General features: G+C 70.7%; 48 protein-coding genes (1 of these 48 running past the window's edge). 14 read left to right on the plus strand and 34 right to left on the minus strand.

What is annotated here, in order from left to right; all coding sequences use genetic code 11:
- The 16 genes from ACWD02_RS18680 to ACWD02_RS18755 all read right to left on the minus strand — a co-directional run.
- Positions 1-401, minus strand: partial view of a GNAT family N-acetyltransferase gene (locus ACWD02_RS18680; RefSeq protein WP_451211517.1) — the 5' portion only. 109 nt of this gene lie to the left of the window's left edge; only the first 401 of its 510 coding nucleotides appear in the window; it begins with the start codon at positions 399-401; its stop codon lies beyond the left edge, outside the window.
- Positions 402-447: 46 nt separating this feature from the next.
- On the minus strand, positions 448-1,305 hold the full coding sequence (locus ACWD02_RS18685; RefSeq protein ID WP_451211520.1) for an SCO6745 family protein: 858 nt from the start codon (positions 1,303-1,305) through the stop codon (positions 448-450).
- A 155-nt stretch (positions 1,306-1,460) separates the two neighbouring features.
- The gene (locus ACWD02_RS18690; RefSeq protein ID WP_451211522.1) at positions 1,461-2,222 is read right to left on the minus strand and encodes a sirohydrochlorin chelatase; all 762 of its coding nucleotides are present in this window, start codon (positions 2,220-2,222) and stop codon (positions 1,461-1,463) included.
- A gap of 9 nt (positions 2,223-2,231) precedes the next feature.
- The gene (locus ACWD02_RS18695) at positions 2,232-3,143 is read right to left on the minus strand and encodes an ABC transporter permease (protein ID WP_451211525.1); all 912 of its coding nucleotides are present in this window, start codon (positions 3,141-3,143) and stop codon (positions 2,232-2,234) included.
- On the minus strand, positions 3,130-3,921 hold the full coding sequence (locus ACWD02_RS18700) for an ABC transporter ATP-binding protein (RefSeq protein WP_451211528.1): 792 nt from the start codon (positions 3,919-3,921) through the stop codon (positions 3,130-3,132). The genes ACWD02_RS18695 and ACWD02_RS18700 overlap by 14 nt, the downstream gene beginning before the upstream one ends.
- A gap of 36 nt (positions 3,922-3,957) precedes the next feature.
- Complete coding sequence (locus ACWD02_RS18705; protein ID WP_451211531.1) at positions 3,958-5,088, minus strand: aliphatic sulfonate ABC transporter substrate-binding protein; 1,131 nt, start codon at positions 5,086-5,088, stop codon at positions 3,958-3,960.
- Positions 5,089-5,317: 229 nt separating this feature from the next.
- Positions 5,318-6,691 carry a sulfate adenylyltransferase subunit 1 gene (locus tag ACWD02_RS18710; protein WP_451211533.1) on the minus strand — a complete coding sequence of 458 codons (1,374 nt, stop codon included), beginning with the start codon at positions 6,689-6,691 and terminating at the stop codon, positions 5,318-5,320.
- A gap of 2 nt (positions 6,692-6,693) precedes the next feature.
- Positions 6,694-7,632 (minus strand): sulfate adenylyltransferase subunit CysD, encoded by a 939-nt coding sequence (gene cysD / locus ACWD02_RS18715; RefSeq protein WP_451211536.1) that lies wholly within the window; start codon positions 7,630-7,632, stop codon positions 6,694-6,696.
- Positions 7,629-8,216, minus strand: coding sequence for an adenylyl-sulfate kinase (gene cysC, locus ACWD02_RS18720; protein WP_451211539.1), 588 nt, complete (start codon positions 8,214-8,216; stop codon positions 7,629-7,631). The genes cysD and cysC overlap by 4 nt, the downstream gene beginning before the upstream one ends.
- A complete protein-coding gene (locus ACWD02_RS18725; RefSeq protein ID WP_451211542.1) occupies positions 8,216-8,929 on the minus strand; it encodes a phosphoadenylyl-sulfate reductase in 714 nt (237 codons plus the stop codon). Before ACWD02_RS18725 ends, cysC begins: the two co-directional genes overlap by 1 nt.
- The gene (locus ACWD02_RS18730) at positions 8,926-9,105 is read right to left on the minus strand and encodes a hypothetical protein (protein WP_451211545.1); all 180 of its coding nucleotides are present in this window, start codon (positions 9,103-9,105) and stop codon (positions 8,926-8,928) included. Before ACWD02_RS18730 ends, ACWD02_RS18725 begins: the two co-directional genes overlap by 4 nt.
- Positions 9,102-10,799: a nitrite/sulfite reductase gene (locus ACWD02_RS18735; RefSeq protein WP_451211548.1), complete on the minus strand. Its 1,698-nt coding sequence runs from the start codon at positions 10,797-10,799 to the stop codon at positions 9,102-9,104. Before ACWD02_RS18735 ends, ACWD02_RS18730 begins: the two co-directional genes overlap by 4 nt.
- Before the next feature lie 116 nt (positions 10,800-10,915).
- Complete coding sequence (locus ACWD02_RS18740) at positions 10,916-10,999, minus strand: putative leader peptide (protein ID WP_323178717.1); 84 nt, start codon at positions 10,997-10,999, stop codon at positions 10,916-10,918.
- 143 nt (positions 11,000-11,142) lie between these two features.
- Entirely contained in the window at positions 11,143-11,715 is a 573-nt protein-coding gene (locus ACWD02_RS18745) for a GNAT family N-acetyltransferase (protein ID WP_451211551.1), read from the minus strand.
- A gap of 5 nt (positions 11,716-11,720) precedes the next feature.
- Positions 11,721-13,058, minus strand: coding sequence for a GAF domain-containing protein (locus tag ACWD02_RS18750; RefSeq protein WP_451211553.1), 1,338 nt, complete (start codon positions 13,056-13,058; stop codon positions 11,721-11,723).
- Between the two features lie 271 nt (positions 13,059-13,329).
- Entirely contained in the window at positions 13,330-14,967 is a 1,638-nt protein-coding gene (locus ACWD02_RS18755; RefSeq protein WP_451211556.1) for an acyl-CoA dehydrogenase family protein, read from the minus strand.
- A 17-nt stretch (positions 14,968-14,984) separates the two neighbouring features.
- Between ACWD02_RS18755 and ACWD02_RS18760 the strand changes: the two genes are divergently transcribed.
- Complete coding sequence (locus ACWD02_RS18760; protein WP_451211559.1) at positions 14,985-16,127, plus strand: YihY/virulence factor BrkB family protein; 1,143 nt, start codon at positions 14,985-14,987, stop codon at positions 16,125-16,127.
- A 214-nt stretch (positions 16,128-16,341) separates the two neighbouring features.
- Here the strand turns inward: ACWD02_RS18760 and ACWD02_RS18765 are convergent, their stop codons facing one another.
- On the minus strand, positions 16,342-17,190 hold the full coding sequence (locus tag ACWD02_RS18765) for an NmrA family NAD(P)-binding protein (RefSeq protein ID WP_451211563.1): 849 nt from the start codon (positions 17,188-17,190) through the stop codon (positions 16,342-16,344).
- 80 nt (positions 17,191-17,270) lie between these two features.
- On the opposite strand from ACWD02_RS18765, the gene ACWD02_RS18770 reads away from it, so the two are divergent.
- Positions 17,271-18,206 (plus strand): AraC family transcriptional regulator, encoded by a 936-nt coding sequence (locus ACWD02_RS18770; protein ID WP_451211566.1) that lies wholly within the window; start codon positions 17,271-17,273, stop codon positions 18,204-18,206.
- A gap of 24 nt (positions 18,207-18,230) precedes the next feature.
- A complete protein-coding gene (locus tag ACWD02_RS18775; RefSeq protein WP_451211569.1) occupies positions 18,231-18,959 on the plus strand; it encodes a DUF6597 domain-containing transcriptional factor in 729 nt (242 codons plus the stop codon).
- Here ACWD02_RS18775 and ACWD02_RS18780 read toward each other — a convergent pair.
- Positions 18,931-19,359 (minus strand): VOC family protein, encoded by a 429-nt coding sequence (locus ACWD02_RS18780; protein ID WP_451211572.1) that lies wholly within the window; start codon positions 19,357-19,359, stop codon positions 18,931-18,933. The two genes, ACWD02_RS18775 and ACWD02_RS18780, sit on opposite strands and share 29 nt — an antisense overlap.
- A gap of 142 nt (positions 19,360-19,501) precedes the next feature.
- Between ACWD02_RS18780 and ACWD02_RS18785 the strand changes: the two genes are divergently transcribed.
- A complete protein-coding gene (locus ACWD02_RS18785; protein ID WP_451212062.1) occupies positions 19,502-20,158 on the plus strand; it encodes a DUF4389 domain-containing protein in 657 nt (218 codons plus the stop codon).
- Between the two features lie 5 nt (positions 20,159-20,163).
- On the opposite strand, the gene ACWD02_RS18790 is transcribed toward ACWD02_RS18785, so the two are convergent.
- Positions 20,164-23,049, minus strand: a complete 2,886-nt coding sequence (locus ACWD02_RS18790; protein WP_451211575.1) for a glycoside hydrolase family 2 TIM barrel-domain containing protein — start codon at positions 23,047-23,049, stop codon at positions 20,164-20,166.
- A gap of 267 nt (positions 23,050-23,316) precedes the next feature.
- Between ACWD02_RS18790 and ACWD02_RS18795 the strand changes: the two genes are divergently transcribed.
- Positions 23,317-23,982 (plus strand): pyridoxamine 5'-phosphate oxidase family protein, encoded by a 666-nt coding sequence (locus tag ACWD02_RS18795; RefSeq protein ID WP_451212065.1) that lies wholly within the window; start codon positions 23,317-23,319, stop codon positions 23,980-23,982.
- Between the two features lie 114 nt (positions 23,983-24,096).
- Here ACWD02_RS18795 and ACWD02_RS18800 read toward each other — a convergent pair whose 3' ends face one another.
- From ACWD02_RS18800 to ACWD02_RS18820, 5 genes are all read right to left on the minus strand, one after another.
- Positions 24,097-25,377, minus strand: a complete 1,281-nt coding sequence (locus ACWD02_RS18800; RefSeq protein WP_451211578.1) for a hypothetical protein — start codon at positions 25,375-25,377, stop codon at positions 24,097-24,099.
- The gene (locus tag ACWD02_RS18805; protein WP_451211580.1) at positions 25,365-26,597 is read right to left on the minus strand and encodes a hypothetical protein; all 1,233 of its coding nucleotides are present in this window, start codon (positions 26,595-26,597) and stop codon (positions 25,365-25,367) included. The genes ACWD02_RS18800 and ACWD02_RS18805 overlap by 13 nt, the downstream gene beginning before the upstream one ends.
- A gap of 78 nt (positions 26,598-26,675) precedes the next feature.
- Positions 26,676-27,560 (minus strand): GAF domain-containing protein, encoded by an 885-nt coding sequence (locus tag ACWD02_RS18810; RefSeq protein ID WP_451211583.1) that lies wholly within the window; start codon positions 27,558-27,560, stop codon positions 26,676-26,678.
- 25 nt (positions 27,561-27,585) lie between these two features.
- Positions 27,586-29,580 (minus strand): CheR family methyltransferase, encoded by a 1,995-nt coding sequence (locus tag ACWD02_RS18815; protein ID WP_451211586.1) that lies wholly within the window; start codon positions 29,578-29,580, stop codon positions 27,586-27,588.
- Positions 29,580-30,179, minus strand: coding sequence for a chemotaxis protein CheB (locus tag ACWD02_RS18820; RefSeq protein ID WP_451211589.1), 600 nt, complete (start codon positions 30,177-30,179; stop codon positions 29,580-29,582). Before ACWD02_RS18820 ends, ACWD02_RS18815 begins: the two co-directional genes overlap by 1 nt.
- A 142-nt stretch (positions 30,180-30,321) precedes the next feature.
- Here ACWD02_RS18820 and ACWD02_RS18825 point away from each other — a divergent pair, with 142 nt between their 5' ends.
- Entirely contained in the window at positions 30,322-32,871 is a 2,550-nt protein-coding gene (locus ACWD02_RS18825) for a polysaccharide lyase family 8 super-sandwich domain-containing protein (protein WP_451211592.1), read from the plus strand.
- Positions 32,872-32,903: 32 nt separating this feature from the next.
- Here ACWD02_RS18825 and ACWD02_RS18830 read toward each other — a convergent pair whose 3' ends face one another.
- Positions 32,904-33,101 (minus strand): ferredoxin, encoded by a 198-nt coding sequence (locus tag ACWD02_RS18830; protein WP_451211595.1) that lies wholly within the window; start codon positions 33,099-33,101, stop codon positions 32,904-32,906.
- An 8-nt stretch (positions 33,102-33,109) separates the two neighbouring features.
- Complete coding sequence (locus tag ACWD02_RS18835) at positions 33,110-34,390, minus strand: cytochrome P450 (RefSeq protein WP_451211598.1); 1,281 nt, start codon at positions 34,388-34,390, stop codon at positions 33,110-33,112.
- 233 nt (positions 34,391-34,623) lie between these two features.
- On the opposite strand from ACWD02_RS18835, the gene ACWD02_RS18840 reads away from it, so the two are divergent.
- Both ACWD02_RS18840 and ACWD02_RS18845 read left to right on the plus strand, forming a co-directional pair.
- A complete protein-coding gene (locus ACWD02_RS18840; RefSeq protein ID WP_451211601.1) occupies positions 34,624-35,490 on the plus strand; it encodes a radical SAM protein in 867 nt (288 codons plus the stop codon).
- Positions 35,491-35,500: 10 nt separating this feature from the next.
- Complete coding sequence (locus tag ACWD02_RS18845) at positions 35,501-35,911, plus strand: nucleotide triphosphate diphosphatase NUDT15 (protein ID WP_451211604.1); 411 nt, start codon at positions 35,501-35,503, stop codon at positions 35,909-35,911.
- Here ACWD02_RS18845 and ACWD02_RS18850 read toward each other — a convergent pair.
- The 4 genes from ACWD02_RS18850 to ACWD02_RS18865 form a co-directional block, all read right to left on the minus strand.
- Positions 35,883-37,583, minus strand: coding sequence for a hypothetical protein (locus ACWD02_RS18850; protein ID WP_451211606.1), 1,701 nt, complete (start codon positions 37,581-37,583; stop codon positions 35,883-35,885). The genes ACWD02_RS18845 and ACWD02_RS18850 overlap by 29 nt on opposite strands.
- 44 nt (positions 37,584-37,627) lie before the next feature.
- Entirely contained in the window at positions 37,628-38,398 is a 771-nt protein-coding gene (locus ACWD02_RS18855) for a S1 family peptidase (RefSeq protein WP_451211609.1), read from the minus strand.
- Between the two features lie 131 nt (positions 38,399-38,529).
- The gene (locus tag ACWD02_RS18860) at positions 38,530-39,099 is read right to left on the minus strand and encodes a hypothetical protein (RefSeq protein WP_451211611.1); all 570 of its coding nucleotides are present in this window, start codon (positions 39,097-39,099) and stop codon (positions 38,530-38,532) included.
- 33 nt (positions 39,100-39,132) lie between these two features.
- Positions 39,133-40,146 (minus strand): AraC family transcriptional regulator, encoded by a 1,014-nt coding sequence (locus ACWD02_RS18865; protein WP_451211614.1) that lies wholly within the window; start codon positions 40,144-40,146, stop codon positions 39,133-39,135.
- A 70-nt stretch (positions 40,147-40,216) separates the two neighbouring features.
- On the opposite strand from ACWD02_RS18865, the gene ACWD02_RS18870 reads away from it, so the two are divergent.
- From ACWD02_RS18870 to ACWD02_RS18880, 3 genes are all read left to right on the plus strand, one after another.
- Entirely contained in the window at positions 40,217-41,794 is a 1,578-nt protein-coding gene (locus tag ACWD02_RS18870) for a flavin-containing monooxygenase (RefSeq protein WP_451211617.1), read from the plus strand.
- Between the two features lie 234 nt (positions 41,795-42,028).
- Positions 42,029-43,165, plus strand: coding sequence for a ribosome small subunit-dependent GTPase A (rsgA, locus tag ACWD02_RS18875; protein WP_451212068.1), 1,137 nt, complete (start codon positions 42,029-42,031; stop codon positions 43,163-43,165).
- 97 nt (positions 43,166-43,262) lie between these two features.
- Positions 43,263-44,633, plus strand: coding sequence for a DNA-3-methyladenine glycosylase 2 family protein (locus ACWD02_RS18880; RefSeq protein ID WP_451212071.1), 1,371 nt, complete (start codon positions 43,263-43,265; stop codon positions 44,631-44,633).
- 84 nt (positions 44,634-44,717) lie between these two features.
- Here the strand turns inward: ACWD02_RS18880 and ACWD02_RS18885 are convergent, their stop codons facing one another.
- The 3 genes from ACWD02_RS18885 to ACWD02_RS18895 all read right to left on the minus strand — a co-directional run bounded on the left by ACWD02_RS18885 (position 44,718) and on the right by ACWD02_RS18895 (position 46,737).
- Entirely contained in the window at positions 44,718-45,086 is a 369-nt protein-coding gene (locus tag ACWD02_RS18885; protein WP_451211620.1) for a PPOX class F420-dependent oxidoreductase, read from the minus strand.
- Between the two features lie 115 nt (positions 45,087-45,201).
- Complete coding sequence (locus ACWD02_RS18890; protein WP_451211623.1) at positions 45,202-45,684, minus strand: DUF456 domain-containing protein; 483 nt, start codon at positions 45,682-45,684, stop codon at positions 45,202-45,204.
- Between the two features lie 69 nt (positions 45,685-45,753).
- The gene (locus ACWD02_RS18895; protein WP_451211626.1) at positions 45,754-46,737 is read right to left on the minus strand and encodes a helix-turn-helix transcriptional regulator; all 984 of its coding nucleotides are present in this window, start codon (positions 46,735-46,737) and stop codon (positions 45,754-45,756) included.
- Between the two features lie 205 nt (positions 46,738-46,942).
- Between ACWD02_RS18895 and ACWD02_RS18900 the strand changes: the two genes are divergently transcribed.
- The 3 genes from ACWD02_RS18900 to ACWD02_RS18910 all read left to right on the plus strand — a co-directional run bounded on the left by ACWD02_RS18900 (position 46,943) and on the right by ACWD02_RS18910 (position 54,121).
- Complete coding sequence (locus ACWD02_RS18900; RefSeq protein WP_451211629.1) at positions 46,943-50,698, plus strand: S8 family peptidase; 3,756 nt, start codon at positions 46,943-46,945, stop codon at positions 50,696-50,698.
- Between the two features lie 130 nt (positions 50,699-50,828).
- Positions 50,829-52,316, plus strand: a complete 1,488-nt coding sequence (locus tag ACWD02_RS18905; protein WP_451211632.1) for a protein phosphatase 2C domain-containing protein — start codon at positions 50,829-50,831, stop codon at positions 52,314-52,316.
- Between the two features lie 62 nt (positions 52,317-52,378).
- A complete protein-coding gene (locus ACWD02_RS18910) occupies positions 52,379-54,121 on the plus strand; it encodes a pyruvate dehydrogenase (protein WP_451211634.1) in 1,743 nt (580 codons plus the stop codon).
- Between the two features lie 7 nt (positions 54,122-54,128).
- Here the strand turns inward: ACWD02_RS18910 and ACWD02_RS18915 are convergent, their stop codons facing one another.
- Positions 54,129-57,188 (minus strand): alpha-mannosidase, encoded by a 3,060-nt coding sequence (locus ACWD02_RS18915; RefSeq protein ID WP_451211636.1) that lies wholly within the window; start codon positions 57,186-57,188, stop codon positions 54,129-54,131.
- Between the last annotated feature and the right edge of the window lie 145 nt (positions 57,189-57,333).

A 57,333-nucleotide genomic window follows, 5' to 3' on the forward strand; every position in this document is an offset into this window, starting at 1 on the left:
TCCGCGTCCACCGTCGCGTGCACCTCGGTCAGCTCCAGCGTCTGATGGCCGTACGCGGTGAGCAGCCGGGCGAGCTCCGTGCCCAGGCCCTTGCCCCAGCTGCCCCGGAAGAGGCCGTAGACGATCTCGTGGCCGTCGAGCCAGGGCTCGGGCGACGGCTTTATCTCCGCGTGGCCGATGTAGCGCCCCTCGTGCCGCACCGCCCACACCGGGAACTGGTTCTCGGCGTACACGAGGCCGAAGATGCGGCGGAACAGCGCGTGGGTCTGCTCCACGCTCTGCATCCCGTCCCCGAACCAGCGGCCCACGGCCTCCTCCTGGAGGAGTGCGACGAACTGCTCCTCGTCGGCGGCGACATAGGGGGACAGAGTCAGGCGCTCGGAACGGAGTACGGGGGTCATCGGCGTGACGGTAGGCGCACGAGCGGCACTTCAGCAACCCGATTGACTAATTCGTGGGCCGCGGCAGCCCGATCGGGTTGGGGAAGGGGACGACCCCCGCCGCCAGGATCTGCCGCACCGGCCGTTCCAGTGCCGCCAGGAGGGTGTCCGCGTCGCGGGCGGCCAGCGGTCGCAGCAGGCGCGCCGACAGGCGGTCCGTGGCGTCCTCGATCAACTCGCGCTCGGTGCGGCCGTGTTCGGTGATGTGTCCGTCACCGTCCACCAGTCCGCGCCCGCGCAGCCGGTCCACCGCCTGCTCCCACTCCTGCTCCTGCCACCCCCGGTCGTGCCGGATGGTGTCGTGGTCCACGCGGCCCGTGGCGGCGGCGAGCACCAGCGCCTCGCAGGCGTCGAGGCCATGGTCGGCGAGCGCGGCGACGTGCGCGTCACCCCTGAACTCCCTTACGCAGGTGACCAGTTGCCACAGTCGCTGCACCGGGTCGGTCCGCTCGCTCACGTCACGGTTCGCGGTGAACAGCGGGCGGGCCAGGGACGGGGCGTCCTCGACGATCGCGGCGAGCGGCGGACAGAGCGCGATGGCCTGGTCGTCGATGCCGGGGACCAGTGCGCGCAGGGCCCGCGCGGTGCAGGCGGCGCGCTCCTCCACGATCCGGCCGGGCGACACGTACTGCCAGGCGGACGGAAGGGCCCGCTCCACCATCTCCGGGGCGAACACACCGAGCGCGGCCGTCGCGGGACCCGACTCGACCGGACCCATGGGAGCCGTGCGGGCCGCGAAATAGCCCATCCAGAAGCCCTTGAGGCCCAGCGCCCTGCCCAGGTCTCGGCAGCGCTCCTCGAAGTAGATCACGGCGTGCAGGGGCTCGGTCCGCAGCCAGAGCGTGCGGGATCTGGAGAGGGTCATGAACCCACAAGCTAGGCCAGCACGGGAACCCGCGCCACCCGCCCGACCAGACCGGACCTTGCGCAGGCCTCGTCGCGGCGCCGCACGAGCGGCGCGCCAACCCCGCTGTGGGACCGAGGACATGGGCCGTGATGTTCGCGTCGCCGCCCGTGCGACTAGGCCAACACAGGGATCCGCGCTCCCCGCCCGACCACGCCGGACCCGAGGCGTGCCTCCTCGTAGCGCTGGAGCAGGAGCCGGGCCAACCCCTCCGAAGGGCCGAGGACTTCGGCCGTGATGTCCGCGTCGGCGGCGCCCCGCGCGATGCGGTCCGGCAGGAAACCGGGCGCGATGACGTAAGGAGCCACCGCCACCCTGGGCACCCCCAGGTCGCGCAGCTCCCGCACGGCGTCCTCCGTGCGGGGCAGAGATGCGGAGGCGAACGCAGGCCGCACGGCGCACCAACCGGTGTGCCGCCACTCCCGCGCGATTTCAGCGATCACTGCGATCGCCTCCGGGTCGGATGACCCCGCCGAGGCCAGCACGACCCCGGTCGAGGACTTGTCGGCGGGGGTGAGACCCGCCTCGTACAACCGCTGGTCCAGAGCGGTCAGGAGCAGGGGAGAGGGGCCGAGCACCGCCGCCTGCCGGATGCGGAGGCGGGGCGGTGCCTGACCCAGGACCGCCGGGATGTCCGACTTCGCGTGGAACGCCCGCGTCAGGAGCAGGGGCAGCGCGATCACGTCGCGCACCCCCTCGGCGTCCAGGGACTCAAGGACCTCGGGGACCGAGGGCGAGTTGAAGTCCAGGAAGCCCGTCTCCACCCGCAGCCCCGGCCGCTGTTCCCGCACCCGGCGCACCAGGGCGCGCACCGTCGCGGCATGCCGCGGGTCGCGGCTGCCGTGGGCGACGACGAACAGGACGGGACGGGCGTACATGGTGTGGCCTCAGCTCTTCACGAGGAGTCCGCGGCTGCGCAGCACGCGCCGCTCAAGGGGGCTGAAGATCAGCAGGTCGATGGCGATGCCGACGATCAGGATGAGGAGGATCGCGAAGAACACCTGCGACATGCTGCTGTTCGTGCGGCCCGCCTCCAGGAGCTGGCCGAGTCCCATGCCGAGGTCGGGTGACTGCGCGATGATCTCCGCGGCCATGAGCGAGCGCCAGGAGAACGCCCAGCCCTGCTTCAGGCCCGCCAGGTAGCCGGGCAGCGCGGCCGGCATGACGATGTGCCAGGTGTGACGCAGGCCCGTCGCGCCCAGCGTGCGGCCCGCCCGCAGGAAGAGCGGCGGCACCTGGTCGACGCCCGCGACCAGGCCGTTGGCGATCGAGGGGACCGCGCCGAGCAGGATCACCGCGTACATCATCTGGTCGTTGAGGCCGAGCCAGATCACGGCGGGCGGCACCCACGCCACCGACGGCAGCGACTGCAGCCCGGAGAGGATGGGGCCGATCGCGGCCCTGATGAACCGCACCCGGGCCACGATCAGACCGAGCGGCGTACCGATCGCGAGCGCCATCAGGAAGCCGAGCAGACCGCGCGACACGGACGTCCAGATGTACTCCAGGAGCGTGCCCTGCAGCCAGGCGTCCTCGACCTCGTGCCAGACGGTGGAGGGCGCAGGCAGCTTGTAGGAGTCGGTGACCTTCGCCCACACCAGGATCTGCCACACCACAAGGACCAGCACGACGGCGGTCACCGGCGGCAGGATCTTCTGGACGAAGGTCTGGCGGAAGGGAACGCGCCGGGTCTGGACCGCGTCCAGGGCGTCCAGGCCCGCCTCGAGACCGGCCAGGTCCTGGCTGCTGTCCCGGTCGGTCTTGTCGACCTTGTCGACCGGGGTGTCAGTGCTGGCCATGTCGGCGGATCTCCCCACGCAGTTGTTCGGTGATCTCGACGGACAGTTCCGCCACGGCGGAGTCCTCGATGCGGCGCGGGTGGGGGATGTCCACCCGCCACTCGTGCGCCACCCGGCCCGGACGCGACGAGAGGAGCACGACGCGCTCGGCGAGGCGCACGGCCTCGCGCACGTTGTGCGTGACGAAGAGGACGGAGACGTTCGTCTCGCGCCAGATGCGGGTCAGTTCGTCGTGCAGGACGTCACGCGTGATCGCGTCGAGCGCCGCGAACGGCTCGTCCATGAGCAGGATCTTGGCGTCCTGTGCGAGCGCGCGGGCCAGCGCCACCCGCTGGCGCATGCCGCCGGACAGCTCGTGCACCCGCTTGCCGTACGCACCTTGGAGCCGTACGAGGCCCAGAAGCTCCGCGGCGCGCTCGCGCCGCTCGGCCTTCGCGACACCGCGCAGCTTCAGGGCGAGCTCGATGTTCTTGCCCGCGGTCAGCCACGGGAACAGCGCGTGCTCCTGGAACATCAGGGCCGGGCGGCCGTCGGTGGCGATGTCGCCGGCCGACGGCTTGTCGAGCCCGGCCACCAGATTGAGCAGCGTCGACTTGCCGCAGCCCGAGGCTCCCAGGAGGGTGACGAACTCGCCCGGCGCGACATCGAGCGTGATGTCGTCCAGGACGAGCTGCTGCCCGGCGGGTGTGGCGAAGGACTTCGAGACATGCTCGATCCGGGCTGCGTGCGGGGCGGCCGTGATGTCCTCCGCCGCCTTGGCGAGGGTGCTTGTCGCCATGGTCGTCACCTCCTGGGAACTCGTCTGGGTCCGGGGTTACTTGACGCCGAGACCGGCGTCGTCGACAGCGGGCTTGCCCTCGGCCTTCAGGACCTTGTTCAGCGGCTTCAGGTCGTAGATGCCCTTGAGGTTCGGCTTGTCCAGGAGGCCCGCCTTGACCGCGTGCTCGGCCTCGGAGTCGAGCGTGGCCGCCAGCGGGTCATCGGTGGTCTGGATCGACTTCCACGCCGGATCGATGACCTCGGCGGGCAGCTCCTTGCCGGACGCCTCCTTGAGGGCGGCGTTGGCGGAGGCCTTCGCCTTCTCCGGGTTGTCCTTGATCCACTGGTTGGTCTTCACCGAACCGCGCAGGACGGCCTCGACGACCTTCGGGTGCTCCTCGAGGAACTCCTGCGACACGATGATGTTCGTGATCACGAACTTCTTGTCCGGCCACAGGTCGGCCTCGTCGAGGATCGCCTTGCCGCCCTCGGCGACCAGCTTCGACGCGGTCGGCTCCGGCACCCAGGCGCCGTCGATCGAACCTGACTTGTAGGCGTCAGGGGTGATCTTGTTGTCGGTGCGGACCACCGAGACGTCGCCCTTGCCGCTCTCCGCGTCGACCTTCCAGCCCTTTTCCTTGATCCAGTTGAGGAAGGCCACGTCCTGGGTGTTGCCGAGCTGCGGCGTCGCGATTTTCTTGCCCTTGACGTCGTCCAGGGACTTGATCTTGTCCGGGTTGACCACCAGCTTCACGCCACCGGACGCCGAGCCGCCGATGATGCGCAGGTTCTTGCCCTGGGACTTGGTGTAGCCGTTGATCGCGGGCGACGGGCCGATCCAGCCGATGTCGATGGACTTCGAGTTCAGCGCCTCGATCTCCGAAGGACCGGCGTTGAACTGCGTGTACTTGGCCTTCGTCGCGCCCAGTTCCTTCTGGAACAGGCCCTCCTGGTCACCGACGAGGGCGGTGGCGTGGGTGAGGTTCGGGAAGTACCCGATCTTCACCTCGTCGAGGCCCTCGATCTTCTTCGCACCCGAGGCCACCTCGGCCTTGTCGTTGTCGTCGTCCGCGTCGGATCCGTAGCCGCAGGAGGTGAGCACTACGGCGAGCAGTGGCAGGGCGGCCACGGCGGCCAGGGCACGGCGGCCGCCGGTGGTGCGTGGGGTGCGGAAGCTGGCAGGCACGGGAGGTGGTCCTCTCGTTGGCCCGGCTCTCACGCCCTCAGGGCGTGGCCGGGAGATCGGCAGGTTTTCGTCTTCGCAGGTCGAACTCGCGGGGGGTGTGGGCGCGCAAGCGGTGCGCGTACGTCATCGCGCACATCGCCCGACCCCGCCCTGCCCGCTGCCGAGGGCGCCGCTGCCGACACGGCCGCCCTCCTTCGCGAAGGTCGAGAAATAGTCGATCGAGGTCATGTCAGAAGTCCCAGCCCTCGTCGTCCGCCGCCTTCTTGGCCTCTTCGACCGTCTCGACGGTTTCGGCGAACGCGTCGCCCGCCATGCCCGCCGCGAGCGTCGTGCCGTCGGCCGGGTCGATCAGGAGGAACGAACCGGTGCGGCGCGAGGCGGCGTACGAGTCGACGGCGATCGGCTCGGCGGTGCGGATCACGACGCGGCCGATGTCGTTGGCGACCAGCTGCCCCGGCTCCGGGTGCTGGGAGAGGTCGTCCAGGGTGAGCCGCGAGGGGATCTCCTTGACGATCGCCTTGACCGTGCGGGTGGTGTGCTTGAGCAGCACCCGCTGGCCGACGGTCAGCGTGGTGTCCGCGACGTGGCAGACCGTCGCCGTGAGGTCCTGCGAGGTCTGCGGCTGGTCACCGCTCGGCACGATCAGGTCGCCGCGCGCGATGTCGATGTCGCTCTCCAGGAGCAGTGTCACGGACTGCGGTGTCCACGCGACGTCCACCGGCGTGCCGAGGAGGTCGATGCCCGCGATCTTCGACGTCTTGCCCGAGGGAAGCACGGTCACGGACTCGCCGACCCGGAAGGTGCCCGCCGCGATCTGTCCCGCGTAGCCGCGGTAGTCGGGGTGCTCGGCGGTCTGCGGGCGGATCACGTACTGGACGGGCAGCCGTGCGTGGCAGGAGGTCAGGTCGTGGCTGACCGGGACCGTCTCCAGGTGCTCGAGGACCGTGGGGCCGCCGTACCAGTCCATGTTGGAGGACGGCTCGACGACATTGTCGCCGGCGAGCGCCGAGATCGGGATCGCGGTGATCTCCGGGACGCCCAACTGGCCGGCGTACGCGGTGAATTCCGCGGCGATCCTCGCGAAGACGGTCTCCTCGAAGTCGACGAGGTCCATCTTGTTCACGGCGAGCACCACGTGCGGGACGCGCAGCAGCGCGGCGACTGCGGCGTGCCTGCGGGTCTGCTCGATGACGCCGTTGCGGGCGTCGACGAGGACCACCGCGAGGTCGGCCGTGGAGGCGCCGGTGACCATGTTGCGGGTGTACTGCACGTGCCCCGGGGTGTCGGCGAGGATGAACCGGCGCTGCGGGGTCGCGAAGTAGCGGTAGGCGACGTCGATGGTGATGCCCTGCTCGCGCTCGGCCCGCAGACCGTCGGTGAGCAGCGCCAGGTCGGGCGCCTCCTGGCCGCGGCCCAGCGACACGCGCTCCACGGCCTCCAGCTGGTCGGTGAGGACCGACTTGGAGTCGTGAAGCAGCCGTCCCACGAGGGTGGACTTGCCGTCGTCGACGGAGCCCGCGGTGGCGAAGCGCAGCAGGGTGGTGGCCGACAGCTGCTCGGCGGAGAGCGGCTGCGCCTTGTCGGGTTCGGTGGTGCTGGTCATGTTTAGAAGTACCCCTCGCGCTTGCGGTCTTCCATCGCGGCCTCGGACATCTTGTCGTCGGCGCGCGTGGCGCCGCGCTCGGTCAGCCGAGACGCGGCGATCTCGGTGATGACGGCGTCCAGCGTGGTGGCGTCGGAGTCGACGGCTCCGGTGCAGGACATGTCGCCGACGGTGCGGTAGCGCACCAGCCGCTTCTCGACCGTCTCGTCGTCCTTGGGGCCGCCCCACTCACCGGCGGTCAGCCACATGCCCGAGCGCCGGAACACGTCCCGCTCGTGCGCGAAGTAGATCTGCGGCAGCTCGATGCCCTCGCGGGCGATGTATTGCCACACGTCGAGCTCGGTCCAGTTGGACAGCGGGAACACGCGGACGTGCTCGCCGGGGGCGTGGCGGCCGTTGTAGAGCTGCCACAGCTCGGGGCGCTGGCGGCGCGGGTCCCACTGCGAGAACTCGTCCCGCAGCGAGAACACCCGCTCCTTGGCGCGGGCCTTCTCCTCGTCACGGCGTCCGCCGCCGAAGACCGCGTCGAACTTCTCGCTCTGGATCTTCTCGGTGAGCGGCACGGTCTGCAGCGGGTTGCGCGTCCCGTCGGGGCGCTCGCGCAGCTTGCCCGCGTCGATGTACTCCTGCACGGAGGCGACATGCAGCCGCAGGCCGTGCTCGGCGACGACGCGGTCGCGGTACTCGAGCACCTCGGGGAAGTTGTGCCCGGTGTCGACGTGAAGGAGCGAGAAGGGGATCGCCGCGGGGGCGAACGCCTTCAGCGCGAGGTGCAGCATGACGATCGAGTCCTTGCCGCCGGAGAAGAGGATCACCGGCCGCTCGAACTCGCCCGCCACCTCGCGGAAGATGTGCACCGCCTCGGACTCCAGGGCGTCCAGGTGGGACAACGCGTACGGGCTGTCCGTCTCCTCGGTCACTGTGGCCACGGTCGTGGTCATGCCAGACCCCTTTCGATGAGCAGCGCGCGCACGGCCGCCGCGGACTCCTGCACGGTCTGGTCCTGGGACTCGATGCGCAGATCGGGTGACTCGGGTGCCTCGTACGGGTCGTCGACCCCCGTGAGCCCGGAGATCTCGCCGGCCGCCTGCCTGGCGTACAGACCCTTCACGTCGCGTACGGAGCAGACCTCCACCGGCGTGGCCACGTGGACCTCCAGGTAGGGCGTGCCGCCCGTCTGGTGGCGCTTGCGCACCGCCTCGCGGCTGTCCGCGAAGGGCGCGATCACCGGCACCAGGACCTTCACGCCGTTACGGGCGAGCAGTTCGGCGACGAAGCCGATGCGCTGCACGTTGGTGTGCCGGTCCGCGCGGCTGAAGCCGAGGCCCGCCGAGAGGAACTCGCGGATCTCGTCGCCGTCGAGCACCTCGACCCGGTGGCCGTCCTCGCCCAGCTTGCCCGCGAGTTCGTAGGCGATGGTGGTCTTGCCCGCGCTGGGCAGGCCGGTGAGCCAGATGGTGGCTCCGGTGGTCACGTGCTTCTCCGTTACGTGTCGAGGTTCTGTCACGCTGTGCGGCTCTGTCATCAGTGGATCCCGCACTCGGTCTTGGCGTTGCCCGACCAGCGTCCGGCGCGGGCGTCCTCGCCCTCCAGGAGGCGGCGGGTGCAGGGCGCGCAACCCACGGAGCCGTAGCCGTCCATGAGGAGGGGGTTGGTGAGGACGCCGTGCTCGGCGACGTAGGCGTCCACGTCGTCCTGCGTCCAGCGGGCGATCGGGGAGACCTTGACCTTGCGGCGCTTCTCGTCCCAGCCGACGACCGGGGTGTTGGCCCGGGTGGGGGACTCGTCGCGGCGCAGGCCCGTCGCCCAGGCGGCGTACGAGGTCAGGCCCTCTTCGAGGGGCTTGACCTTCCGCATGGCGCAGCACAGGTCGGGGTTGCGGTCGTGCAGCTTCGGGCCGAACTCGGCGTCCTGCTCGGCGACGCTCTGCCGCGGCGTGAGCGTGATGACGTTGACGTCCATCACGGCGGCGACGGCGTCACGGGTGCCGATGGTCTCCGGGAAGTGGTAGCCGGTGTCGAGGAACACGACGTCGACGCCGGGGCGGGCGCGCGAGGCCAGGTGGGCGACGACGGCGTCCTCCATGGAGGAGGTCACGCAGAAGCGGTCGCCGAAGGTGTCGACGGCCCACCGGAGGATCTCCAGCGCGGATGCGTCCTCCAGGTCGCGGCCGGCCTGCTCGGCCAGTTCCCTCAACTCGTCGTCGGTGCGCGGTTCGTGGTCCTGAACGGTCGTCATATCTCTTCCCCTCCAGAGTTGCTGTGCTGAACCCCACGGGCAAGGAGCCCGAGGAACTTCAGCTGGAAGGCTCGATTGCACGCGGCGCATTCCCAGGCGCCGTGACCGGTCTCGTTGGGACGCAGGTCCTCTTCACCGCAGTAGGGGCAGTGGAAGGGCGCGGCACGCTCGCTCACTTCAGGGCCTCCTCGCTGGCGCGGGCGACCCAGGTGGCGAAGCGCTCGTCGTCCGCGCGCTCCTCCTCGAAGCGCTTGAGGACCCGCTCGACGTAGTCGGGCAGCTCGGCCGAAGTGACCTTCAGGCCGCGGACCTTGCGGCCGAACCCGGCCTCCAGGCCGAGCGCGCCGCCCAGGTGCACCTGGAAGCCCTCGACCTGGTTGCCCTCGTCGTCCAGGACCAGCTGGCCCTTGAGGCCGATGTCGGCGACCTGGATACGGGCGCAGGCGTTCGGGCAGCCGTTGATGTTGATGGTGATCGGCTGGTCGAACTCCGGGATGCGCCGCTCCAGTTCGTCGATGAGCTGGGAGCCGCGCGCCTTGGTCTCGACGATCGCCAGCTTGCAGAACTCGATGCCGGTGCAGGCCATGGTGCCGCGCCGGAAGGGAGAGGGTGTGACCCGCAGATCGAGGGCTTCGAGACCGGCGACGAGGGACTCGACCTGTGCCTCCTCCACGTCGAGCACGATCATCTTCTGCTCGGCGGTGGTGCGCAGCCGGCCCGAGCCGTGGGCGACGGCCACATCGGCGATCTTCGTGAGCGTCGCGCCGTCCACGCGGCCCACGCGGGGGGCGAACCCGACGTAGAAGCGGCCGTCGTTCTGCTTGTGCACGCCGAGGTGGTCGCGCCAGGTGCCGGCCGGCTGCTCGGGGGCGGGCCCGTCGACGAGCTTCCGCTTCAGGTACTCGTCCTCCAGGATCTGCCGGAACTTCTCGGGACCCCAGTCGGCGACGAGGAACTTCAACCGGGCGCGGTTGCGCAGCCGCCGGTAGCCGTAGTCACGGAAGATGCCGATGACGCCGGTCCACACCTCCGGCACCTCGTCGAGCGGCACCCAGGCGCCGAGCCGCACGCCCAGCTTGGGGTTGGTGGAGAGACCGCCGCCGACCCAGAGATCGAAGCCGGGCCCGTGCTCGGGGTGGTTCACCCCGACGAACGCGACGTCGTTGATCTCGTGCGCGACGTCGAGCTGCGGCGACCCCGAGATGGCCGTCTTGAACTTACGGGGCAGGTTCGAGAACTCGGGGCTGCCGATGAAGCGGCGCTGGATCTCGTCGATGGCGGGGGAGCCGTCGATGATCTCGTTCTCGGCGACACCGGCGACGGGCGAACCGAGGATGACGCGGGGAGTGTCACCGCAGGCCTCGGTCGTCGACAGCCCGACCGCCTCGAGCCGCTCCCAGATGGCGGGGACGTCCTCGATGCGAATCCAGTGGTACTGAACGTTCTGCCGGTCGGTGAGGTCGGCGGTCCCGCGCGCGAACTCCTGCGAGATCTCGCCGATGACGCGCAGCTGCTCGGTGGTCAGCCGCCCGCCGTCGATCCGGACCCGCAGCATGAAGTACTCGTCGTCCAGCTCCTCCGGCTCCAGGATCGCGGTCTTGCCGCCGTCGATGCCCTGCCGGCGCTGGGTGTAGAGCCCCCACCAGCGCATACGCCCACGAAGATCGTTCGGGTCGATCGAGTCGAACCCGCGCTTCGAGTAGATCGTCTCAATGCGTGTCCGCACATTGAGACCGTCGTCGTCCTTCTTGAACTGTTCGTTCCCGTTGAGCGGCGTGAAGTGGCCTACGGCCCACTGGCCCTCACCACGGTGACGGCTCGCCTTGCGCCGGGGCGCGGCAGTCGTGGGCTTTTCGGGGGTGGCAGCCATGGCTATACGTCCTTCAAGGCGGGCTGAGGGCGGCATTGACCTGCGCACTTCGCGCAGAGGGCGCGGCGGTGCGCAGAAAAGTGGTCATGCGGTGAGAGTCGTCGGCGCTGTTGCTGTCAGCTCGCCGGACACATGGCGCTGGACATGCGGCAGAGATCGACGTGACGCCGACTCACCAAGGCAATTCCAGTGCGATCCATGACGGAAGCGTGTCACGGGACTTTCGGCCCAGTCCACCACTGTCCGGAGTATGGACGTTGTTGTCCCACATGATGGGACGAGTGACGTGGGTCACTTCGGGCTGCCGACTTCGAGGAGTCGACGGTGCGGGGCGAGGAAGGCGTCACGCCCCCGGCCAGGGCCCGGGCGAAGCCACAGCCGGCTCCTCCTCGACCTTCGTGTCGAAGAGCTTGAAGCCCCGCCGCAGATAATTGTCCATCGCGTGTTCGCCGTCCTTGGAGCACGTGTGCAGCCACACCCGCTTCGTCGGGGTGAGGTCCGGCCAGCGCTCGGCCAGGTCCCAGGCCCGCCGCACCCCGGACGAGAGCAGGTGGCCGCCGATCCGCCGCCCCCGGAAGGCGGGGATGAGACCGAAGTACACGATCTCGACGACGCCCTCCTCCCGCGCCGCCAGCTCCACGTACCCCGCGGGCGTCCCCTTCTCGTACGCCACCCAGGTCTCGACGCCCGGCTTCCCGAGCTCCTCCTGCCACTGGGCGTAGGAGAGGGAGAGCCGGTCCGTCCAGCGGATGTCGCCGCCGACGGAGGCGTAGAGGAAGCGGCTGAACTCCGGGGAGGGGATCTCGGCCCGGACGATCCGCACGTCGTCGCCCTCGGGTGCGGCGGCGGGCAGCAGGTCGGTGGGAGCGGTCTGCTCCAGCGACCAGGTGGTGACGGTGAGGCGAGTGTGGCTCATGCCGGTCAGCGAATCATGTGCCGCGCACCCTGGCCAAAGGGGGTCCGCGATGCGGGAAGACCCCGCAGCCGAGCCTCTCGCACCGCCGGTGCCGTCGAGTGCGGGAGCAGGTCGGCCGGGTCTTCGGGGAGGATCACCTCCACGTCCACGTCCTCGGCGAAGCGGTAGGGGCGGTGGGCCAGGATGCCGCCCAGATAGCGCCGGACGCGGGAGATCTCGGCGCGGACCGTGACCGTGCGCGCCGGGTCGCCGAACATGTCCTCGGCGAGGCCCGAAGCGCTGCGGCCCTTGCGACGGCTGCTCAGGAGGAAGAGCAACTCGGCGTGCCGCGGGCTCAGTTCACGCGTCCAGCCGCCCGCTCTGCCGCCCTCCACGGTGACCGACCAGCGGCGCGGCCCGCTCACGTCCAGGATGACGCGCGTCGCGGCCGGCGGCTGCGGGTCCTCCTCGACGCGCAGCAACCAGCCGCCGGGCAGCGGCTCCACCGCGCAGGTGCCGAGCGAGGGCAGCCACAGATGGCCCGCGGCCATGGCCTTGGGCAGGGCGAGCCGGTCCGTGGGCGGCATTCCCGTGACCGCCGCCGTCCACCCGTGGACGTCCACCGCCAGGGCGCGCCCGCCGATGCGCGCGAGGACCGGTGCCGCCACCGAGCGCAGCCGGTCGAGCGCCGCCACGTGGGTCTCCCGCAGCCGTGCCTCGGCGAGCTTGGCCACCGAGTCGACCAGGGCGAGCATCGCCGGATGCATCGTGTTCAGCGGACCGCTGATGTCGACCACGCCGAGGAGGCGGCCGTCCCGGGGGTCGGTGATGGGCGCGCCCGTGCACGTCCACGCGTGATGCGTCTCCACGAAGTGCTCGGCGGAGAACACCTGCACGGGACGGCGGACGACGAGGGGTGTCCCTATGCCGTTGGTGCCGACGACGCCCTCGTTCCAGTCCGCGCCCAGTTCGAAGCCGAGCGAGTCCGCCTTGCGCAGCACCGGGGAGCTGCCCTCGCGCCACAGCACCCGGCCGTCCGCGTCACAGACGACCATGATGTGGTGCGCCGCGTCCGCCACCGTGACCAGCGCGTCCCGCAGCACCGGCATGATCTCCGTCAGCGGTGACGCGCGCCTGCGCTCCTCGAGTTCCTCGACGCCGAGCAGCCGGGAGCGGAAGTCGTGGTCGGGGTCGACCCCGACGAGCTTCATGCGCTCCCAGGACTCCTCGATCACGGGACGCGGCAGCATGCGCGGCCGCTGCCCCGCGAGCGACGCCTGGCGGACACCCGCGAGCAGTCGTGCGGCCTGAGCACGGTCCATGGCGGAGATCCTCGCGAGGTCGATCGTCGAAGGCGCGTTCATGACCGGTCCTTCCCGAGCAGAGCCAGTGCGTCGGGGGCATCCACTCGTCGCGCCCCCTCGGCGTCCGCAAGGGTATTTGGTTCAGTGATGAACTGTCGGCTTGCAACCGTCTGCAACCCTCGCGAACGGCCGTACGGAGATCGAAGCTGATGTCCGACGCCGTTCACCCGGCGTCGGCGCTCCTCAATGGGGCCTGGGAGCGGGGGTGGTGCCGTGTCGGCGCAGCACCACCCCCGCGACTCTCCGGCTGCCCAGGACCGTCAGCAGGGTCCTAGGCGTCGCGCGGAGCCGCCCGTTCCACCACGGAGGCCAGATCCAGGGTGTGCGGCAGCGTCCCGAACGCCGAGCCCCAGTCCCCGCCCAGCCGCGAGGCACAGAACGCGTCGGCCACCTCCGGGGGCGCGTACCGCACGAGCAGCGAACCCTGGAGCACCAGAGCCATCCGCTCCACGAGGCGGCGCGCCCGCGCCTCGACGCCGTCCAGGTCGGCCAGTTCGGTGAGCAGCCCCTTGATCGCGCCGTCCAGGCGGTGGTCGGCGCCGCGCGCGCCGCCGACCTCCTGGAGGAAGGCGTTCAGGGCCTGCGGCTCCCGCTGCAACGCACGCAGCACGTCGAGCGCCTGTACGTTCCCCGAGCCCTCCCAGATGGAGTTGAGCGGCGACTCGCGCAGCAGCCGCGGCATCCCCGACTCCTCGACGTACCCGTTGCCGCCGAGCACCTCGAGGGCCTCCACCACGAGCGGCGTGCAGCGCTTGGTCACCCAGTACTTCGCGGCCGGCACCGCGATGCGCAGGAACGCCCGCTCCTGCTCGCTCCCGTCGTCGTACGCGGCCGCCAGGCGCAGCGCGAGGGTCGTGGCGGCCTCCGACTCCAGGGCGAGATCCGCGAGGACGTTGCGCATGAGCGGCTTGTCGATGAGCTTGCCGCCGAACGCCTCGCGGTACGTGGCGTGGTGCACGGCCTGCGCGACGGCCTGGCGCATGAGCGACGCCGATCCGATGACGCAGTCGAGCCGCGTGGCCGCCACCATCTCGATGATGGTGCGCACCCCGCGCCCCTCCTCGCCGACCCGGCGCGCCCATGTCCCGTCGAACTCGACCTCGCTCGACGCGTTCGACTTGTTGCCCAGTTTGTCCTTCAGGCGCTGAATGGCGAAGGCGTTCCTCGTGCCGTCCTCCAGGACCCGCGGCACGAGGAAGCAGGTGAGTCCCGCGTCGGTCTGGCCGAGCACGAGAAAGCCGTCGGACATGGGGGCGGAGCAGAACCACTTGTGCCCCGTGAGTTCATAGGCGCCCTCTTCCGCGAGGGCACGCGCACGCGTCGTGTTCGCACGCACGTCGCTGCCGCCCTGCTTCTCCGTCATGCCCATCCCGAAGAGCGCCCCGGCCTTCTGCGAGGCGGGCCGCATGCCTTCGTCGTAGACGAGGGAGGTGAGCCGGGGCTCCCACACGGCGGCGAGCGCGGGATCGGCCCGCAGCGCGGGGACGGCCGCGTGTGTCATCGAGACCGGACAGCCGTGCCCCGCCTCGACCTGCGACCACACCAGGAACCCGGCGGCGCGCCGCAGATGCCCGCCCGGCCGCGACCAGGCGGTGGTCAGACCCGACGAGACCGCCTTGCCGAGCAGCCGGTGCCAGGCGGGGTGGAAGGCGACCTCGTCGACGCGATTCCCATAGCGGTCATGGGTGTGCAGAACGGGTGGATTCTCGTTGGCGAGGAACCCCCATTCGCGCGCCTGCTCCGAGCCCGCGGTCCGCCCGAGTTCGGAGAGTTGCTCGCGAGCGGTGTCGAGGAGCGCGGGGTCGAGATGCCGTTCGACCCCTTCCGTGAGCGCGCGGTCAGACGTGAAGACGTCATATCCCACCAGGGGCGGAGCCTGGTTGGTCACTGTGTGGGTGGTGGCTGCCATGCCGCTACGGTAAGGAGGTGCACCAGGCAAATGAAACACCCGGGAGGCCGTCGGGCCGCTGGAACCGGGCCCGCGCTCTCTACAGCAACGTCTCCAAGCGCAGGACTGCCTGGCTGCTGCTCAAGGACACGGTCAACTCGTGCGTGGAGTACCGCATCCTGGGCCTTGCCGCCGAAGCGGCGTTCTTCACGCTGCTCTCGGTGCCGCCGCTGCTCCTGAGCCTGATCGGGCTGCTCGCCTACGTGGACCGGTGGACCGGCGCGAACACGATCGCCAGCGTCGAGAACAACATCCTCGAGGCCTCCCGCACCGTCCTCTCCGACAGGGGCGTCAGCCAGATCGCGCAGCCGATACTGGAGGACGTCATGCGGGTCGGCAGGCCCGACGTCATCTCGATCGGTTTCGTCTTCGCCCTGTGGTCGGGCTCGCGCGCCGTGAACGTCTTCATCGACACGATCACGGTGATGTACGGCCTGGACGGCGCGCGCGGCATCGTCAAGACCCGCCTCCTGGCGTTCGGCCTGTTCATCGTGGCGCTGCTGATCGGTTCGGTGGCACTGCCGCTGATGGTGGCGGGCCCCGACGCGGTGGTGAAGCTGGTGCCCGGCTCCACGACGGTGGTGCAGATCCTGTACTGGCCGGTGGTGACGCTGCTTTCGGTGGTGTTCCTGACGACGCTGTACCACGTGTCGGTGCCGGTGCGTTCGCCCTGGGTGGAGGACATGCCGGGCGCGCTCATCGCCCTGGGGATGTGGGTCCTCGGCAGCTTCCTGCTCCGGATCTACCTGACCAGCACGGTCGAAGGGCCCACGATCTACGGCTCGTTGGCGGCGCCGGTGGCCGTGCTCCTGTGGATCGGTGTGTCGGCGTTCGCGGTCCTTGTCGGGGCGGCGGTGAACGCCGCGATCGACCGGGTGTGGCCCTCCGTCGCCACGGCGGCCGCACGTGCGGCCAACGACCGGATCCGGGAGGCGCGGGCGGTGGAGATGGTGGCGCGCGCGGCCGCCGCGCGGGAGGCTTCGGCGGACCCGGACGACCCCGACATGCCGTCGGAGTTCCCGGAGCGGTGGTCGCGCTTCTTGCCGCCGGACGATGTCTCTTCGAGGCTGCGGACGCATGTGAAGAAGCCTGGAGGGAACGGGGAAACGCCGCCGGAGTAGGGCGGTCCCTGCGGGGCTTTCCCCAACCCCACCCCTTCCCGAAACCATGGGGCTCCGCCTCCTGGACCCCCGCACAGATGTCCTCGAACGCCGGACGGGCTGGACTTCCAGCCCGTCCGGCGTTCGAGGACGAACTCGGCGGAGCCGGTGATTGACGGCAACCAAGGCTCCCGCGCCCGAGCGGGTTTTCGGGAAGGGGCGGGGTCGGGGAGAATCACGCTTTCCAGACGGCCGCATGCTCCCGGGCGAAATCGGCGAAGTCACGAGGCGCCCGCCCCAAAATCTCCCGCACCCCCTCGGAGAGATGCGCGTTGCGGCCGTCCAGGTTTGTCTCGAACAGCTCGATCAGGAACTCCGTCTCCTCCTGCGGAACCCCGAACTCGGCGAGCGCACCCCCGTACTCCCTCGCCGAGACCGGGACGTACCGGATCTCCCGCCCCGCTGCCGCCGCGATCTCGGCCACCGCGTCGCGGAACGACAGGAGGCGCGGTCCCGACACCTCCACCACCCGTCCCGCGTAACCCGAGTCGGGGCGAAGCACCGCCACCACCACGTCCGCGATGTCCCGCGTGTCGATGAACGGTTCGAGCACCTCCCCGGCGGGGAAGACCAGTTGCCCCTCCCGCATGCCGTCGACGAGGTGCCCCTCACTCAGGTTCTGGGCGAACCAACTCGCCCGTACGACGGTCCACTCCGCCCCGGACTCCCGCACCGCCCGCTCGGTGGGCTCCGCCTGGTCCTCGCCCCGGGCCGACAGGAGCACGATCCGCCGCACGCCGAGCGACACCGCCTGCCGGGCCAGCGCGCCCACCGCCTCGCCCGCACCCGGTGCGCCGACGTCCGGCTGATAGGCGAGGTACGCGGCGTCCGCGCCCCGCAGCGCGTCCTCCCATGTCGAGGGGTCGTACCAGTCGAACCGCACCGCGCCCGACCGTGAAGCGGCCCGTACCGTGAAGCCCGCCGCATCGGCGGCCTCCGCGACCCGGCGTCCGGTCTTGCCGGTCGCGCCCGTGACCAGCACCGTCATGTTCTGCTTCTGCGTCCGTGACGCGTTCTCTGTCATGACTCCAGTGAACTGGCCCGCGCCACAAGGAACCATCCGTCAGGGACTCACCCCCATACGCATACGTCTAGGCTTCCGGCATGGACGTACTCGCAGGCTTGCTGGAGGGCCCGCGCGCGCGAGGGGCCTTCATGATCCGCGCGTGCTTCGAATCGCCCTGGTCCGTCCGCATCGCGGACGAGGCGCCGCTCTCGGTCATGATCATGGTGCGGGGCAGTGCCTGGATCGTGCCCGACGACGGCGAACCCCAGCTGATCCGTCCCGGCGACGTCGCCGTGGCCCGCGGCCCCGACCACTACACCGTCGCCGACGAGCAGGCGGCTTCGCCCCGCGTGGAGATCCGGCCCGGCGAACACTGCGTGCCCCTCGGCGACACCCCCGCCGACCAGTACCGCGACCTCGGCCCGCGCACCTGGGGCCAATCGCTCGACGGCGCGACGGAGATGCTGATCGGCACGTATCAGGCGCGCGGCGAGATCACCGGGCGACTGCTCGACGCGCTGCCGCCGCTTCTGGTCCTGCCCACCGAGGTGTGGGACTGCCCGCTCACCCCGCTGCTGGCCGACGAGATCACCAAGGACGAGCCCGGGCAGGAGGTCGTGCTCGACCGACTGCTCGACCTGCTGATGATCGCGACGCTGCGAGCCTGGTTCTCCAGGCCGGAGGCGGAGGCCCCCGCCTGGTACCGGGCGATGGGGGACCCGGTCGTCGGGCAGGCGATCCGGCTGCTCCAGGACGACCCCGCACACCCGTGGACGATCGCCGGCCTGGCCGCGAAGGCGGGCGTCTCGCGGGCCGCGCTGGCCCGGCGGTTCACCGAACTCGTGGGTGAGCCGCCGATGGCGTACCTGACGGGCTGGCGGCTAGCGCTCGCCGCTGACCTCTTGCGGGACGGTGAGCAGACGATTGCCGCGATTGCTCGCCGTGTCGGGTATGGCAGCGCGTTCGCGCTGTCCAGCGCGTTCAAGCGGGTGTACGGGGTCAGCCCGCAGGAACACCGCTCACGGGCCGCGTAGCCCTGGACGGCGTAGCCTTGGAGCGTGTCGTACGCGCCTGTGCAGTATGCGGAGCGGCCGTCCCGAGTCACCGGCGCGGTCCTGTGGACCCGTACCGGCGGCGTCGAGACCGGCCCCGTGTACCCCGTCCTGCCCGACGGCTGCATGGACCTGCTGTGGACCGGCGGCCGGCTCCTGGTCGCGGGCCCTGACACCCGCGCGTACCGCCCCGAGTCGAACGGCGCCGCACGGTACGTGGGCATCCGCTTCTATCCCGGCACCGCCCCCGCGTTCCTCGGCGTGCCCGCGCACGAACTGCGTGACCGGCGCGTCGACCTCGCCGACCTGTGGCCCTCCGCCGAGGCACGCCGGCTCACCGAGCGCATGGACGCGGCCCGCGATCCGGCCGCCGTCCTGGAGACCGCCGCCCTGGTCCGGGCGGACGTGGCGGGGCCGCCGGACCCGCTGCTCACGCACGTCGTCACGTCTCTGGAAGCAGGGCGGTCCGTCGCGTCCACCGCCGCGGAGGCGGGCATCAACGCCCGTCTTCTGCACCGGCGTTCAGTCACCGCGTTCGGCTACGGCCCCAAGACGCTGGCCCGGGTCCTGCGCCTGCAGCGCGCGCTCGCCCTGGCCAGGGGAGGCCTGGCGTACGCGGAGACCGCGGTCGTCGCGGGCTTCGCCGACCAGGCCCATCTGGCGCGTGACGTCAAGGAGTTGGCGGGCATGCCGCTGGGTGAGCTGCTCAGCCCGCCGCCTGCCCCGGCGGTGTAGGCAGCGGCGCGAACAGGTCGACGCCGTTCCCGTCCGGGTCGAGGACCGAGGCGTACCGCTGGCCCCAGAAGGCGTCCCACGGCTTGAGCTCACCTCGGTAGCCGGCGTTCACCAGCTCCGCGTACACCGCGTCGACACCCTCGGGGCTCTCGCAGTGGAACGCGAGCCCGATGCGGCCCGCGCTCTGCGGCGGCTCCCAGTTCTCGGTGAAGGAACGGATGGTTTCCTCCGTGTCGAACGCGAGACGCAGCCCGCCGGGGAGCACCGCCTCGACGTGCGGCTGGTCCTCGGAACCCGCGGGAAACTCCAGGCCGAGGCGCCGGTAGAAGGCGAGGGTGGCGGCCATGTCGGCGACGACGATGCCGATCAGGTCGAAGCGGGGTGTGATGTTCGTGTTCATGCCTCGCAGCGTAGGCAGCCGCCCGCCGCCCGTCTTGAAGAAAACGGACGACGCGCCACTCCTTGCCGCCGCCCGCACCCCGTCGTACATGTGGGCAGGAGTGCAAGCACGGCGACAAGGGGAGTTGACCGCCATGTCCGCCATGTCCGCCACACCCACGGTGTCGGCGCCGGGCAAGCACCGGGCCGGCCCGGTCCGCCTGGAGGCGCAGTACGACCCGGCGCTGTCCCGCTGGCTCTGGCTGGTGAAGTGGCTGCTCGCCGTCCCGCACTACATCGTACTTGCCTTCCTGTGGGCCGGTCTCGTCCTCGTCACCTTCGTCGCGTTCTTCGCCGTCCTGATCACCGGCCGCTATCCAAGGGCGCTGTTCGACTTCACGGCCGGTGTGCTGCGCTGGACCTGGCGCGTCGAGTACTACGCGTACGGGTCACTCGCCACCGACCGCTACCCGCCCTTCTCGATGCGTGAAGTCGCCGACTACCCGGCCCACCTGGACGTCGCCTACCCCGAACACCTCTCCAGGGGGCTCGTCCTGGTCAAGAGCTGGCTGCTCATACTGCCGCAGCTCCTGGTGGTCGGCCTGTTCACGGGCGGCCTCCGGCTCAACGTCGGCCTCACCGGTCTCATCGCCTTTTACGCGGGCGTGACCCTGCTCTTCACGGGCCACTACCCCCGCGGCATGCACGACCTCAACATCGGCCTGCACCGCTGGGCCGCGCGCGTCCTCGTCTACGGCCTGCTGCTCACGGACGTTCCGCCCTACCGGCTCGATCAGGGGGACCGGGAACCTCTCGACTGACGGTCCTACGACGTGCCTGCCTGACGCGAGAAGGTGAACGCGAACTCGGCGGGGGCGGCGTGGAGTTCGTAACGCGGAAGAACCCCGGGCCCGCACGACTGCGAGCCGATGCCGTGCTGCCCGTGATCGAGGTGGACCCACACGGTGTCGCCGGCGACGAGATCCGTACGGTGAGTGGCCGCGTCGAGCTGCTCGGTGGTCCAGCGGCGCGCCGTGAACCAGAAGGCGGGCTCGCCGACCACGCGTAGTCCGTCGCCCTCGAAGTCCGTACGCAGCTCGGCCCAACGGACGTCCGCACGGGCGCCGTTCTCCTGCGGGCGCACGTACGGGGTCTGCATGCGGTCGACCGGCATGAAGCGGCGACCGATGACGGACGCCGTCGCCGTGTCCGGATACGCCTCGCCGAAGCCGCCGAACCAGTGCGCGTACCCGTACACGGCGGGCAGGCCGAGCCGGATGCCGAGCCGTGGCAGCGGCACCGTCCACTCGCCCTCGGGCACCACGGACACCGTGAGGCGCAAGCGGGCGCCGTCGGACGTCCAGCGGTAGACGGTACGCAGGCCGATGTCACGTGCGGCGGGCGCCACGCGGGTGCGGACGGTGAGGGAGTCTTCCGTCAACTCGACCGCGTCGAGCCGGTGTTGCATCCGATGCAGACCGAGCTCGCGCCAGACGAGGCCGTTGCGCTGCCCGCCCTGCCAGGACGCCCCGTTGTCGTTGTCGGTGGGGGCCCGCCAGATGTCCAGGCGCGGGGCGCTGGTCAGGGGGACGTCGACCAGGGTGAGCAGCTCGCCCGTACGGGCGTCGAAGGTGCCGGGGCCGAGCGTGATGAAGTCGCCCTCGCGCGCGGGGCGTTCACCCGTAGCGGCGGCGACGGGCGGCCTTGGCGAGATGGGGAACTCACCCCGCGCGACGACATGGTCCAGCTTCGTCCAGTTCGTCTCGACGCCCACCATGGCCGTGAGATGCAGGAGGGTCTCGGCGTCACGGCTCGCGGGCGGTGGGCCGGGCACTTTCAGCTCGACGGATTCACCGGGCCCGAGCTCCGGCGGCACCGCCAGATCACCTGCTGCGAAGGGAGCCTCTTCGTCGTCGCTGATGTACTGCCAATCGAAGGAAAGATGGGACAGGTCCGCGAAGTCGTGCAGATTGGTGACCCTGACCGTCCCCGCGTCTCCGTCGTATGCGAAACGCACCGGTTGGATGACCCGCATGTACGCGTCGAGTCCGGGCGACGGCAGCCGGTCGGGGAAGACCAGGCCGTCGCAGACGAAGTTCCCGTCGTGCAGCTCCTCGCCGAAGTCGCCGCCGTAGGCGTAGCCGAGCTCCGGGTGCCTGAGGCCGTGGTCGATCCACTCCCAGATGAAGCCGCCCTGATTGCGCTCGTGCGCGTCGAACAGCTCCTGGTACTCCTTCAGGCCGCCGGGCCCGTTGCCCATCGCGTGCCCGTACTCGCAGAGGATGAAGGGGAGTTGGCGCCGCGCCTCGGGCCCTCCGGTGTCCGCCCGGTGGCCGATGCGTTCGACCTCGGCATGGTCGGCGTACATGCGTGAGTACATGTCGGTGTCCGCGCAGGTCGGGTCGCCTTCGTAGTGGATCAGACGCCCCGCGTCCCGTGCGCGGATCCAGCGGGCCATGGCGGTCAGGCCGCGGCCGGTCCCGCACTCGTTGCCGAGGGACCAGATGATCACCGAGGCGTGGTTCTTGTCGCGCTCGACCATGCGGGCCGCGCGGTCCAGGAGGGCGGGCGTCCAGCGGTCGTCGTCGACGGGGTTGTCGCGCCACCCCTGCTCGGTGAAGCCGTGGGTCTCCAGGTCGCACTCGTCGATGACCCACAGGCCCAGCTCGTCGCAGAGGTCGAGGAAGGCGGGGTGCGGCGGGTAGTGGCTGGTGCGGACCGCGTTGATGTTGTGCTGCTTCATCAGGAGCACGTCGGTGCGCATCGTGTCGAGGTCGAGCGCGCGGCCCGTGTCCGGGTGGAACTCGTGCCGGTTCACGCCCCGGAACAGGATCCGCCGTCCGTTGACCTTGATGACGCCGTCCTCGACGGCGACCGTACGGAAGCCGATCCGCAGCGGGACGCGTTCGCCCGGCGTGGTCAGTGTCCCCTCATACAGGCGTGGCGTCTCGGCGGTCCAGGGCTCGACGGCCGCCGTCACGGACTCGCCCGTGGCGACATCGATCCCCAGCTCGGGGACGCTGACCCGCCCCTCGACGTCCGATTCGACGCGCAGGGTCCCCGTGCCCGCCTCGTGGTCGTACGAGGCGTGCGTGAAGAAGTCGAGCGCGCAGCCCTCGGGGCGGTGCAGCAGGGTCACGTCCCGGAAGATGCCCGGCAGCCACCACTGGTCCTGGTCCTCCAGATAGGAACCGGACGACCACTGGTGAACGCGGACCGCGAGGACGTTGCCCGACGGCTTCAGGAGGCGGCCGACCGAGAACTCGTGCGGGAGCCGGGAGCCCTTGAACTCGCCCAGTTCCGTGCCGTTCAGCCAGACGCGGGCGCAGGACTCGACGCCGTCGAAGCGGAGTGTGCCGTCACCGGTCTCGGGCCAGCCGTCCGGCAGGTCGAAGGTGCGCAGGTGGTCGCCGGTCGGGTTCTCGGTGGGCACGCGGGGCGGGTCGACCGGGAAGGGATAGACCATGTTCGTGTAGATGGGCGCGCCGTGGCCCTGCAGCACCCAGTGGCCGGGCACCGCCACGGTGTCCCAGGCCCGGGCGTCGTAGCCCTCCGAGGCGAAGGAGTCGTCGGCGGTGTCGGCGGATGGGGAGAGGCGGAAGTTCCAACTGCCGTTCAGCGAGAGGGAGATGGCGTCCGACCGCGCATACCACGCGCGGGGCGGGAGGCTGCCGGTGCCGGGGGATACGTCCTCAAGGTAGGGGAGCTCCATGGCCTCCATCAGACAGCGGGGAGGCGAGGCGTCACAACCGTCACGCGGCGGGGGTTGTTGGATTCTCGCAGCCCGAGTTGGACAAAAGGCGCATGGTCTGCGGATTCCGTCGTGAGTTGCCGATCGGTCGGCCGTAATCCGTTGAGGCATGGCATTTCGGTCGCGATATCGGTAGCTTGCGAAGGTGTGACCACAAGCGAGTACCCCAGCGAATCCACCAGCGAGACCACCAACGGCCAAGAACGCCCGCCGCAAAGCGGGCAGTCCCTGCCCGCCACGCTCCCGCAGACCGACCGAACCCGCCACAACCGGCTGCGCGAGCAGGGCAGCCTGGACCGCGCCGGCCTGAAGGCGATACTCGACGCGGGATTCGTCTGCCATCTCGGCGTCGTGGTCGATGGACATCCGATGGTGGTCCCCACCGTCTACGGACGCGATGACACCCAGCTGTATCTGCACGGCTCGGTCGCGAGCCGCAGTCTGGCCGCCGACCCGGCCGCCGAGATCTGCGTGACCGTCACCCACGTGGACGGCCTGATCCTGGCCCGCTCGGTCTTCGAGCACGGCGTCAACTACCGCAGCGCGATGATCTACGGCATCCCGCGCAAGGTCACCGACCCGGAGGAGAAACTGACCGGCCTGCGCCTGCTCACCGAGCACGCGGCCCCGGGCCAGTGGGACCACGCCCGACGCCCGAGCCGCAAGGAACTCGCCGCCACGACGCTGCTCGCCCTCTCCCTGGAGGAGGCGTCGGTCAAGACGAGCGAGGGCCCACCGGACGACGGCGACGGCCCCGACGCCGAGCTCGGCATCTGGGCCGGAAACCTCCCCCTGACATCCACCTGGGGCACCCCGATCGCCGACCCACTGCTCCCGCCGGACATCACGACCCCGCCCCACATAGCCGCGAGGGGCGGGACGCGGCAGGGCTGAGGTGGGTCGGGGGTTGGGGGCGGAGGGCGCTCCGAACGCCTTGAGCACGGGGCGCTGGTAGGCGTGACGGCGGGCGTGGGCGCGCCCTGCATAGCCGCGCACGGCTGAGGCGGGTCACGGTTTCGCGGTGGACGGTGTTTCGCAGGCGTGTGCCCTTGCTGAGCCCTGGGCGAATGCCTTGAGTGCGGTGCGTTGGTAGGCGCGGTCGGCGGGTGTGGGGTTGCCCTTCTCGTCCTCCCCGTACGAGGCGTCGCCCGACCCCGGGGGCTCGATGGTGAACAGGGCTCGCACGCCGCCCTTCTCGCACGCCGCGCTCACCCAGTAGCCACCGCCCGGGAGCCGGCCCGACGGACTGCCGCCGGGAAGGCGGCTCCGGCCCAGGTAGTCGTAGTGGTCCTGGTAGCGGTGGCGCTCGTCCTGCGCGTACGGGCCGTAGTACGCGCTCAGCCGATGGCGCCCGCCCACGTCCTCGGACGACGCGGCCACCGGCAGCCCGCCCCGCGTCACGGTGCTTGGACCCAACACGCACACCTCGACCGGCGTCCCGCGCCGCCCGCCCTCCCACGCGCGCGCGGCTTCGGAGCCACGTCCGGGTACGCCGCGGCAGGACGCGGCGGCGTCGGCGAGCGGCACGGCCTCGTCCGTGTCCACCGGCAGCGGCACCGTACGCGGCGGCTTCCCCAGGTCGGCGTCGCAGTTCCAGTGGGCGGAGGCGTTCGCCGCCGTGGCGGTGGCGATCCGGGCGAACGCGGTGCGCTGCCCGGGGTCGTCCACGGCCGCGTCCTCGCCCTTGACGTCCACCGAGACCAGAAGTCCGCCACGGCCGCGCGCGCAGTCGAGGAGGACCGCGGTGGTGGCCGACACTTCCCCACCGCTCGAACCACTCGATCCGCTCGACCCGCTCGTCGTGAAGGCGCCGTTCCAGCCGGACCCGATCGCCACCGGCGGCAGCGTGGAGCGCACGTCCGGATACCTCCCGTCGTACTCGCCGTTGAAGACGTCCCGCCGCTGCCCCCGGGCCACCGGGCCCTCCTCGTCCTTCGCGGGCCGTTCCGGCACCGCCCGCACGTTCACCGTCACCGAGCCGTCACGTGCCGACCAGCCCTCGGCGTCACGGGTGATCGTGCAGTCCACGCGCAGGGAGGCGTCGCCCAGCTCGCCGTCCACCCGGTCGCGCGTCTCGTCCTTGAAGGGCCCCTCGCCCAGTACGTCACGCACTTCGGCGGCCGGGAGCACCCCGCCGCACGCCCCGCCCACCAGGCGCTGCGCCACCCACCGGTCGTAGCCCCCGCCGAACCAGAAGTACCCGCCCGCCACCAGCGCGAGGGCGAGCGCCGCCCCGGCAGCCGTGGTGAGCCCCCGTCCGACACCGGAACGCCAGGTCAGCCCTGCCACTCCTCCACCTCTCCCATGATCTCGGTGTCCCGGCAGTGCGCGCGTCGCGGCCACCCGTCGTCCGCCGCCAGATACCGGTCGAGCAGGGCTCGCGCGTCCGCCGAGACCCGCCGCCAGTCCTTCTTGTCCAGGACGACCTCGTCCCGGTGCCGGAAGTCGAGCGCGGGTGTGACCGTGACGCGGTGGTACGTCGGGCCGCCGTCGCACACCGACCGCGCCCAGAGCGCGAGCAGCGGGTCGTCGCCCGAGCGCCCGAAGGTCAACTGCCCCTCGGGGCCCCGCTCGTGGCGGCTCCTTCCGGTCCCGGGGACGGCACCGCTGCCGCCGAACCTGTCGAACGCGCCGGGCGCGAGAACGCCGGACCAGCTCTCCGCGCTCGCCGCCTTGGTCCTCGGCTCGCTCGCCTGCCCCGCCGTGTCGTCCCACTGCCCGCCGCAGGTCCCGGCTCGCTGGTGGTACGTGGTGTCGTTCGCGTCGAACTTCCAGTGTCCGGGCGCGAACTTCAGCGCCTCGGGGGAGAGCCAGTCGCAGAGCTTGTCGGCCCTCTTCGCCTCTCTCACCTCGGCCAACAGCCGTCCACCACAGCCCTGTTCCCGGCTCACCCAGTCGGCGACCCGCACCGCCGTGCGGGACGCCAGGACCCGGTCGGCCTTCGGGACGTCGTACTCGCTGTCGGCGCGCGAGGGCAGATCGACGGTGACGAGCAGGTCCTTCGACGGTCTGACCCGGCCGCTCAGCCCCTTGGGGCACTCCGTGAGCAGCGTGGCCGACACCTGGCTGCCCCGCAGTCGGTCATCGGTGGACATCCCGCCCAACGCCCCACTCGGCAGCGGCAGTTCGAAGCCACCGACCGGTGCGTCGGTCCGGCCGAGGACGGCCTGCGCCCGCACCCTCACCCGCGCGTCCGGTTCCCGGCGCTCGTCGCCACCGCCCCACGACAGCGTGCAGTCGAGCAGCGCCCGGCTCTGCTCCCGCGGCGTGAGGAGCGTGCCGTACTCGTCCAGTACGCCCGCCGAGTCGTCCGGCACGAAGGAACGCAGCTCCACGGGGAGCAGGCCCGCGCAGGCGTGGGCCAACTGGTCCTGGTTGGCCGCGAGACGGTCGTCGTGCTCCTGGGACCGCGACACGGCGACCCCGGTGCCGCCCGCCACCAGAGCCAGGACGGCCACACCGGTCGCCACGAACCACGTACGCCTGCGGACGTCACGCATCCCCGGCATGGCCCCCCTTCCAAGATCGGAGAGGAGACGCTACCAACCGGACCTCGGGCGCCGGACCACGGGTGTGACCGTGGGCCGCTAGAGCTCCATCGTCCCGGACAGGAAACGCCGGGCGACCGCTTCGGGAGACTCCCCGTACGCGAACGCACGGGCCTTTATGAGCGCGAGGGAATCCGGGAGGGATCTGCCGGCCTGCGCGGACAGCGCGCCCGCGGCCTGGTGGACCACCGCCCGGATATCCGCGCCGCCGTACAGATCGAGGTCTCCGTCGGGGCCGAGCAGTACGCCGTTCAGGAGGGCGCGGGCGACTGTGTGGACGGTGTCCGACCGGGCCGGTGGCGACGCGGGATCGAAGAGGATGAGCGCCCCGACGCAGTTGCCGGAGGACTTCAGCGGCAGCGCGGCGACCGTACTCAGGCCGAGTGCGGCGAGGCCCGCCCCGTACCCCGGCCAGCGCCGCTCGAGGCCGGCGCCCGACGCGAACACGGTGCGGCGGCTCCCCGCGGCGTCGAGCCCGGGCCCCGAGTTCAGGACGAACTCCAGATCCTGGGCGCCGCGTGCGCGACCGTCGGACGCGGCGACGGCGAGCTGCCCCAGGTCCTCCCCGACGAGGGTGAGCGCCGCACTGCGCGTCCCGCACGCCTCGGCGACCCCGGCCATGAACAAAGGGCGGTGCTCGTCCTGGGGTGGGGGCCGGGGCGCCGGACGCTTCGCCGCCCACGCCCACATCTTGCGTGCGTAACTCTCCTGGAGCAGGGCGGTGGTGAGGTGCCTCTCGACCGCCGCGTGGTGCCGCTCGGCCATCTCCGCGTTGAGCGGCACGCCGCTCTCCGCGTGCAGACGGTCGTATCGCTCGGCTCTCGCTGACTCCCGGGCCGCGCGTTCCCTCGCTCGGACGGCTCGCCCCCAGGCGATGTCGCCCTGGTCGCCCACTTCTCGCGAACTGCCTTCCATGGCGCTCATGTCCACCAGAATACGGCTCGCGGGGTTACTTGCCGCGTCCTGCCTCGATGTCTTCCATCAGAAGGACGACACCTCCGCTGTGCGCGTCAAAGGGAGAGCAGATGACGGAACAGTCGATGTGCCGGCCGATGCGGTTCACGGCGGGAATCACCACGGGGCCCGACCGCTTTCCCGACGCGACGCACTCCGGGATGAGTTCACGCAGTTTGTCGGTGGGCAGCCCGAAGTCGAGGGAGAAGAAGTTCTTGCCGAGCACCTCGTCCGCGCGCAGTCCCCACAGCTCCACCGCACCGCGGTTCCAGCTCCGGGTGCGCATGTCGGCGGAGAGGACCACCACACCCGCCGCGATACTGCTCACCACGCCTTCCAGGAAGGCCCGGGCCTCGTCCAGGTCCGTGGAACGCAGCCGCAGTTCGTCGTTCATGGTCTCGAGCTCTTCGTTGCCCGACTGGAGTTCCTCGTTGGTGGTCTCCAGCTCCTCGTTGGTGGACTGAAGCTCTTCGTTGGTGGTCTCCAGCTCCTCGATGCTCGACTGCAGTTCCTCGTTGGTGGTCTCCAACTCCTCGTTCGTGGACTGGAGTTCCTCGTAGGCCGTCTCCAGGTCCTCGCGCACCCGCTTGACTTCGGCCTTCAGCTGCGTGGCCACCGTGACGTCGGTGAACATGACGTTGGTGGCGACCGGGACGCCATGGCTGCCGGTGATCGGCTGGACGACGATGTCGAAGTACTGCACTTCGTTGCCCACGCGCCGCTCGGCGGCGTTCACCCGCAGCGGCCTGCGCTCGTAGTTGGACTGGTCGATCAGCGAGCGCAGTTCGGTGGGCCGGTAGGAGAGCTCGAGGTCCTGGAAGGGACGGCCCACGTCGTGCACCGAGAGGCCGAACTGGGCACGGGCCTCGTTGTTGATCATCACCACGAGGCCGTCCTGGTCGAGCGCGACGCAAGCGCCCTGCGAGGCGTCGAGGATCAGGTCCCGCAGATGACGGGTCCGGGTGAGCGCATGCGTCTCGGCGCCGTCACTCGGCCTCATCTTCAGGGGGACCGCGGGGTAGGGCGGGACGGTGGTGCCGGGCTGGCGACGGAACACCCGCTGGCGGATGTTGATCGCCTCGAAGCGGTCACTGTCGCTCAGGAGCATCTCGGCCTTGCCGAGGAAGAGATAGCCGCCCTCGCGCAGCGCGAAGTGGAAGCGGTCGACGATCTGCGTCTGCGCCTCGACGTTGAAGTACATCAGCGTGTTGCGGCAGACGAGCAGATCGAGGCGGGAGATCGGGGCGTCCCGGGTGATGTCGTGCCGGCCGAAGATGACCCGGCGCCGCAGGTCGGGACGGAAGACGTAGTGGGTGTCGTGCCGCTCGAAGTACTTGTCGCGCAGATCGGTGGAGAGCGTTTCGAGGTTCTTCGCGGGGTAGCGGCCGGCGCGGGCGTCGCGCAGGGCCTCCTCGTCCACGTCCGTCGCGTAGATCTTCACGCGGTTCAGGCTCTCCTCGACACCGAGGGCCTCCGCGAACATGATCGCCAGCGAGTACGCTTCCTCGCCGCTGGAGCAGCCCGCGCTCCACACCCGGATCTCGCCCTCGGGGCCCGCCTCCGTGAGGAGTTGGGGCAGCACCTCGCGCTCGACGAGGTCCCAGGCGTCGGGGTCGCGGAACACCGAGGTGACGTTGATCAGGATCGTGTTGAACAGGGCGCGGAACTCGACGGTGTCGGTCTCCAGGAGGTCGCGGTAGTCCGCGTATCCCTGCGCGCCGACGTCGCTCATGCGCTTGCGGATGCGGCGGCCGAGGGTGGACCGCTTGTAGCCGGTGAAGTCGAAGCCGCGGGCGTCGCGGATGAAGGCGAGCAGATCCTCGAGCCCTTGGTCGACCGTGTCGCCGGCACGTCCGAGCCTCCTCGCGGGTGACTGCTCGGGCGCCTGCTCCGTCGCGGACCGCGGTGTCTGCTCCGTCGTGGGCTCCGGCGCCTGGTCCTCACCGGTGCTCTTCTCGGGCCCGTCTGCGGGTCCGGACGGCTTGCTCATCACTGCCTCTTGCTCTCGACGAGTCCGCGGAGGACCGCGGCGATTTCTTCCAGGCGGAGTACCTGGTCGGCGGCCCCCGAGTTCACCGCTGCCGTGGGCATGCCCGTGAACTGGGCGGTCTTCGGGTCCTCGACCAGCACGATGCCGCCGTGGGCCTTGATCGCGGTCACGCCTCTCGCGCCGTCCACGCCGGTGCCGGTGAGGACGCACGCGATCGCCCGCGGTCCGTAGGTCTCGGCCACCGACTCGAAGAGGACATCGGCGGAGGGGCGGACGAAGTGCACGACATCGCTGTCCGACAGGGCGATCGTGCCGCTCGGCTTCACCAGGAGGTGTCGGTTGGGCGGCGCCAGGTAGACGGTCCCCGGCACGATGCGGTCCTGGTCCTCGGCGAGCCTGATGGCGAGCTCCGTACGCCGGGCGAGCACTTCCGGCAGGACCGTGCGGTGCCGGGGATCGAGATGCTGGACCACGAGCAGCGGCACCGGCAGTCCGGCGTCGAACTCCGAGAGAAGGCTGGTCAGAGCCTGGACGCCACCGGCCGATGACGCGATGGCGACGACGGCGTAGTCCGCTGGGGCGTGCTGCTCGGACGGCATGTACTGAGCCTATCCGGTGAGTGGTCACTCGGCGTAGCGGCGCGGAGCGGCAACACCCTTGTCGCCGGTCGGGTCATCTGCTTGACTCCGCCCGCCAGCACGCCAGATCCCCCATAACGCCAACGTACCGGCGGAGGACGCCATGGAGATCACCCGCAGACGCCTGCTGTCCGCCCTCTCGGCCGCCGGTCTCCTGGCGGTGATCCCCATGCTTCCGGCGAGCGCCGCCGAGGCCCCGGCGGACAGCGCCCGACTGCTGGCCAACACCGTGGACGTCTTCGCCGGGACCGCCGAGTCCAACGCGCGCCCCGAGACCGCCGCCAAGCTCACCGCGATCGACAGGACCGCGCGGACGAACCTGAAGGCGATGGACGACGCGGGCGAGGGCGAGCTCTTCGCCGGTCTGCCGCTCGGCACCGACGACGCCCATCTCAACACGGCCTACAGGCGTCTGTACGAGATCGCCCTCGCCACCCGCGCCCCGAACCCCACCGCCCCCTCGGACCTCTACGGCAACACCGCCGTGCAGCGCCGCGTCATCGACGGCCTCGTGTGGCTGCACGAGCACCACTACGGGGACCAGGCCAAGGGCTACTACGGCAACTGGTTCAACTGGGAGATCGGCATCTCCCAGCACGTCAGCAAGACCCTCGTACTCCTCGTCGACGAGGTCCGGACCCACCGGCCCGAGCTCATCGGCACCTACGTGGCTTCGATGGACGCCTATCTGCGCAACGGCACCGACGGCGACGTGAACCTCGACTCGCGGTTCCACACCGGTGCCAACCTCGCCGACATCACCACCAACCGGATCCTGCAGGGCGCGCTCCTGGGCGCGAGTGGTGAAGCCCGCATCCGCAAGGCCCTCGTGGACCAGCTGACGGTCTTCGTCACCGTCGACCCCTACCACCTCGTCCACGGGGTGACGGACGGCCATTACGCCGACGGTTCGTTCATACAGCACGCCTCCGTCGCGTACACGGGCTCGTACGGGAAGGCCCTGCTCACGCGCGTCGTGCAGACCCTCAAGATCCTCGACGGCACGGGTTTCGCGCACGGCGAGGAGCTGGTGCCGACCGTACGGAGATGGGTGCGCGACGGCTTCGCGCCGCTCATCTTCGAGGGCTGGATGATGGAGATCGTGAAGGGGCGCGCCGTGTCGCGGCCGGACGGCGGCTACGTCGACGTCGCGGTGGTAGTGGAGGCCGTCGTCGACCTCTCCTCCCTCTCCACCGGTGCCGACGCAACCGCCCTGAAGAGCTACGTGAAGCACATCCGCGCCACCTCGCGCGCCGCGCTCAACCCCGCGGCATTCGTCTCGCCCGTCAGCATCGTGCGCTACACCGACATCATCGGCGACACCTCGCTGCCCGCCGCGGACCTCAACCCCGCCTCCCGGAGCGTCGCCTTCAACGCCATGGACAAGAACGTCCACCGCAGACCGGGCTACGCGTTCGCGCTCGCCCGCAACTCCGACCGGATCAGCAAGTACGAGTACATGAGCGGCGAGAACCTCATGCCGTGGTTCCAGGGCGACGGGGCGTACTACCTCTACCTCTCCGGGCAGGACCAGACGCAGGCGTACGGGGTCGACTACTTCACCACGGTCTCTCCGTACGGCCTCGCGGGGGTCACCGCGCCCGTCGAGCAGCGGCGCACGGTCCCCGACCTCTACGGAAAGCCGTACTACGACAACCCGGGCCACCCCCTGAACTTCACCTCCTCGTCCGAGTCGCAGAACAAGTACGTCTACTTCCCGCGCGGCACCAACCAGCACTCCGGGGGCGCCGTCCTCGGGGCGTACGGCGCGGCGGGGGCGGTGCAGTCGAGCGATGTCGCCTTCCAGGAGCGGGAGTTGCTGCCGGACGACTTCGTCGTGTACCGCAACGCCACGGCGACGAAGTCGTGGTTCCTGCTCGACGAGGAGATCGTGGTGCTCGCGGCCGGGGTGGGCGACCGCGCGGGGCGGGCCGTGACGACCACGATCGACGCCAGGACCGCGGCGCCGGACGACGAGGTCTCCCTGACGGGACAGTTGCGTGACGGCCGTGCGTGGGCCGGGGCGGGCACAGTTGACCTCCGGTGGCTGCGGTACGCCAACGCCACGCGCCACACCTCCGTCGGCTACCTCTTCCTGGACACCCCGAAGGTGCGCGTCACCCTGGACGAGGTCACCCGAAGCCGCCGGGTCGTACGCACCGCCAACCCGGACACCGCCGTGACGCGCACGGTCCTCGGCGTGACGGTGGACGGAGCGGCCGGGGCCGCGCCTGCCTCGCTGGCCTACGCGCTGGTGCCGAACGCGGGGGAGGCCGCGCTGCGCTCCTACCGCTCGGGTCGGCCGCTGAAGGTCCTCGCGAACACTGTGCGGCTGCAGGCCGTCAGCCACACGGGCCTCGGCCTGACCGCCGCGAACAGTTTCACGTCGGGGCGCCACGAGGCCGCCGGGCTGCGGATCGACGGCCCCGCATCGGTGCTCGTGAAGCGCGAGCGGCGCGGCACGACCTCCGTGGCGGTGTCCGATCCGACGATGGACCGCGACAGAATCAGCGTGCTGGTCCGGGGAAAAACGTTGCGGCAGGTGGCGGCCGACGAGGGGGTGCGCGTGAGCCGGGCCCATGGCGGCACCCGGATCGACGTGGACACGCACCATGCGTACGGCCGCAGCTTCACGGTGCGGCTGGGAGGCTGACGGCCGCCTGCCCACCTGTCGGGTGTCGCGGGTCAGTCCTCGAAGGCGACGGCCCGCACCGGGCAGGCCCGCACGGCCTCACGTACGAGGGGATCGCCGCCGCCGTCCTCACGGCCGGGGAGCACCTCGCTGAAGCCGTCGTCGTCCTGGGTGAAGACGCTCGGAGCGGTGAGCGCGCACATCCCCGCGCCCACGCACCGCTCGGTGTCCACCGTTACGCGCACGCTCATCTCAACTCCTACCAGGTGACGGGGAGTTCGAGCATCCCCTGAATGGTGTCGCCGGGCTTGAACGGGATCTCCCGTGCGGGCACCGCGAGGCGAAGCCCCGGCATCCGCGCGAAGAGCGTCCGCAGGGCGATGTCGATCTCGGCTCGGGCGAGGTTCTGGCCGAGGCACTGGTGGATGCCGAAGCCGAAGGCGAGGTGGTGGCGGTCGGCGCGGTGGAAGTCCAGTTCCTCCGGGGACGCGTGGGCCGCGGCGTCGCGGTTGATGAGGGAGGTGGAGAAGATGACGCCGTCGCCCGAGCGGATGCTGCTGCCGGCGATGTCGATGTCCTCCTTGGCCACCCGCAGCAGTCCGTCCGCGATGGACAGGAAGCGCAGCAACTCCTCGACGGCGGCCGGCATCAGGGTGCCGTCGGCGCGCAGTTCGGCGAGTTGCCCGGGGTGCTGGAGGAGGGTGAAGGTCCCCAGGGAGATCATGTTCGCCGTGGTCTCGTGCCCTGCGACCAGCAGGATCGTCGCCAGGCCGACGAGCTCCTCGGGGTCGAGCGCACCCTCGGCGAGCTGCCGGTGGATGAGTTCGTCGAGCAGCCCATCGCCCGGTTCACGCCGCTTGCGTTCGATCAACGCGTAGAAGTAGGCGTCGAGTTCATCACGGGCGCGCTCGGTGTCCTCGGCGAGAGGGCCGCGCAGCAGGCGCCTCGACTGCTCCTCGAAGAACTCGTGGTCGGCGTAGGGCACGCCGAGCAGCGCGCAGATCACCATGGACGGCACCGGCAGAGCGAACGCGCCGACCAGCTCGGCGGGTGGCCCCTGCGCCTCCATGGCGTCGAGGAGCCCGTCGACGGTCTCCTGGATGCGGGGCCGCAGCGCGGCGATCCGCTTGACCGAGAAGCTGGGGATGAGCATGCGGCGCTGGGTGTTGTGCACGGGGTCATCGACGCCGAGCAGGGCGACACGGCGGTTGCGTACGTTCGCGAAGCGTTCGGTGGGGGCGGGGAACGCCTCGTTCTCACGATCGGTGGACAGCCGCGGATCGACGAGCAGGTCACGCGCGGCCCCCTGCCCGGTGACCACCCAGACGGAACGCCCGTCGAAGAGGCGCACGCGGGAGAGCGGCCGGGCCTCGCGGAGCGGGGCGTACGACTCCGGGGGGTGGTAGGGGCAGGTGCGGTTCTGGGGGAAGGGGATGGGGGCGGGGGTGATGGGGGCGGAGTCGTTGGGTTCGGGGGCGGGGGTCGGTTCGGGCGCGATCGTTTCAGAGGCGATCGTTTCGGAGGCGACTGATTCCGTCATGGACTGACCTCACAAGCGGAGGGGCTCCTCTTACCTCTCCCATTGGATGCCTGGGGCATCTATTTGGTCCACGACAAGACAAGCCAGATAGCTGCCTGTTCGGCGCCAGGATCTGGCCGGAATCGACCCTTCCGCCCCGAGGTGCGTTTGCGTACGCGCCCCGATACGAGTTCGAGCGCGCCGCCCCGGCCAACGGCGGCTCACCAGAGCCCTCTTTGCTCTAAAGTCCCCCCATGCTCATCCCCGCCTTCGTCGACATGCGGCCCATCGGAAAGTGCAATCTCAGTTGCCCTTTCTGCTTCGGGCCGAGGCACGAGGTCCCCTCCATGTCCCGGGGCGTCGCGCTCAAGGTCGCGGCAGCTCTGAAGGACCGGGGTGTGCGCGGCGTCGTCATCTCCGGCGGTGAGCCGACTCTGCTCTCCTATCTCGACGAGCTCGCGGCCGCACTGCGTGAGCCCGGCGAGGACGGCAGCGCACCGCGAGTCGTGCTGAGCACCAACGGGCTGGCTCCGATGCGCACAATGGAACGCATCCTGCCCAGCCTCTCCTGGATCGCGCTGCCCCTGGAGTCCGCCGACGCGGACGAGCATCGGGCGATGCGTACCGGCGTCGCGCCACACCGCGACAAGATGCTGGCGCTGCTCGGAGAGGTGCGCAAGAACCACCGGCACGTCAAGGTGAAGCTCGGCACGGTCGTCACACGGTTGAACGTGCGGGGCGCGCCCGACGTTCTGAACCTCATCGACGACGCCTGCAGGCCCGACGTCTGGAAGCTCTACCAGATGTCAGAGACCAACTACGGTGCGGACAACAGGGATTGGCTCGCCATCGGGGACGACGAGTTCGAGGACGTCGTGCACCGGTGCGAGATCGCGGCCGAGAAGCGCGGCGTCACGCTGAGGGTCTACCGGAACAGAACCCGCACCGGCAGCTACTTCTTCATCGACCCGGACTGCGAGGTCGTCGTCGTCGACGAGGGTGGGGAGCGCAGGATCGGGAACTTCTTCGAGAGGCTCGCGGAGAGCTTCGGTGAGCTGCCCCCGCCGGTCGAGGGAACGCGCAACATCGAGAATTTCACCGGCACCTACCCGGACACATGAGGAGCCCGCGATGACGACACAGGTACGCGTAGGGGTCCAGGCGATCGTCCGCGAGGGCGGTCACGTGCTGCTCGGTCTGCGGGCCAACACCTTCGGCGACGGCACCTGGGGGCTGCCCGGCGGACACCTCGAGGTGGGGGAGTCCCTGGCCGGCGCCGCCTGCCGGGAACTGGCGGAGGAGACGGGCCTGCGCGCGGTCGGCACGCGCGTCGCCTGCGTCACCGATCCCGACCCGGCGGCCAATCACCACATGCAGGTCGGCGTGGAGATCCTCGACTTCACCGGAGAGCCGCGGGTTCTGGAGCCCGAGCGGTGCCTGCGCTGGGAGTTCTGGCACCTGGACGAGTTGCCCGACGCGCTGTTCGTGGGATCGGCGGGGGTCCTCCGCAGCGTCAGGGACGGGGCTCTCCATCTCCCTTGAACCGGTCGTCCGACTGGGCGCGCACCGCGTCCCGTAGCGCCCTCTTGTGTTGTTCCTCGCTCGCCTCGAACTGGTCGAGTGTGCTGGCGAGTTCCCACTGGATGTCGAACTCCGCCCGACTGTCGGAGTAGTACCTGCTGTCCTTGTGGAACTCCACCTCAAGAACATTGAGTTTGCGGCGGGTCCTGCGTTCCGGGTTGGAGGTGATGTAGGGCTCGAAGAACCCGCGGTCCGTGGTGAGCAAGGTCGAGCCGGGGATGTCGATATGGGTGAGCCGTAACTCGATGCGGTCGTGATAGGTCTCGCGAAGCGTGCGGTAGGCCTCTATGACGTGCAGGAAAGTCTTCGAGTAGTAGTCACTCGCCGCGATGATGTCCACGATGTTGTGGGAGTTGGGGCGCTCCGCCGTCGCGTCGTGCTTGGTGAAGATGGCGAGGTTGTTCCAAGGGCTGCTGATGATGGCGTAGAAGTAACTGCCCTGATTCAGGGCGTGGATCACCTGCGGATGGAAAAGCTTCAGATCCTTCAGGAAGAATGACGCGCCCGCGTGCGCGACCAGCCTGATCACATTGCGCTCGTGCCGCAGGGCGTCGCCCTTCGCCTTGTTGCGCGCACTGTTCTCCTGCGGTGTGTACACATGCTCGATGAGATAAGGGAGTTCATCCGAGGGCGCCGTGGCACCCCGCATGTCCGCGAGCGCCTCGCGCAGGGCGAGCGTCTGGGAATGGTCGCGGCCCAGGGTCCGTGCGGCCCTCGTGGTGGCCGAATCGAGCAAGGAAACGGCCTGGTGCCTGCGCGACGCGCAGAATGCCGTGCCGTCCGCCGCGTCGAACTCCGCGGTCGCGAGCGCCGCCTGGGCGACCAGCGTCTCCTGGTGATCCGCGCCGAGGAGCGCGGAGGCGCGGAGGTGGGCGATCTCCAACTGACCCAGTTCCGCCTCGATCCGCTCCTCGTCCTGGACCGCCTTGGCGGCCTGGAACCTCGCCTGGGCCAGGGCCGAGCGGGCCGCTACGGCCTTCGGGTCGTCGTCGTCCTTGAAACTCGTGAACCAGTCGACCGATGCGGTGAAGTCGCCGAGTGTGCGCGTAAGTTCGGCGGTGTCCCGCCGGATCGATGCCACTTCGACCCGCACCCAGTCGGCGGTCAGTCGTGCCTCCGGGTCGCCTCCGTAGTACTTGCCGAGGACGGTGACCGCCTTGTGCGCCCACGCCTTGGCGTCCTCCAGATGCCCGGCCCGTAGGCTCACGGCGCTCAAGTTGGCCAGGATGCGGGCAAGTTCGGGGGCTGCGGCTCGCTGTGCTCGGTTGAGGGCGTAGTTCAGGACCATGCGGGCCCGGTCGAGATCGTCGTGCTCCGCGAGCAGCGCGCCCAGTTCGTTCCAGGTGTCGGCCTGGAACTGCTCCTGGTCCGCTTCCGCCAGCTCCATGTGGCGCAGGGTCACCGCGGCGAGAGCGTGCGAGCGTTCCCTCATGTCGAGTTCGAGGAGCAGCTGTGCGAGGTTGATGTGCTGGCGGGCGTGGGGGCGCAGGCGGGCGTAGGGCGCTTCCGGGTTGGTGAGGCGATCCACGTAACCCGCCAGTGATTCCCTCAGGTCGGACCGGGCCGTTCCGTGCGCCTCGAGGGCGTCCTCCGCAGTCGCCAGCGCCTGGCTGACGTTCGCGATCGTCGTCATGTCCCCTCCGGGAGACGGGCCGCCATGGGTGTGCGGCATGATCGTCACGGCCGGGGCCGGTGCCAGCGCAGGTTCACATAGCTGGTCACGGCGGCCAGTCCGGCCGGCACCGTGCGGTCCTTGCGGGCCAGTGCTTCCGCTTCGTGGTCCTGGCGCACCTCGTAGACGCGCTCGGAGTCGGACAGCGGCTGTCGTGGTTCGGGGCGGAACTTGAACGTGTCGAACCGGCGCACCGCCTCGTCGATCGTGCCGGCGAACAGCGTGCCCTCCTCCGCGTCCGTGGCGGAGGGCCGTGCGACGAGGAGCCCGAGGACGACCGTGGGCCGGTCGGGATCGGGTGTACCGCGGTCGACGGGGCTGCCGGCGAACTTCCTTACGTCGTCGCAGGAGCCGTCGTGCCGCAGCCGGTGGCAGCTGACGGCCTGCTCGCCCGTGCTCTGATAGATGACCGATACGTGGCTCACGGTTCCCCGCAGCCTGCCGTTGCCCGAGGGCCTGCGGCCCGCGGTCCACGCTTCTCCTTCGCGTGCGACGTCGAAGTGGATTCCTGGGAGCGGTACCTTCTCGCCTTTCTGGAAAAGGATCTTCACCAGAGCCATGTCGGAAAGGAGATCGAATTGCTGGACCTCGCCCTCCAGGCGCCTGCCGTCCGGAAGCCGGAGGTGGACCGGGCGCATCCGTTTCTCTTTCTCATCTCCCAGGCAGTGCGCCGCAGTCAAGGCGAAATGCCTGGTGAGACGCACCCCGGAACCGATGCGATCGTTGTTCCGGAATATCTGGATCAAGTGTTTGTGGCGCGGCTCGTGATGCGTCATGGGTTCGTCCCCCCGTCCGATCCCAGGAGTGAGCAACTGCCCTGTACGGCGGCTTGCTGCTCTTGCGCTGTGAATATGCAATGGTAGCCACGAACGGTTCCGGACCGGGAGTTACCGCACAAGAAACGTTCTCAGGCCCCCGGTCGAGGTGGTCCCTCCGTATCCGTGCGCCGAAAAGGGCGCCACTTCCACCACGATCTTCTTCGTTTCCTCGTTCCGTGCACCTCTTCGCGCAGGATGCCCAGGAGCAGGTGGTCGGAATCCTCCGATTCCTTTACGCGTTCGGTGAATTCACGCCACAGCGGGTCCGTCTGACTCACCCGGGGATTGGTGCCCTCCTGGTTGTCCCACGTGTGCCACGCCTCGATCCACGCGCGCATCGCCTGGAAGGCGGCCCAGTGCGCGTCGAGGACCGGGGTCGTGGCGTAGATCTCCAGCCGGGCCGCGAGGACATGGACGTCGCTCACCGCGGCACCGGTGCCGTCCGGCCAGTCGCCCGTGTCCGACAACTGCGCGCGCAGGGCGCCGACCCGGTGCACGGCGATCATGGCCTCCTCGTAGACGTCCATGCACCGTGACCACACGCGGTTCTCGCGCTCGCGCCGGTCCGTCGCGTGCTGGGTGAGCCAGGCGCCGGAGAAGGAGGCCACGGCGCCCAGGGTCATGCCGGTGATCGCCGCTTCGGCCGGATTGAGTCCCACCCCGCCAGCATGAGGGGTCGGCAACGGCCGCGCCTACGCGCCCGCTTCACAAGACGTGCTCCGCACCTCCCGCGGAGTCACCCCCCACCACCTCCGGCAGCAGCGGTTCAGGGCCGACTGTTCGGAGAGGCCGAGGAGCAACGCCACCTGGCCCAGCGGGAGTTCGGTGGTGGTGAGGTAGCGGTGGGCGGCCCCGCGGCGTTCCTCGTCGATGATCCGCGCGAACGTCGTGTCCTCGTCCCGCAGCCTTCGCTGGAGTGTCCGGGGGTGGACGTTCAGCAGGTGGGCCACCGTGCCGATCTCGGGTGGCGTCGTGCCGAGCGATCTGGCCACGACCGCACGGACACCGCCGACGACGTCCGCCCCCTCTTTGAGGAGTTGCTCGTCCAGGTACGCGAGTGCGAGGCGCCGCAGATGCGCGTTGCCGCCGCCGAGTGGCCGGTCGGCCAGGGCCAAGGGGACCCGTAGCAGCGCCGCGGGGCGGTCCGCCTTCACCGGTACGCCGAAGAACTCCTCGTACACCGGCAAAGGGGCGAGCAGCGGATGGGGGAGCTCTACGGAGCCGAGGCCGTACGGGCCGACCAGGTAGAGGATCGCCCGGTGCATGAAACCCAGGGAGAGGTCGATGCCCTGCGGTGGCGCCTCGACGCCCTCGCGCACGCCGTAGCGCAGGGCGGCCACCCCCGGAGTCCCGTAGGGATCGGGCTCCAGGCTCAGGCTCAGCGAGCGCGCGTGGACGAACAGATAACGCGTGGTGCATTCCAGGGCGTCCCCGAGGGTGGCGGAGTTCTGGATGGCGAGAGCGAGGGCGCCGAGCATGCCCAAGTCCTGCCGGGCCGCGATCCGCAGGCCGAGATCGGGGCAGCCGAGGTCCGCGGCGGCCAGCTCCAGTACGGTGGCCATCGCCTCCTCGGGCACCAGGAGGTCGTCCGCGTCCAGCGCGGCCGTGGGGCAGCCCGCCTGCCGGGCGTACGCCTCGGCGTCGCCCCCGAGCTCCGCCACCGTGGCGCGGAAACCCCGCAGCCCCGCCGATCTGATCACGGACATGTCGTCCAGGGTCAAAGATCTGTCGTCCCGGGTCAATTCCTGCCGGGTGTGCTTCCGGACACTGGAGGGCATGACGCACACCGCAGAGTCAAGGACCGCAGGTACCGGCGCCCCCGCCGAGCACATCGACGTCGTGATCGTGGGCGCCGGACTGTCCGGTGTCGGCGCCGCCTACCGGCTGCAGACCGAATGCCCGGAGCGTTCGTACGCGATCATCGAGGCGCGGCAGTCCATGGGCGGGACGTGGGACCTGTTCCGGTACCCGGGTGTGCGCTCGGACTCCGACATGTTCACCCTCGGCTACGCCTTCAAGCCCTGGCGCGACTCGAAGGTGCTCGCCGACGGCCGGTCCATCCTGAACTACATCAAGGAGACGGCCGCGGAGTTCGGCATCGACCGCAGGATCCGTTACGGGACCAAGGTCGTCGGCGCCGACTGGTCCACCGCGACGGCACGCTGGACGGTGACCCTGCAGCGCACCGACGAGCACGGCAGCAGCAGCCTGACCACCGTCACCTGCGACTTCCTGTACTCCTGCGCGGGCTACTACAACTACGACCAGGGCCACGCCCCCGAGTTCGAGGGAGCCGAATCCTTCACCGGCACGGTCGTGCACCCGCAGTTCTGGCCCGAGGACCTGGACCACGCCGGCAAGCGCGTGGTCGTGATCGGCAGCGGCGCCACCGCCGTCACCCTCGTCCCCGCGATGGCCAAGGCCGCGGCCCACGTCACCATGCTGCAGCGCAGCCCCACCTGGATCGGCTCGCTGCCCTCGCGGGACAGGCTGGCCGACGGCGTCCGCGCCGTACTGCCGGCGAGCGTGGCCCACCGGGTCGTGCGGACGAAGAACATCCTCTTCACCATCGGCCTCTACCAGTTCTGCCGCCGCAGCCCCAAGGCCGCGCGACGCCTGCTCACCGGCCTCAACAAGCGCATCGTCAAGGACGACCAACTGGTCGCCGACCACCTCACGCCGTCGTACGACCCGTGGGACCAGCGGCTGTGCGCGGTGCCGGACGCCGATCTCTTCGAGGTCCTGAGGACGGGCGAGGCCGAGATCGTCACCGACCACATCGACCGCTTCGTCCCCGAGGGCATCCGGCTCAAGTCCGGCCGCGTCCTGGAGGCCGACGTCGTCGTGACCGCCACCGGGCTCCAACTCCTCGCCTTCGGCGGCATCGCCCCGCGCGTCGACGGCCGGCCGGTCGAACTGAACAAGCAGTTCGTGTGGCGCGGCGCGATGATGACGGGCGTCCCGAACTTCGCCGTGTGCATCGGCTACACCAACGCCTCCTGGACGCTGCGCGCCGACCTCACGTCCCGCCTCGTCTGCAAGGTGCTCAACCACATGCGCGACAACGACTACGCGGCGGTGGAACCGAGGCCGACGAGCACACTCGGCGAACGCCCGCTGCTCGACCTCGCGTCGGGATACGTCCAGCGCTCCATCGACGCCTTCCCCCGCCAGGGCGACCGCGGCCCCTGGAAGGTCCGGCAGAACTACGTGCTCGACGCCGCGTCGACGATGCGCACCAACCTGCGCAAGACGCTCGCCCCCACGCTGCAGTCCACCGTGCGCGGGGCCCGTACGGCGGCGGCCGAGCGGCCCGTCGCCGCCGGAAGCGAAAAAGGTTGGCGCTCCGCCTGAGGCCGGGGCTAGGGTTGGTCCCGTTCGTCCGGCGGTCTGTTGGCCCGCCGGTGCCGGTTGAGTGTGATCCAGGAGGTGTGACCGATGGCTGTCGTTGAGATGGGCGCTGCCCGCATCGAGAAGTCCGTCCATTCCACCTCCGTGGCCACCGGCTGACCTTCCCTTCCTCCACGCGCCAGTGCGTGCGTGCGCCGGGGCCACCCTGTGAAGGGTCACCCCTTGTCTTCCTCTTCTATCTCCTCTTCACCTTCTCCCTCCTCTTCACCTCAGGCTTCTCTCTCGTCCTCCTCGTCCCCGGACGCGCTCGCGCCCTACGGCTGGGACGAGAACTGGGAGGCCGAGTTCACCCCGTACGCGGCGCAGGGACTGCTGCCCGGCCGCGTCCTGCGTGTCGACCGCGGGCAGTGCGACGTCGTCACGCCTGACGGCACGGTGCGTGCGGACACCGAGTTCGTCGTGCCCCGCGACCCGATGAAGGTCGTGTGCACGGGGGACTGGGTCGCCGTCGACGCCGAGGGCGGCGATCCGCGCTACGTACGGACGCTGCTGCCGCGCCGTACCGCCTTCGTCCGCTCCACCTCGTCCAAGCGGTCCGAGGGGCAGATCCTCGCGGCCAACGTCGACCACGCGATCATCGCGGTGTCGCTCGCCGTCGAGCTCGACCTCGGCCGGATCGAACGGTTCCTGGCGCTGGCCTGGGAGTCCGGTGCCCAGCCGCTGGTCGTCCTCACCAAGGCCGACCTAGTCCCGGACGCCACGGGTCTGTCCTACCTCTTGGAGGACGTCGAGACATCGGCCCCCGGCGTCCAGGTGCTCCCGGTCAGCGCCACCACCGGGGAAGGCGTCGACGTCCTGTGCGCCGTCGTCGCCGGCGGTACGTCGGTCCTGCTCGGCCAGTCCGGAGCGGGCAAGTCGACGCTGGCCAACGCACTGATCGGCGAGGACGTCATGCTCGTCAACGCCGCCCGTGACGTGGACGGCAAGGGCCGCCACACCACGACGACCCGCAACCTCCTCGTGCTCCCCGCCGGTGGCGTCCTCATCGACACACCGGGGCTGCGCGGCGTCGGCCTGTTCGACGCGGGGTCAGGTGTCGGCCAGGTCTTCTCCGAGATCGAGGAGCTGGCGGCCGACTGCCGCTTCCAGGACTGCGCCCACACCGCCGAGCCCGGCTGCGCGGTGCTGGCAGCCGTGGAGGACGGCACGCTCCCCGACCGCCGCCTCGACAGCTACCGCAAGCTGATCCGCGAGAACCAGCGCATCGTCGCCAAGACGGACGCGAAGCTCCGGGCGGACATGCGGCGCATGTGGAAGCTGCGGGGCGCGGAGGGCAAGGCGGCCATGGAGGCCAAGCGGGGCCGCATCCGCTAGGGCGGCCGCGTTGCGGGGGCGTGTTCCGCGCCCCCGCAACGCGGTGTCCGAATCCCGCCAGCCGGAGCGGCCGCGACCCCGCACACTGGACTACGTGATCGATGAGGAAACCAGGTACGAGGCGGTTCGCAGCCGCGACGCGCGCTTCGACGGAGAGTTCTTCTTCGCCGTCGAGACCACCGGCATCTACTGCCGCCCCAGCTGCCCCGCCGTCACCCCGAAGCGCAAGAACGTCCGCTACTACACCACCGCGGCCGCGGCCCAGGGCTCCGGATTCCGGGCCTGCCGGCGCTGCCGCCCGGACGCCGTGCCGGGGTCCGCGGAGTGGAACGTACGCGCGGACGTCGTAGGGCGCGCCATGCGCATGATCGGTGACGGCGTCGTCGACCGCGAGGGCGTCTCCGGTCTCGCCGTGCGGCTCGGTTACAGCTCCCGGCAGGTGCAGCGCCAGCTCACCGCCGAACTGGGGGCCGGTCCCGTCGCCCTCGCGCGGGCCCAACGGGCGCACACCGCGCGGGTGTTGCTGCAGACGACGGGTCTGCCGATCACGGAGATCGCGTTCGCGGCGGGGTTCGCGAGCGTCCGGCAGTTCAACGACACGATCCGCGCGGTGTACGCCCTGACGCCCACCGCGCTGCGGGCCGCCGCGCCGCGCGGCGGGGGCGCCGGGCAGGCGACCCCGGCGGCCGGGGTGCCGCTGCGCCTCGCCTACCGGGGGGCCTATCAGGCGGGCGCCGTCCTCGACCTGCTCGCCGAGGAGGCCGTCGCCGGGATCGAGCAGGTCAGCGGGGAGCCGGGTGGGCGGACCTATCGGCGTACGCTGCGGCTGCCGTACGGCACGGGGATCGTGGCCGTCGAGGAGAGTGACCACGGGGTCGGCGGGTGGCTGGACGCGCGGCTCCATCTGACCGACCTGCGGGACCTCACGACCGCCGTGCAGCGGTTGCGCCGGCTCTTCGACCTCGACGCGGATCCGTACGCCGTCGACGAGCGGCTCGGCGCCGATCCCCGGCTCGCCCCGCTGGTCGCGGCGCGGCCGGGCCTCCGGTCGCCGGGTGCGGCCGATCCCGAGGAGTTCGCGGTGCGGGCGCTTGTGGGGCCGGGGGAGGCTTCTCTGCTGGTGGAGCGGTACGGGAAGGCGCTGGACGCGCCGTGCGGCACCCTGACCCATGTGTTCCCGGAGCCGGGGGCGCTTGCCGGGGAGCCGGGGCCCCTGGGGGTGCTGGATGCCGCGCTTGCCGATGGGCGGGTGCGGCTGGACGCGGGGGCGGATCGGGAGGACGCGGAGGCCGGCCTCGCGGCGCTGGGCGGGGTGGACGCGGGGCGTGTCGCCTTGATTCGGATGCGGGCTCTCGGCGATCCGGATGTGGGGTTGCCGGGGGTTGATGTGGCCGAGGGGTGGCGGCCGTGGCGGTCGTATGGGGTGCGGCATCTGATGGCGGCGGGAGAAGGATGTGGGCGCCGTTGATCACCGGCTCCGCCGAGTTCGTCCTCGAACGTCGGCCGGGCTGGAACCACCCCGGCCCGGCCGGCGTTCGAGGCCATCTCTGGGTTACTCGTCCAGGCCCCAGCTATGGATCCGCCGAGGATGAATCCGGATCAGCTCCTCGCTGAAATGCGGGCCCAACTCGTGCGGCCCCGTGAGGAGTTCCGCGTCGCCGCGGATGTCGACGCCCCGCACCTTCCACGGCCGCTCACTCACGATGTCGTCCACGACCAGCGACACCTTCGGGTTCTTCTGGAGGTTGCGCCACTTCTTGGTGGTCCCCAGCGCGTACCCGCCGATCAGGATCGTCCCGTCGTCCTGCGGGAAGAACCCGACAGGATTGGCCTGCGGCTGCCCCGTCGCGTCCACGCTGGCCATCCGGCCCAGACGCTGGGACTTGAGATACGCCCGCTCGGCCTCGCTGAATTCGGTCATGGCGCGAGCCTCGCACGCGTACCCCCGCCTCTGCATCGGTTCCCTGCCCCGGCACCGGCCACCCCTCCTCGTGATCGGCACCGAATCACCCCGCCCGCCCCGCGCCTCGGGATGCTCAGCCCCAGATCAAGGCCCCCAGCCACGCCCCCGCGATGAGCAGGCACGCGAACAGCTCGGTCAGCACGCTCCAGCCACCCGACCGCATGGCCGTCCTCGTCGCCGTCACCGCCTGGCCGTGGCCGCCGAGCCGTAGCCGCTCGCTCACGTAGATCCCGCCGATGAACCCCGGCAGCGACCCGATCACCGGCACCACACAGAACCCGACAAGGGCCCCGACCCCCGCGTACACGGCGGTCCGGCGCGTGGCTCCGCTCTGCCGGAAGCGCCGTGGCGGCAGCAGCCATCGGATGCCCTGCGCGACCAGGAGCACGACGGACGCGCCGACCAGGACCCACCAGGTGACCGGCTCCGGGTCCTTCAGCGCCCACCACAGCACCGCGGCCCACACCAGCCACGGCCCCGGCACGCCGGGCACAAGCACTCCGCCGATCCCGAGCAGCAGCACGACTCCGACCAGCAGGAGTTCCCAGGCTCCCATCTCCCAAGCGTGCCGGAAAAGGGAGAAAACCGCAGGTCGCGCGAGCCCTCGCCGCCCCGGGGCCCAGTCCTAGCGCGCCACCCAGCCCCGTTCGTACGCGTGCCAGCCCAGCTGCAGCCGCGTCGTCACGCCCGTCAGCTCCATCAGGCGCTTGACCCGGCGCTGCACCGTCCGAAGGCCCAGGTCGAGCTGCTTGGCGACGCTCGCGTCCGTCAGGCCCGCGAGCAGCAGCGACAGGATCTCCAGATCCGCGCCGTCCGGGCCCTCGGGGGCGTCCTCGGTGACCGAGTGGCCTGCCTCGCCGAGCCGCAGCGGCAGCGCGTCCCGCCACACCGCCTCGAAGAGCCCCGTCAGGGATTCGAGCAGGCCGCTCGCGTGCACCACGAGCGCGGCGGGCTCCGCCCTGCGTGAGGTCAGCGGCACCATCGCGAGCGAGCCGTCGGCGATCACCAGCTTCGTAGGGACACGGTCCACGACGCGCACCTGTTCGTTGCGGCCGATCGCCGTCGACAGTTCCAGGAGACCGGTGGGCAGCGCGAGGACGGAGCGCTCGACCACCACGCGGTAGGTGACGCCACGGCCCGCGGCCTGCTCCTCCGCGTCGTTCTCCATGCCGGTGATCGCCACGGGGTTACCGGTCACCAGGGCGCACACCTCGTGGCTCGCGCCCAGCTGGAGCTGGAGGAAACGCTGCGAGACCGCGCCCGCGCCGGTGACCACCTCGACCAGGTCGTGCACCGTGGGCTCGGCGGCCTGCGCGCGGTACTCCTCGGCGAGCAGCTTCGCCGCGAGCTCAGCCTTCTCCAGTTCGTGCCGCTGCTGGGTCAGCAGCGCGCCGAGCGCGACGCCGGGCGGGGCCGCCACCCACCGGCCCGCCTTGCCGGACGCCTGGGCAGCGAGGCCGTGCAGTTCGAGGCGGCGCAGCGCGCGGACCGTCTCGGGCTCGCCGAGCGAGAGCCGCCGCGCGAGATCGGGCACGTCGGCGGCGCCCACCGCGACCAGCGCGCGGTACGCCGATTCGTGCAGCTCGTCCAGACCTATCGCGGCCAGCATGCGGCGACGTCCCTCCCCAGAGATCTGTTCCGACGGCACCCTGGCGGGAAACAGCCACGGCGTAAACCCGCCCCGGGACATCATCCCCGCACCCCCCGCCTCTCTGCCAAGGTGACGCCACCGCAGCACCAACGGCAGCCGGGATTAGGGCCTTTGGTCCCATTTCGGCTGTGGTTCCGCATGCCCATCAACCCTGGGGAGAGCGATGCGCCCGATATCGCGTACGGCCTTGGGGGCGGCGTCCGCCGTCGTCCTCGCCGTCACCGCGGCCGTCCCGTCCGTGGCCGAGCCACGCACGGCCACGGCGGACACGAGTCCGCCGGTGGGGAGCGGGCCACGCGGCGAGGGAAGCTCCGTCGTCACCCTCGTCACCGGCGACCGCGTCCTCGTGTCGTCCGACGGCAAGGGCCGCGCGGGCGCGAGCGCGCTGCCCGCGGCCGACGGCACGGTGCCCCTCATGCAGACCAGACAGTCCGGCAAGGACCTGTACGTCTACCCCGAGGGCGCCGTCCACGCGATCGCCGAGGGCAAGGTCGACGAGGAGCTCTTCAACGTCACCGGCCTCGTCCGCCAGGGCTACGACGACGCGCACGCCGAGCAGCTCCCGCTGATCGCCGTGTACGACAAGTCCGTCGACGTCACGCGCGCGGTGCCCGCCACCCCGCGCGGCGCCGAGCGCGGGCTCGTCCTCGACCCCGTCGACGGGGTCGCGCTGAAGGCGGACAAGAAGGAGGCCGCGGACTTCTGGGCGGACATCACGTCACCGAAGTCCCGTGCCGCCTCCGACCTGAAGAAGCTCTGGCTCGACGCCAAGGTCAAGGCATCTCTCGACAAGTCGACGAAGCAGGTGCACGCCCCCGAGGCGTGGGCCGCGGGCTACGACGGCAAGGGCACCAAGGTCGCCGTCCTCGACACCGGGGCCGACGCGGAGCACCCCGACCTGAAGGGCCGGATCGGCGCGGTCAAGAACTTCACCGAATCGCCGGACAACGAGGACCGCCAGGGCCACGGCACCCACACCACCTCCACCGTCGGCGGCAGCGGCGCGGCGAGCGGCGGCAAGAAGAAGGGCGTCGCCCCCGGCACCGAACTGCTGCACGGCAAGGTCCTCGACGACAGCGGCTCCGGCGCCACTTCGTGGATCATCGCCGGCATGCAGTGGGCCGTCGACGAGAAGGCCGACGTCGTCTCCATGAGCCTCGGCAACCCCGCGCGGACCGACTGCACGGACCCGATGAGCACCGCCACCGAGGAGCTCGCGCAGTCGAGCAAGGACACCCTCTTCGTCCTCGCCGCGGGCAACACCGGGCCGAGCCTCAACTCCGTCTCCTCGCCCGGCTGCGCGCCGAGCGTCCTGACCGTCGGCGCCGTCGACCGCGACGACTCCACGGCCTCCTTCTCCAGCCGCGGGCCCGCGTACGGCTCGCACACCCTCAAGCCGGAGATCGCCGCCCCCGGCGTCGAGATCTCCGCGGCCGCCGCGGGCGGCAGGGGCGTCTACGCCTACCAGTCCATGAGCGGTACGTCGATGGCCACCCCGCACGTCGCGGGCGCCGCCGCCCTGGTCAAGCAGCGCCACCCGGACTGGAGCGCGCGGCAGATCAAGTCGGCGCTCGTGTCGTCCGCGGACAGCCGCATCCCCGGCGACGTGACCGAGACCGGCGGCGGACGCCTCGACGTGAAGGCCGCCGTCGACCAGAAGGTGCTCGGCTCGCCCGCCGTGCAGGGCGGCAGCTTCGGCTGGCCCCAGGACAACTCGGACCGTACGACGGTCGACGTCCCGTACACCAACACCACGGACAAGACGGTGGGGTTGAAGCTGTCCGTGCAGGGCGTCACGGGCAACGACGGCTCGTCGGTGAGGTCGGGCATCGCGGAGCTCGGCACACGCTCGGTGAAGGTCGCCGCCGGGGCCACGGTCAAGGTTCCGCTGAAGCTGGACCCCGACGCGCACCTCAAGCGCTCCCAGTACGGCGACGTCACCGGCCGCGTCCTGGCGAAGGCCGACGGAGGCGTCGCGGTCTCCACGCCCTTCTCGCTCTACGTACAGCCGGAGACGGTCAGCCTCCGCGTGAAGCTCGTCGACCGCGACGGGAAGCCCGCCGACGGCCCGTCGTCCCTGGACCTCATCGGCACCGACGACGCCAGCGGCGAGCGGCGCTTCAACGAGGGCGCGAACGACCAGACCTTCCAAGTCCGCCCCGGCGCCTACTTCTTGACCGGCTTCGTCGCCACGCCGGACGCGGACGGCGGCACCCTGACCGACTCGCTCACGCACATCGCCCGGCCTCAGGTCGAGGTGAAGAAGGACACCACCGTCACGCTCGACGCCCGTAAGGCACACCGCCTCACCGTCAAGACGGACAAGGAGTCCGAGGTGCGCGGGGCCACTCTCGGGTTCGCCCGCACCTGGGGCACCGACAACTGGCTGCACGCGGGCACCGCGTCGGGGCCGCGCACCATCCGCGGCTTCTACCAGTCCGTGGAGGGCAAGGCCACCGAAGGCACCTTCGAGTCCAGCAGCTACTGGCGCGCCGCCGCGCCCCTGCTCTCCGAACTGGCCGTCGTGGGCGGCAAGTCGCTGCATCCGGTGACCGCCTCCACCGGCTCGGCCAACCTGGACGGCACCGGCAAGGCCGCCCTCGTGGACGCCAGGTCCGGTACGCCGCAGGAGCTGGAGGCCGCCGGGGTCAAGGGCAAGATCGCCCTGGTGAGGCTTCCGGACAGCGGCTCCGCCACCGCCGTGGCTTCGGCGGCGAAGGCCGCCGGTGCGGTCGCGGTCGTCGCCCACCGAGCGGCGCCGGGACGCTGGTACCCCTCGGTCGGCCTCAGCGGTTCCCCGCTGCCGGTGCTCGGCGTCCAGACGGCGGAGGCGGCGGACCTGCTTGCCCAACTCACCGACGGAAGCGTTGAGTTGAAGTGGAAGGGAACGGCCAAGAGCCCCTACGTCTACAACCTCGCCTTCCCCGAGACCGGCCAGATCCGCGACGACCGCACCTACCGGGTGCGGGACAAGGACCTCGCCGCGAACGAGGCGACGTACCGCGCGATGGGCGAGGCCACGGACTACGTGGACCTGCCGTCCGCCGTCCGGCCATCGGGCCTCGAGGTGTACTTCGCCGACTTCGAGTCGGTCCCGGCCCCCGGCAAGCGCACCGAGTACTACTCGGCGGGCACGACCGGCTGGGGTCACCAGGTGTCCAGCAGCTTCCCGTTCGGGGAGTTCATGATGGACCCGGTGCGGACGTACAAGAAGGGCGAGCGGCGCAACGAGAAGTGGTACGACGGGGTGCTCACTCCCACCGCGCCGCGTGACGCCGACGGCGGGCTCGGCCTGGCGGGGGAGCGGCAGGGCAACCTGATCGGAGTCGCGCCCGGGTTCTGGGGCGACGGCGAACACGGGGGAGTCCAGGGCAGTTTCGGGGACATCGGCAATGTCCGGCTGAAGCGGAACGGCGAGGTCGTGGGCGAATCCGGCTGGCCGTCGGGTGTGTTCACGGTCCCGGCGGAAGACTCCGCCTACGAACTCACCCTGAGCACCCAGAAGATCGGCTCGAAGGTCTGGAAGCGGTCCACGAGCACGGAGACCACCTGGGCCTTCCGCTCGCACCTGGACGAGAAGGCCTACTCGCAGGGCGTTCCGATGCTGTTCCCGCGCTATGACCTGCCCGAGGACGGCATGAAGACCCTGGCCGCGAAGGACGGCGGGCGGATCGGGCTCACGGCCACCGGGCACGCCGGCTACAAGCCCGGCGCGCTCAAGTCGGCGGCCCTGTCCTACTCGTACGACGAGGGCAAGACCTGGACCGAGGCCAAGACGTCCGCTTCGGGCGGCAAGTGGACCGCCACCGTGAACCACGCGGGCGCCTCGGGGAAGCAGGTCTGGCTCAGGACCGAACTGACGGACACGAACGGAAGTTCCGTCACTCAGACAGTGGCCCGCGCCTACGACGTGCGATAAACACACAGACACCGCCGGGCGGTCCTCCCGTGGGGGGTGGGCCCGCCCGGCGGCCCTTCGTCACTCTTCCGGTGGCCGGATTTTCCGGATGCACCGTTTTCGTACGGCCTCCGCGGTGGACAATAGGGGCATGAGCCAGCAGGGGGAGAGGCACGACGGAGCTTCCGGCCAGGAGGACGACTGGTGGGGTCAGCTCTACGACGACTCCGCTCATGACACGGGTCCGGCAGAGGCGGCCGACACCCTCGACGACAGGTTCGCATCGGCGCTCTCGGCGGCATCGGGCGACGGCGTGGCTGATCCTGGCCCCGTCCCCGTCCCCGTCCCCGCCCCCGGCCCTGGAACGCAGGCGCCCGCGCCAGGTGAACCGTTCCCACCGCGCGAGCCGGTGGCGCCGCCCGAGTCGCCGCCGGCGCACGAACCGCCACCCGCCGCCCGCGTCCGGCCGGGCGCCGCCCCTTGGGAGCCGCCCGCCGCGCCCCCGGGTCCTGTCACCTTCCCGACGGGGCCCCCGAAGCCTTCCGGCGCCCCGAGCCGCACCACCGCCGTCCCCACGCCCCGCGCGCCCGAGGCGTCCGCGGTCCCGGAGCCGCAGGAGCCCGTACGGGTGGAGCGGCAGCCGGTGGTGACGCCGTCCGTGGACGGCGTCGCGTACGTCGGCGACGGACCGCCCACCTATGACGCCGAGCCCACCGTCCTGCCCGTCGCCGACCCGGATGACCTGGGTGATCTGGTCGCCGACACCGTGCTCGACGGCGCTCGGTACGGCACCTCCACCCTGCGGGCCGTCTCCGTGCGCGGGGACTCCGCGCGCTATCGGGGCGAGCCGCGCCGCGACTCGCTGCTCACCGCGCGCTTCGGGACCGGGGAGAGCGCCCTCGTCCTGGTCGCCATGGCCACCGGCGCGCGGGCCACGCCCGGCGCCCACCGCGCCGCCGCCGAGGCGTGCGCCTGGATCGGGCGGGCCGTGGGCCGCAGCCATCAGCGGCTGTCCGAGGACATCAGGGCCGCCCGGCGCGGCGACCTCAAGAGCGGCCTGCACCGGCTCACGGACCGCAGCCTCGGCAAGCTCCGCGCGCACGCCGCCGACCTCGGCATCGAGCCCGAGGAGTACGCGGCGTCCCTGCGCTGCCTCCTGCTGACGGCCGACCCCGAATGCCGCACCCGTGTCTTCTTCGGCGTCGGCGGCGGCGGTCTCTTCCGGCTCAGGGACGGCGCATGGCAGGACATCGAGCCCCACGTCAGCGACGCCGCCGTGGATCCGGGGCCGCCCGTGGTCGGGTTCGGTTCGGTGCCGCCCCAGACCCCCGACGGCGACCGGCTCACCATGGACATGGGCATCATCACGCCCCCGAGTCCGTACGAGCCGGCCCCCGAGCCCCCGCCCCGTGAACCCTTCCGCTTCCGGGCCTCCGTAGCCCGCCCGGGTGACGCCCTGATGCTCTGCAGCGGCGGCCTCGCCGAGCCCCTGCGCGGCGAACCCGAGCTGGCCGCCCACCTCACCCAGCGGTGGGCGAAGAGCGGCCCACCGGGTCTCGCGACCTTCCTCGCGGACATCCAGGTCAGGGTCAAGGGGTACGCGGACGACCGGACGGCGGCCGCCGTTTGGGAGGCGTGAGCGCCCGCCCTGTGAATTCATGGACCCAAGAGAGTCAAGGGGACTGAAGGGTTCGTGAAGCCATGGCCAAGCAGAACGTCGCCGAGCAGTTCGTCGACATCCTCCACCGCGCCGGTGTGCGCCGCATGTACGGAGTCGTGGGCGACAGCCTCAACCCGGTCGTGGACGCGATCAGGCGCACCAAGGGCATCGAGTGGGTGCAGGTCAGGCACGAGGAGACCGCTGCCTTCGCGGCCGGTGCCGAGGCTCAGATCACCGGGAGCCTCGCCGTCTGCGCCGGTTCCTGCGGCCCCGGCAACCTCCACCTGATCAACGGCCTCTACGACGCCCACCGCTCCATGGCGCCCGTCCTCGCCCTCGCGTCACACATCCCCTCCAGCGAGATCGGCCTCGGGTTCTTCCAGGAGACCCACCCCGACCGGCTCTTTCAGGACTGCAGTCACTACAGCGAGATGATCTCCAGCCCGAAGCAGATGCCGCGGCTGCTCCACACCGCCATCCAGCACGCGATCGGCCGGTCCGGAGTCAGCGTCGTCACCCTGCCCGGAGACATCGCCGACGAGCCTGCCCCGGACAAGTCCGCCGAGAGCGCCCTCGTCACCTCGCGCCCCACCGTGCGCCCCGGCGACACGGAGATCGACAAGCTCGCCGCGATGATCGACGAGGCGGACAAGGTCACCCTCTTCTGCGGCAGCGGCACGGCCGGCGCGCACGCCGAGGTCATGGAGTTCGCCGAGAAGATCAAGTCCCCGGTGGGCCACGCCCTGCGCGGCAAGGAATGGATCCAGTACGACAACCCGTACGACGTCGGCATGAGCGGGCTGCTCGGATACGGCGCCGCGTACGAGGCCACCCACGAGTGCGACCTGCTCATCCTGCTCGGCACGGACTTCCCGTACAACGCCTTCCTGCCCGACGACGTCAAGATCGCCCAGGTCGACGTGCGGCCCGAACGGCTCGGCCGCCGTTCCAAACTGGATCTCGCCGTCTGGGGCGACGTACGCGAGACCCTGCGCTGTCTCACTCCGCGTGTCACCCCCAAGAGCAACCGCAAGTTCCTCGACAAGATGCTGAAGAAGCACGCGGACGCCCTCGAAGGCGTCATCAGGGCCTACACGCGCAAGGTCGACAAGCACGTCCCGATCCACCCCGAGTATGTCGCGTCCGTCGTCGACGAACTCGCCGCCGACGACGCCGTGTTCACCGTCGACACGGGCATGTGCAACGTCTGGGCGGCCCGCTATCTCTCCCCGAACGGCAGGCGCCGCATCATCGGCTCCTTCAGCCACGGCTCGATGGCCAACGCCCTGCCGCAGGCGATCGGCGCCCAGTTCACCGACCGCAAGCGGCAGGTCATCTCGATGTCCGGCGACGGCGGATTCTCCATGCTGATGGGTGACTTCCTCACCCTCGTCCAGTACGACCTGCCGGTGAAGATCGTCCTCTTCAACAACTCGTCGCTCGGCATGGTCGAGCTGGAGATGCTGGTGGCCGGCCTCCCTTCGTTCGGCACGGCCAACCACAACCCCGACTTCGCGGCCGTCGCCCGCGCCGCCGGAGCCTATGGAGTGCGGGTCGAGAAGCCCAAGCAGCTCGCCGGCGCCCTGAAGGACGCCTTCGCGCACAAGGGCCCCGCCCTCGTCGACATCGTCACGGACCCGAACGCCCTCTCCATCCCGCCCAAGATCAGCTCCGAGATGGTGACCGGCTTCGCGCTCTCCGCCAGCAAGATCGTCCTGGACGGTGGCGTCGGCCGCATGGTCCAGATGGCACGCTCCAACCTGCGGAACGTGCCACGCCCCTGACGCCCGGTCAGCGTGCCGGCCGCAGCCGCAGCGTCACGATCTGGAACGGACGCAGCGCGAGCACGAGCCCCGCGTCATCGGTGTGGGCCGGTTCGAGCGGACGCTCCAGGAGGTCGGTCACCTCGGCCGCGCCCACCGCGAACGACGTGGTGAGCGTGGCCGCGGCGCGCCCGCCCCGCGACTCGTAGAGCCGCACCACGACATCGCCGCTCCCGTCGTCCGCGAGCTTCACCGACTCCACGGTCACCGCCGGATTGTCGACGCTGACGAGCGAGGGCAGGGCGGGCGCGGCGGCGACCCGTAGCGGCAGGTTCAGGGCCAGGCCCTCCGCGACCGCGTCGCCCGTCGTCGCGCCGGGCAGCAGGGCGTACGTGAAGCGATGCACGCCCAGGTCCGTCTCCGGGTCCGGGCTGTGCGGGGCGCGAAGCAGCGTGAGCCGCACGGTGGTGCCGAGCCCTTCGCCGTGCGGGGTGCGCGTCACGTCGTGGCCGTACGTCGAGTCGTTGAGCACCGCCACGCCGTACGCCTCCTCGGCGACCCGCAGCCAGCGGTGCGCGCAGATCTCGAAACGGGCCGCGTCCCAGCCGGTGTTGGCGTGCGTGGAGCGGTGCACGTGCCCGAACTGGATCTCGGCGGCCGACCGTTCGGCGTGCACGTCGAGCGGGAAGGCGGCCTTGAGCACCTTCTCCGACTCCTGCCAGTCGACCTCCGTGACGACGTCGATGCGCCGGCTGCCCGCCGCGAGGCGGATCTCCTGGATGATCCGCGACTTGCCGAAGGCCCGCACCACGCGGACGGCGACCCGCAGCGGCCCGTCCTCGACCAGCTCCACGGACTCGGCCTCGGTGAGGTCGGTGTGCGTGTTGCGGTAGTGCTTGTCCAGGTCCCAGGCGTCGTAGTGCGTGGGGTGGTCGGGGTGCAGTTGGAGGAGGTTGCCGCGCGCGCCGGGGGACAGGACCTCGCGGTGCGCGTCGATGTCGTGCACGGAGGTCACCAGGCCGTCCGCGTCGACGGCGACGCGCAGGTGCTCGTTCAGCAACTGGATCTCGCCGTCGGCCAGCAGAGCGGTGGCGCCGGTCTCCCGCGTGTAGGAGGCGGCCTCCTCCAGGCTCTTGCTCCCCAGGGCCGGGACGTTGACGTGCACGAGGCTGCCGTCGTCGGCCGTGACGACCTCACTGCGGGCGTACGGCGACGAGTTGAGCGCCACGGGCCCGCCCGCACCGAGGGAACGGACCGCGGCCGCGGTGATCTCGTCCAGCTCGGCGAGCACGCGCGCGTACGTGTCACGCGCCTCCCGGTGCACCCAGGCGATCGACGAGCCCGGCAGGATGTCGTGGAACTGGTGCAGGAGCACCGTCTTCCACAGCCGGTCGAGGGTGCTGTAGGGGTAGACGTACGCGGGGTCGCGCACCGCGGCGGCCGTGCACCACAACTCCGCCTCGCGCAAGGCGTGTTCGGTGCGGCGGTTGCCGCGCTTGGTGGCCGCCTGCGTGGTGTACGTGGCGCGGTGCAGCTCCAGATAGAGCTCGCCGGACCAGACGGGCGCCCCCGCCCCGTACTCCTCCTCGGCGGCGGCGAAGAACTTCGACGGCTTCTCGATCTCGACGCGCGGCGACCCCTCGAGGGACCGCAGCCGCCGTGCCTTCTCCAGCATCTCGCGGGTCGGGCCGCCGCCGCCGTCGCCCCAGCCGAACGGCACCAGGGACCGGGAGGCGCGGCCCTTCTCGGTGAAGTTCCGTTCCGCGTGCGCGAGTTCGGCGCCGTGGATCTGCGAGTTGTAGGTGTCCACCGGCGGGAAGTGCGTGAAGACGCGGGTGCCGTCGATGCCCTCCCACCAGAAGGTGTGGTGCGGCATCTTGTTGGACTGGTTCCAGCTCAGTTTCTGGGTGAGGAACCAGCGCACGCCCGCGAGCTTCGCCAGTTGGGGGAACGCCGCCGTGTAGCCGAAGGAGTCCGGCAGCCAGATCTCCTCCGTCTCCACGCCGAGCTCCTCGCGGAAGAACCGCATCCCGTGCGTGATCTGCCGGGCCAGCGCCTCGCCGCCCGGCATGTTGGCGTCCGACTCGACCCACATGGAGCCCACCGGGGCCCAGTTGCCGTCCGCGACGGCCTTCTTGATGCGCTCCCAGATGTGCGGCTGGTGTTCCTTGACCCAGGCGTACTGCTGGGCCTGCGAACAGGCGAAGACCAGCTCGGGATAGTCCTTCGCGAGAGCGGTCACATTGGCAAAGGTGCGGGACGCCTTGCGTACCGTCTCGCGCAGCGGCCACAGCCAGGCCGAGTCGATGTGGGCGTGCCCGGTGGCCGAGACCCGGTGCGCGCTGGCGTGGGCGGGGCTGGCGAGGACGTCCGTGAGCTCGGCCCGCGCCGCCGCTGCCGTGCCCGACACGTCGTGCAGGTCCAGTGCGTCGAGCGCCCGCTCCAGGGCGCGCAGGATCTCGTGACGCCGCGGACGGGCCGTGTCCAGTTCGTACATCAGCTCGGAAAGGACCTCGATGTCCAGCGTCAACCGCCAGACGTCCTCGTCCAGTACGGCGAGATCAGCAGACGCGAATCGGTAGATGGGGCCATCACCCGCGGTCAGTACGTCGCCCAGGGGTGTCGGTTCGAAGTCGTGCAGGATCGCGGGGTTGGCCGCCGCTTCCAGGAGGAGGTGCACCGGCTCGCCGCCCTGGGCGCGGGCTGCCACGGGAATGTGCCGGTTGCGCGGGTGAATGCCCTTGAGGGGGACGCCCGCGGCGTCGTACACCAGACCCTCCGCCTGGAAGCCGGGGCCCTCACCGGTGAAGCCGGGATCGACGACCACCTCGACGTGGCGCCCGCGCCAGTCGTCGGGCACCTCACCGCGCAGCCGGAACCAGCTGGTTGACCAGGGTTTTCCCCATGCGGTGCCCGTCTCGAAGGGCTCGTACGTGGCGTCGAGGGCCTCGGCGACGGGCACGGGTTCGCCCGGCGCGTGCCAGACGGAGAGGTCGAGCGGCACACGGTCCGCGTACTGGGCGGGGCGGATGAACTGCCGCAGGGCGCGCTCCAGGCGTCCCTCCACCAGCAGTCGGTCGTCGTGCACGGCGGCTCCTCAAAGCGCTCGGGCGGGGCCGATGTGACGCGATCGGGCCCGGTCGGGATCAAGCAGAAACGGTCCACGGCTTCACTTCCCCGCCGGGCTCGGGTGCACCCACTCCAATGGTTGACGAATGGACATGAGTGCCGCC

It is taken from the genome of Streptomyces sp. NPDC002853, from assembly GCF_053591915.1.

Excerpts from the sequence above, each read along its gene's own strand:
- ACWD02_RS18685 (WP_451211520.1), bottom strand. The coding sequence starts at position 1,305 with ATGACCCTCTCCAGATCCCGCACGCTCTGGCTGCGGACCGAGCCCCTG.
- ACWD02_RS18690 (WP_451211522.1), bottom strand. The coding sequence starts at position 2,222 with ATGTACGCCCGTCCCGTCCTGTTCGTCGTCGCCCACGGCAGCCGCGAC.
- ACWD02_RS18695 (WP_451211525.1), bottom strand. The coding sequence starts at position 3,143 with ATGGCCAGCACTGACACCCCGGTCGACAAGGTCGACAAGACCGACCGG.
- ACWD02_RS18700 (WP_451211528.1), bottom strand. The coding sequence starts at position 3,921 with ATGGCGACAAGCACCCTCGCCAAGGCGGCGGAGGACATCACGGCCGCC.
- ACWD02_RS18710 (WP_451211533.1), bottom strand. The coding sequence starts at position 6,691 with ATGACCAGCACCACCGAACCCGACAAGGCGCAGCCGCTCTCCGCCGAG.
- cysD (WP_451211536.1), bottom strand. The coding sequence starts at position 7,632 with ATGACCACGACCGTGGCCACAGTGACCGAGGAGACGGACAGCCCGTAC.
- cysC (WP_451211539.1), bottom strand. The coding sequence starts at position 8,216 with ATGACAGAGCCGCACAGCGTGACAGAACCTCGACACGTAACGGAGAAG.
- ACWD02_RS18725 (WP_451211542.1), bottom strand. The coding sequence starts at position 8,929 with ATGACGACCGTTCAGGACCACGAACCGCGCACCGACGACGAGTTGAGG.
- ACWD02_RS18735 (WP_451211548.1), bottom strand. The coding sequence starts at position 10,799 with ATGGCTGCCACCCCCGAAAAGCCCACGACTGCCGCGCCCCGGCGCAAG.
- ACWD02_RS18740 (WP_323178717.1), bottom strand. The coding sequence starts at position 10,999 with ATGGATCGCACTGGAATTGCCTTGGTGAGTCGGCGTCACGTCGATCTC.
- ACWD02_RS18745 (WP_451211551.1), bottom strand. The coding sequence starts at position 11,715 with ATGAGCCACACTCGCCTCACCGTCACCACCTGGTCGCTGGAGCAGACC.
- ACWD02_RS18750 (WP_451211553.1), bottom strand. The coding sequence starts at position 13,058 with ATGAACGCGCCTTCGACGATCGACCTCGCGAGGATCTCCGCCATGGAC.
- ACWD02_RS18755 (WP_451211556.1), bottom strand. The coding sequence starts at position 14,967 with ATGGCAGCCACCACCCACACAGTGACCAACCAGGCTCCGCCCCTGGTG.
- ACWD02_RS18765 (WP_451211563.1), bottom strand. The coding sequence starts at position 17,190 with ATGACAGAGAACGCGTCACGGACGCAGAAGCAGAACATGACGGTGCTG.
- ACWD02_RS18770 (WP_451211566.1), top strand. The coding sequence starts at position 17,271 with ATGGACGTACTCGCAGGCTTGCTGGAGGGCCCGCGCGCGCGAGGGGCC.
- ACWD02_RS18780 (WP_451211572.1), bottom strand. The coding sequence starts at position 19,359 with ATGAACACGAACATCACACCCCGCTTCGACCTGATCGGCATCGTCGTC.
- ACWD02_RS18785 (WP_451212062.1), top strand. The coding sequence starts at position 19,502 with ATGTCCGCCACACCCACGGTGTCGGCGCCGGGCAAGCACCGGGCCGGC.
- ACWD02_RS18790 (WP_451211575.1), bottom strand. The coding sequence starts at position 23,049 with ATGGAGCTCCCCTACCTTGAGGACGTATCCCCCGGCACCGGCAGCCTC.
- ACWD02_RS18805 (WP_451211580.1), bottom strand. The coding sequence starts at position 26,597 with ATGCCGGGGATGCGTGACGTCCGCAGGCGTACGTGGTTCGTGGCGACC.
- ACWD02_RS18810 (WP_451211583.1), bottom strand. The coding sequence starts at position 27,560 with ATGAGCGCCATGGAAGGCAGTTCGCGAGAAGTGGGCGACCAGGGCGAC.
- ACWD02_RS18815 (WP_451211586.1), bottom strand. The coding sequence starts at position 29,580 with ATGAGCAAGCCGTCCGGACCCGCAGACGGGCCCGAGAAGAGCACCGGT.
- ACWD02_RS18820 (WP_451211589.1), bottom strand. The coding sequence starts at position 30,179 with ATGCCGTCCGAGCAGCACGCCCCAGCGGACTACGCCGTCGTCGCCATC.
- ACWD02_RS18825 (WP_451211592.1), top strand. The coding sequence starts at position 30,322 with ATGGAGATCACCCGCAGACGCCTGCTGTCCGCCCTCTCGGCCGCCGGT.
- ACWD02_RS18830 (WP_451211595.1), bottom strand. The coding sequence starts at position 33,101 with ATGAGCGTGCGCGTAACGGTGGACACCGAGCGGTGCGTGGGCGCGGGG.
- ACWD02_RS18835 (WP_451211598.1), bottom strand. The coding sequence starts at position 34,390 with ATGACGGAATCAGTCGCCTCCGAAACGATCGCCTCTGAAACGATCGCG.
- ACWD02_RS18840 (WP_451211601.1), top strand. The coding sequence starts at position 34,624 with ATGCTCATCCCCGCCTTCGTCGACATGCGGCCCATCGGAAAGTGCAAT.
- ACWD02_RS18845 (WP_451211604.1), top strand. The coding sequence starts at position 35,501 with ATGACGACACAGGTACGCGTAGGGGTCCAGGCGATCGTCCGCGAGGGC.
- ACWD02_RS18850 (WP_451211606.1), bottom strand. The coding sequence starts at position 37,583 with ATGACGACGATCGCGAACGTCAGCCAGGCGCTGGCGACTGCGGAGGAC.
- ACWD02_RS18855 (WP_451211609.1), bottom strand. The coding sequence starts at position 38,398 with ATGACGCATCACGAGCCGCGCCACAAACACTTGATCCAGATATTCCGG.
- ACWD02_RS18865 (WP_451211614.1), bottom strand. The coding sequence starts at position 40,146 with ATGTCCGTGATCAGATCGGCGGGGCTGCGGGGTTTCCGCGCCACGGTG.
- ACWD02_RS18870 (WP_451211617.1), top strand. The coding sequence starts at position 40,217 with ATGACGCACACCGCAGAGTCAAGGACCGCAGGTACCGGCGCCCCCGCC.
- ACWD02_RS18885 (WP_451211620.1), bottom strand. The coding sequence starts at position 45,086 with ATGACCGAATTCAGCGAGGCCGAGCGGGCGTATCTCAAGTCCCAGCGT.
- ACWD02_RS18890 (WP_451211623.1), bottom strand. The coding sequence starts at position 45,684 with ATGGGAGCCTGGGAACTCCTGCTGGTCGGAGTCGTGCTGCTGCTCGGG.
- ACWD02_RS18895 (WP_451211626.1), bottom strand. The coding sequence starts at position 46,737 with ATGCTGGCCGCGATAGGTCTGGACGAGCTGCACGAATCGGCGTACCGC.
- ACWD02_RS18900 (WP_451211629.1), top strand. The coding sequence starts at position 46,943 with ATGCGCCCGATATCGCGTACGGCCTTGGGGGCGGCGTCCGCCGTCGTC.
- ACWD02_RS18905 (WP_451211632.1), top strand. The coding sequence starts at position 50,829 with ATGAGCCAGCAGGGGGAGAGGCACGACGGAGCTTCCGGCCAGGAGGAC.
- ACWD02_RS18910 (WP_451211634.1), top strand. The coding sequence starts at position 52,379 with ATGGCCAAGCAGAACGTCGCCGAGCAGTTCGTCGACATCCTCCACCGC.